The 57671-nt window shown below is 40.8% G+C and carries 42 protein-coding genes (2 of these 42 running past the window's edge); 31 read left to right on the forward strand and 11 right to left on the reverse strand.

All coding sequences use genetic code 11. From position 1 onward, the window contains the following. The 16 genes from QZ407_RS06425 to QZ407_RS06500 form a co-directional block, all read left to right on the forward strand. Nucleotides 1-1348, forward strand: partial view of an FAD-binding and (Fe-S)-binding domain-containing protein gene (locus QZ407_RS06425; protein ID WP_295768851.1) — the 3' end only. 1559 nt of this gene lie to the left of the window's left edge; 1348 of the gene's 2907 nt are visible here — the last part of the coding sequence; its start codon lies off the left edge, out of view; its stop codon occupies nucleotides 1346-1348. 159 nt (nucleotides 1349-1507) lie between these two features. After that, nucleotides 1508-2209: a molybdopterin-dependent oxidoreductase gene (locus tag QZ407_RS06430; RefSeq protein ID WP_295768854.1), complete on the forward strand. Its 702-nt coding sequence runs from the start codon at nucleotides 1508-1510 to the stop codon at nucleotides 2207-2209. 40 nt (nucleotides 2210-2249) lie between these two features. Continuing rightward, on the forward strand, nucleotides 2250-5630 hold the full coding sequence (locus QZ407_RS06435) for a DEAD/DEAH box helicase (protein ID WP_295768857.1): 3381 nt from the start codon (nucleotides 2250-2252) through the stop codon (nucleotides 5628-5630). A gap of 123 nt (nucleotides 5631-5753) precedes the next feature. Continuing rightward, entirely contained in the window at nucleotides 5754-6434 is a 681-nt protein-coding gene (locus QZ407_RS06440; protein ID WP_295768860.1) for a LuxR C-terminal-related transcriptional regulator, read from the forward strand. Nucleotides 6435-6525: 91 nt separating this feature from the next. After that, a complete protein-coding gene (locus tag QZ407_RS06445; protein ID WP_295768864.1) occupies nucleotides 6526-7053 on the forward strand; it encodes an OmpA family protein in 528 nt (175 codons plus the stop codon). 178 nt (nucleotides 7054-7231) lie between these two features. Further along, nucleotides 7232-8167: a ring-cleaving dioxygenase gene (locus QZ407_RS06450; protein ID WP_295768867.1), complete on the forward strand. Its 936-nt coding sequence runs from the start codon at nucleotides 7232-7234 to the stop codon at nucleotides 8165-8167. A 2-nt stretch (nucleotides 8168-8169) separates the two neighbouring features. Then, a complete protein-coding gene (locus QZ407_RS06455; RefSeq protein ID WP_295768869.1) occupies nucleotides 8170-8793 on the forward strand; it encodes a dienelactone hydrolase family protein in 624 nt (207 codons plus the stop codon). Nucleotides 8794-8827: 34 nt separating this feature from the next. Then, complete coding sequence (locus QZ407_RS06460) at nucleotides 8828-9112, forward strand: GNAT family N-acetyltransferase (protein WP_295768872.1); 285 nt, start codon at nucleotides 8828-8830, stop codon at nucleotides 9110-9112. Nucleotides 9113-9139: 27 nt separating this feature from the next. Continuing rightward, a complete protein-coding gene (locus tag QZ407_RS06465; protein ID WP_295768876.1) occupies nucleotides 9140-9493 on the forward strand; it encodes a hypothetical protein in 354 nt (117 codons plus the stop codon). Nucleotides 9494-9776: 283 nt separating this feature from the next. Continuing rightward, complete coding sequence (locus QZ407_RS06470; RefSeq protein ID WP_295768879.1) at nucleotides 9777-10874, forward strand: zinc-dependent alcohol dehydrogenase; 1098 nt, start codon at nucleotides 9777-9779, stop codon at nucleotides 10872-10874. A 4-nt stretch (nucleotides 10875-10878) separates the two neighbouring features. Continuing rightward, a complete protein-coding gene (locus QZ407_RS06475) occupies nucleotides 10879-11364 on the forward strand; it encodes a hypothetical protein (protein WP_295768883.1) in 486 nt (161 codons plus the stop codon). Between the two features lie 516 nt (nucleotides 11365-11880). Beyond that, nucleotides 11881-15018: a TonB-dependent receptor gene (locus QZ407_RS06480; RefSeq protein ID WP_295768886.1), complete on the forward strand. Its 3138-nt coding sequence runs from the start codon at nucleotides 11881-11883 to the stop codon at nucleotides 15016-15018. 13 nt (nucleotides 15019-15031) lie between these two features. Continuing rightward, nucleotides 15032-16708, forward strand: coding sequence for a RagB/SusD family nutrient uptake outer membrane protein (locus QZ407_RS06485; protein ID WP_295768888.1), 1677 nt, complete (start codon nucleotides 15032-15034; stop codon nucleotides 16706-16708). A gap of 128 nt (nucleotides 16709-16836) precedes the next feature. Next, complete coding sequence (locus tag QZ407_RS06490; protein ID WP_295768891.1) at nucleotides 16837-17910, forward strand: cellulase family glycosylhydrolase; 1074 nt, start codon at nucleotides 16837-16839, stop codon at nucleotides 17908-17910. Nucleotides 17911-18485: 575 nt separating this feature from the next. Beyond that, entirely contained in the window at nucleotides 18486-21656 is a 3171-nt protein-coding gene (locus QZ407_RS06495) for a TonB-dependent receptor (protein ID WP_295768894.1), read from the forward strand. A 4-nt stretch (nucleotides 21657-21660) separates the two neighbouring features. Beyond that, the gene (locus QZ407_RS06500) at nucleotides 21661-23514 is read left to right on the forward strand and encodes a RagB/SusD family nutrient uptake outer membrane protein (protein WP_295768897.1); all 1854 of its coding nucleotides are present in this window, start codon (nucleotides 21661-21663) and stop codon (nucleotides 23512-23514) included. A 114-nt stretch (nucleotides 23515-23628) separates the two neighbouring features. Here QZ407_RS06500 and QZ407_RS06505 read toward each other — a convergent pair whose 3' ends face one another. Then, complete coding sequence (locus QZ407_RS06505; protein ID WP_295768899.1) at nucleotides 23629-24552, reverse strand: glycoside hydrolase family 43 protein; 924 nt, start codon at nucleotides 24550-24552, stop codon at nucleotides 23629-23631. 305 nt (nucleotides 24553-24857) lie between these two features. On the opposite strand from QZ407_RS06505, the gene QZ407_RS06510 reads away from it, so the two are divergent. The 4 genes from QZ407_RS06510 to QZ407_RS06525 are packed head-to-tail and all read left to right on the forward strand — an operon-like array spanning nucleotide 24858 to nucleotide 28913. After that, nucleotides 24858-26213: a Gfo/Idh/MocA family oxidoreductase gene (locus QZ407_RS06510; protein WP_295768901.1), complete on the forward strand. Its 1356-nt coding sequence runs from the start codon at nucleotides 24858-24860 to the stop codon at nucleotides 26211-26213. Nucleotides 26214-26218: 5 nt separating this feature from the next. Then, a complete protein-coding gene (locus QZ407_RS06515) occupies nucleotides 26219-27256 on the forward strand; it encodes a PmoA family protein (protein ID WP_295768903.1) in 1038 nt (345 codons plus the stop codon). 10 nt (nucleotides 27257-27266) lie between these two features. Beyond that, nucleotides 27267-28142, forward strand: a complete 876-nt coding sequence (locus tag QZ407_RS06520; protein WP_295768905.1) for a sugar phosphate isomerase/epimerase — start codon at nucleotides 27267-27269, stop codon at nucleotides 28140-28142. An 18-nt stretch (nucleotides 28143-28160) separates the two neighbouring features. Continuing rightward, a complete protein-coding gene (locus QZ407_RS06525) occupies nucleotides 28161-28913 on the forward strand; it encodes a DUF1080 domain-containing protein (RefSeq protein WP_365334747.1) in 753 nt (250 codons plus the stop codon). A gap of 284 nt (nucleotides 28914-29197) precedes the next feature. Here the strand turns inward: QZ407_RS06525 and QZ407_RS06530 are convergent, their stop codons facing one another. Next, a complete protein-coding gene (locus tag QZ407_RS06530; RefSeq protein ID WP_295768907.1) occupies nucleotides 29198-30010 on the reverse strand; it encodes a response regulator in 813 nt (270 codons plus the stop codon). Between the two features lies 1 nt (nucleotide 30011). Next, the gene (locus QZ407_RS06535) at nucleotides 30012-33200 is read right to left on the reverse strand and encodes a sensor histidine kinase (RefSeq protein WP_295768910.1); all 3189 of its coding nucleotides are present in this window, start codon (nucleotides 33198-33200) and stop codon (nucleotides 30012-30014) included. A 342-nt stretch (nucleotides 33201-33542) separates the two neighbouring features. Here QZ407_RS06535 and QZ407_RS06540 point away from each other — a divergent pair, with 342 nt between their 5' ends. The 10 genes from QZ407_RS06540 (at nucleotide 33543) to QZ407_RS06585 (ending at nucleotide 48222) form a co-directional block, all read left to right on the forward strand. Further along, nucleotides 33543-34532 carry an FAD:protein FMN transferase gene (locus QZ407_RS06540; RefSeq protein WP_295768912.1) on the forward strand — a complete coding sequence of 330 codons (990 nt, stop codon included), beginning with the start codon at nucleotides 33543-33545 and terminating at the stop codon, nucleotides 34530-34532. Further along, nucleotides 34533-35735: a Gfo/Idh/MocA family oxidoreductase gene (locus QZ407_RS06545; protein ID WP_295768915.1), complete on the forward strand. Its 1203-nt coding sequence runs from the start codon at nucleotides 34533-34535 to the stop codon at nucleotides 35733-35735. A gap of 330 nt (nucleotides 35736-36065) precedes the next feature. After that, nucleotides 36066-37637 carry a family 43 glycosylhydrolase gene (locus QZ407_RS06550; RefSeq protein ID WP_295768918.1) on the forward strand — a complete coding sequence of 524 codons (1572 nt, stop codon included), beginning with the start codon at nucleotides 36066-36068 and terminating at the stop codon, nucleotides 37635-37637. 142 nt (nucleotides 37638-37779) lie between these two features. Then, nucleotides 37780-40611, forward strand: a complete 2832-nt coding sequence (locus QZ407_RS06555) for a trehalase family glycosidase (RefSeq protein WP_295768920.1) — start codon at nucleotides 37780-37782, stop codon at nucleotides 40609-40611. 89 nt (nucleotides 40612-40700) lie between these two features. Continuing rightward, entirely contained in the window at nucleotides 40701-41573 is an 873-nt protein-coding gene (locus tag QZ407_RS06560; RefSeq protein WP_295768922.1) for a helix-turn-helix transcriptional regulator, read from the forward strand. Between the two features lie 66 nt (nucleotides 41574-41639). Then, nucleotides 41640-42494 (forward strand): aldo/keto reductase, encoded by an 855-nt coding sequence (locus QZ407_RS06565; protein WP_295768925.1) that lies wholly within the window; start codon nucleotides 41640-41642, stop codon nucleotides 42492-42494. A gap of 191 nt (nucleotides 42495-42685) precedes the next feature. Then, nucleotides 42686-44047 carry a sigma-54 dependent transcriptional regulator gene (locus tag QZ407_RS06570; protein WP_295768927.1) on the forward strand — a complete coding sequence of 454 codons (1362 nt, stop codon included), beginning with the start codon at nucleotides 42686-42688 and terminating at the stop codon, nucleotides 44045-44047. 57 nt (nucleotides 44048-44104) lie between these two features. Continuing rightward, entirely contained in the window at nucleotides 44105-46930 is a 2826-nt protein-coding gene (locus QZ407_RS06575; RefSeq protein ID WP_295769515.1) for a bifunctional fucokinase/fucose-1-phosphate guanylyltransferase, read from the forward strand. 181 nt (nucleotides 46931-47111) lie between these two features. Next, the gene (locus QZ407_RS06580) at nucleotides 47112-47537 is read left to right on the forward strand and encodes a hypothetical protein (RefSeq protein WP_295768930.1); all 426 of its coding nucleotides are present in this window, start codon (nucleotides 47112-47114) and stop codon (nucleotides 47535-47537) included. A 40-nt stretch (nucleotides 47538-47577) separates the two neighbouring features. After that, nucleotides 47578-48222, forward strand: a complete 645-nt coding sequence (locus tag QZ407_RS06585; RefSeq protein WP_295768933.1) for a hypothetical protein — start codon at nucleotides 47578-47580, stop codon at nucleotides 48220-48222. A gap of 23 nt (nucleotides 48223-48245) precedes the next feature. Here the strand turns inward: QZ407_RS06585 and QZ407_RS06590 are convergent, their stop codons facing one another. Then, complete coding sequence (locus tag QZ407_RS06590) at nucleotides 48246-49613, reverse strand: hypothetical protein (protein ID WP_295768935.1); 1368 nt, start codon at nucleotides 49611-49613, stop codon at nucleotides 48246-48248. Nucleotides 49614-49799: 186 nt separating this feature from the next. Here QZ407_RS06590 and QZ407_RS06595 point away from each other — a divergent pair, with 186 nt between their 5' ends. Beyond that, the gene (locus QZ407_RS06595; protein WP_295768938.1) at nucleotides 49800-50060 is read left to right on the forward strand and encodes a hypothetical protein; all 261 of its coding nucleotides are present in this window, start codon (nucleotides 49800-49802) and stop codon (nucleotides 50058-50060) included. A 222-nt stretch (nucleotides 50061-50282) separates the two neighbouring features. Here QZ407_RS06595 and QZ407_RS06600 read toward each other — a convergent pair whose 3' ends face one another. From QZ407_RS06600 to QZ407_RS06630, 7 genes are all read right to left on the reverse strand, one after another. Further along, a complete protein-coding gene (locus tag QZ407_RS06600) occupies nucleotides 50283-50534 on the reverse strand; it encodes a DUF3072 domain-containing protein (RefSeq protein WP_295768940.1) in 252 nt (83 codons plus the stop codon). Between the two features lie 212 nt (nucleotides 50535-50746). Then, complete coding sequence (locus QZ407_RS06605) at nucleotides 50747-51379, reverse strand: nitroreductase family protein (protein ID WP_295768943.1); 633 nt, start codon at nucleotides 51377-51379, stop codon at nucleotides 50747-50749. Nucleotides 51380-51425: 46 nt separating this feature from the next. Further along, entirely contained in the window at nucleotides 51426-51848 is a 423-nt protein-coding gene (locus QZ407_RS06610; protein ID WP_295768945.1) for an organic hydroperoxide resistance protein, read from the reverse strand. A 21-nt stretch (nucleotides 51849-51869) separates the two neighbouring features. Continuing rightward, nucleotides 51870-52550 carry a type 1 glutamine amidotransferase domain-containing protein gene (locus QZ407_RS06615; protein ID WP_295768948.1) on the reverse strand — a complete coding sequence of 227 codons (681 nt, stop codon included), beginning with the start codon at nucleotides 52548-52550 and terminating at the stop codon, nucleotides 51870-51872. A 23-nt stretch (nucleotides 52551-52573) separates the two neighbouring features. After that, entirely contained in the window at nucleotides 52574-52975 is a 402-nt protein-coding gene (locus QZ407_RS06620) for a DoxX family membrane protein (protein WP_295768950.1), read from the reverse strand. Then, nucleotides 52976-53395 (reverse strand): MarR family transcriptional regulator, encoded by a 420-nt coding sequence (locus QZ407_RS06625; RefSeq protein WP_295768952.1) that lies wholly within the window; start codon nucleotides 53393-53395, stop codon nucleotides 52976-52978. Nucleotides 53396-53594: 199 nt separating this feature from the next. Beyond that, nucleotides 53595-57671, reverse strand: the 3' portion of a protein-coding gene (locus QZ407_RS06630) for a two-component regulator propeller domain-containing protein (protein WP_295768955.1). It continues 174 nt past the right edge of the window; only the last 4077 of its 4251 coding nucleotides appear in the window; the start codon falls outside the window, past its right edge; the stop codon is at nucleotides 53595-53597.

The raw sequence follows: 57671 nt of genomic DNA on the forward strand, positions 1-57671 counted from the left end.
AAAGATTGTTGATACACCACAAATGAACACGAGTTTGCGTTACAAACCTGGTCAGCAAGTTCCTTTAATTAAAACAGTGTTCAGATATAGTGGCCAAAACGTGCTGCAACATGCAGAGCAGTGTAACGGTTCGGGCGATTGTCGCAAATCACACCTTATGGGCGGTACCATGTGCCCATCGTATATGGCAACCCGCAATGAAAAAGATACCACCCGTGCACGAGCAAATATTCTGCGTAATTATCTTACTAATTCCACGCAGCTTAATCGCTTCAATCATGCTGAAATAAAAGAGGTGATGGATTTATGCCTAAGTTGTAAAGGATGTAAATCGGAATGCCCATCTAATGTAGATATGGCTAAACTTAAAGCCGAATTTTTGCAATACTATTATGATGCCAACGGCGTGCCTTTACGAACCAAGTTGACTGCTGCCTACGCTAAGTTGTCACAACTCGGTGCATTACTACCCAGTGTATACAATTTTTTGGTGACCAGCAAAAAGGTAAGTCCGCTTCTAAAGGACATCATAGGCTTCGCCAAAAAAAGATCACTGCCAAAGCTTTACAAATTTACTTTACGGCATTGGTTGTCAAAGCGTAAAGGGTATAAATCTGATAAAAAAGTTTACCTGTTTTGCGATGAGTTTACAAACTATCAGGATACTGCCATTGGTGTAAAAGCCCTAGAGTTGTTAGGTCGTTTAGGCTACCAGGTAATTGTGCCTGAGCATTATGAAAGTGGCCGTGCGGCAATATCAAAAGGATTATTGCGCAAAGCAAAATCAATAGCTAATAAGAACGTCGAACAGCTAAGTCACTTCGTAAATAACAATACGCCTTTAGTAGGTATAGAGCCATCAGCAATTTTGACATTCCGTGATGAATACCCCGATTTAGTCGACAATGATTTGATTCAAAAGGCACATCAGCTTGCCTCAAATTCATTACTGATAGATGAGTTTATTGCCCGGGAGATGAAAAATGGAAACATCAAAAAAGATCAGTTTACTCATGAGCATAAGACTATAAAATTGCACGGACATTGCCAGCAAAAAGCGCTGAACCTGCTCGGTGCATCGCAATACATCTTGTCGTTTCCTAGAAACTTTCACCTAGAAACAATACCCTCAGGATGTTGTGGTATGGCCGGTTCATTTGGTTATGAAAAGGAGCACTATGAGCTTTCCATGCAAATTGGAGAATTGGTTTTACTTCCTGCAGTGCGTAACCAGCCTGAAGAAGTCATAATTGCTGCTACAGGCACCAGTTGCCGCCACCAAATATTAGATGGTGCAAACAGAACTGCGCTACATCCGGTTGAAATATTGTATGACGCATTGCTATAAGCCAGGTTTATGCAATTGCCGATAATTGAAATAAGGACAAATTGGATCTTTGGTTTTTTAAAACCCTAATCGATATAAGCTTATATCTTGCACAAAAATCAGTGCTTATTAGTGATGTATTAGAAATAATTTATTAAACATTGAGTTACCATAAGTACCATGGAAAACGAAGATAAGCTGGCCCGGATCATTGAATGGCGCATGAAGATTAAAGCGCGGTTTGAGGAGAAAATTAAGCTTACACCATCAGTAGCTGATGATGCGCCCCGGGGTTCGGGCAAAATAAATCGTCATGGTATGCCCTCTGTTCCTATAGGGCAAACGCCAACAACCAAGTGGCCGGTGCTCGATTTAGGGTACCATCCAAATATATCGTCAGACCGTTGGCGACTAACTATTGATGGTGCCGTACACAACCCTGTACGTATAACTTGGAAGGAATTTTTAGCTCTTCCACAAACAAAAGATGTTTCTGATTTCCATTGCGTAACCACCTGGTCTAAATTAAACATGCACTGGAAGGGCGTGAGCATGCTTGATCTTGCTTCGTTAGTACAACCGCATGAAAATGCTACCCACATTATGTGCTATGGTTATGACACCTACTCAACCAACATATCGTTAGAAGAAGCCTTAAAGCCCGACGTTTTGTTAGTTCATACCTATGAAGGGCAGCCATTGCCTGTTGAGCATGGTGGCCCCGTTCGTATGATCACACCACAGTTATACGCCTGGAAAGGTGCCAAATGGATAAAACGTATTGAGTTTTTAACCAAGGATAAGCCCGGCTTTTGGGAAGATCGTGGTTATTCAAATACCGCATATCCATGGCGTAATGATAGATATAGTGATGATGAGTAACCAAATACAAGTGCCGCTTATACGTTATATTTGCCGATGAATGACTAATGCCGGTTTTAACAATGATGATTTGCCTTCACCACACACTTTTGTAATTAATAAAGGTGTAGCAGAACTCACAGACACCATCATCGCACAACACAGCCTTAGTGGTCAATATCCTACCGTTCAACCATTGCAGGTTGATTTTTTGACTGTAAATAGGGGAATATTCAGCGGCATATTTAATGCTACGTCGTTTCCGGCGGTTGAAGTTGTGAAGCAGGATGATGGTATTCATATAACATGCCATTGTAACCAATTGGATAACCGGCTTTGCGAACACCAGGCAAGCGTTTTACAATACATCACACACACCAATGACTTACGCTTGTTTTTTGATGATGACTTACGTAACCAGCATCTTAAGCAAAAGGCTTTAGAATTTGGCCTGCAAAACGAACCTGATCTAAGCCTTTATTTTGAACTAATTTATAAAGATAATGCAGCACTTGTAAAGCCCCTGCAAAACGGTTTATATCCTGTAAGCGTAAACAGCCTTAACCATATGAAGCAAATGCTGCTTTCCAGACAAGACGTACCGTTACCCAGTCACAATGATGAGATTCAGGAGCGTTTTATTGTTTTCAGGCAGCATAAGTATTACAAGCATTTAATGCTTGATTTATGCGATGCACCATTAACAAAAGATGGTAAAATCAAAAATCCTATAGGTACAGTCAACCCGCTTGAGCAGGTGTGGAGCACTGACGATCCGTTAGAGCTTAAGTTTTTTACTGCTTTAATGCGTTTCCAAAATGCTGTAAACGCAAAGGTGGATAACGCAACTATTCAAAGTCTTAAAGCTGTTATTCGTAATCCTTTAAGTTTACCGTGCTACCTGCACGATAGCAAGGTATCAGAGAAGTTGACAGCTAATGCTTTAATGCCCGTGAAAGTTAGCAGGGTAAAGCATAACATCAACATCAAGGTATACAGTGAGGGTGATTTTTATCGCGTATCGGCCACGTTACAACTGGGCAGCGTGGTTTATGCCCTTAATGAATTGCATATCACACACGATTATTTTATAAAAGTACCGCAAAACCTGTATTTGGTTAAAGATGTGCAGATGCTCAACATTATTGCATTTTTCGGCCGCATAGAGGCCGACCTGCTCATACATCACTCCAAGTATAATCAGCTACGAAGTCACGTTCTAAATAATTTGGAAGAAAGTGTAAACGTAAGTTACACATACTTAAAGCCTGCAACGCAAGATCAGATTGATGAACAGGGCTTCAACAAAAATCCGGAAATGACAATTTATCTGTCAGATTTTGGACAGCACGTGATGATTTTTCCGGTGATGCTTTACGGCGAAACAGAGATACCAATACGTACAAAAAAGGAAATACATGCACAGGATAGTAAAGGAAAGTACTTTCTGGTAAACCGTAACCCTGATGCAGAGGCACACTTTATGTCGCTGATTCTTCGCCAGCATGTAAACTTTGAAGAGCAACTGACAGATGACCTGCAGTATTTTTATCTGCACAAAAAGTACTTCTTAAATTCTGATTGGCTTTTAAATACTTTCGAAAAATGGACCAATGCTAACATTAATATATTAGGCTTTAGTGAACTTAGTAATAACAGGCTTAATGTAAATAAGGTAAAAATTACAGTACAGGTTATAAGTGGCATAAATTGGTTCAATACCATAATTACGGCTCAATACGGCAAGCAGCGGGCATCATTAAAACACTTGCATAAGGCCATACGCAACAAAAGCAAATTTGTACAACTTGACGATGGTACACTTGGCATTTTGCCCGAGGAGTGGATGCAAAAATTTGCTGTTTGGTTCAACATGGGGGAGGTGTTGGAGGATGTATTGCTTACACCTAAAACCGGTTTTGCTTCTGTTGAGCAAATGTATGATGCCAGTATGTTGGATGCTAACGCGATGCAGGAGATTCGCAATTACAAAAGTAAATTTCAAGAATTTAAGAGCATCAAACAGGCGCCGGTACCAATTGGTTTAAACGCAACGTTGCGTGGCTACCAACAAGAGGGCTTAAGCTGGTTGAACTTTTTAGATGAATTTAACTTTGGGGGATGCCTGGCCGATGATATGGGTTTAGGCAAAACGCTTCAAATTATTGCCTTTATTTTGCTTCAGCGACAAAGGGTAGCAAATAATGTAAACCTGGTTGTAGTGCCTACATCACTAATATTCAACTGGCAAACTGAAGTAAACAGGTTTGCGCCCGATTTAAAATTGCACACGTTGTACGGTGCCGATAGGCGCAAATCCACAACAGAGTTTGGTGAATTCGATATTATTCTTACTACTTACGGCACGTTACTATCTGACATCAATTACCTTAAAGAATTTGAGTTTAACTACGTTATTCTGGATGAGTCACAAAATATTAAAAATCCCCGGTCGCAGAGGTACAAAGCTGCTCGCCTGCTAAAGGCCCGTAATCGTATAGCGGTAACTGGTACGCCTATCGAAAATAATACGTTTGATTTGTATGCTCAGCTTTCATTTGCATGCCCGGGACTGCTTGGCAGTAAACAATATTTTAAGGAAATTTATTCAACGCCGATTGATCAGTTTAAAGAAGGCCGCCGTTCTGTTGAGTTACAGGAAAAGATTAAGCCTTTTGTTTTAAGGCGAACCAAACAAGAAGTTGCTCACGAATTACCCGAAAAAACGGAAATGGTTGTGTACTGCGAAATGCAAGCTCAGCAACGCAAGTTTTACGAGGCATATGAGCGTGAATTCCGCGAATATATTTCGGCCGTAACGCAAGAAGAACTTCCCAAAAATTCAATGCATGTATTGCGCGGCTTAACAAGATTAAGGCAAATATGCGATTCGCCGTTGTTAATTAGCGGAGACAAACTGCCGGGTAATGACTCAGCCAAAATTGAAGTGTTGTTGGAGCAGATTCAAAGCAAGGAATCTAACCACAAAATTCTTGTTTTTTCGCAATTTGTTACTATGCTTAACTTAATAGGTAAGGAGCTTGACCAGTGCAATATAAGCTATGCCAAGCTAACCGGTACCACCAAGAACAGGCAGGCAGTGGTTGATGAATTTCAGAACAATGATGATGTAAGAGTATTTTTAGTAAGCTTAAAAGCCGGCGGTACCGGGTTGAATTTAACAGCAGCCGATTATATTTACCTGGTAGATCCGTGGTGGAATCCGGCTGTTGAGAACCAAGCTATTGACAGGGCTTATCGCATAGGTCAGCAAAAGCACGTTGTTGCTGTGAGGTTAATATGTACAGACACTATTGAGGAAAAGATAGCTGTTTTACAGGAAACAAAGCGTAACCTTTCGGAGCAACTTATCGGCCAAAATGATAATTTCTTCAAATCCCTTAACCGGGCCGACCTGTTGAGTTTACTTAATCATCCATAACACAAGTCGATACTTTTTTTCAAAATATTGGCACAGCCAGTGCCTTACGTACACCGTTATTTATCCCTTTTATCTGATCGGTTTGAGTTTTCAAAAAAAACGAATATTTTGGTTTGACTTTTTATGCAAACTAAACCAATCGAAACCAATATACAGCAAACAATTGAGCATATTGCCGAAACGGCGACCGCTTATCCCGGGGTAACCATAATTCATGATTTGCGTAATTGGAAAGTGGTTTGGATGTCGGGCAACGGCTTAAAGCAGCTGGGAGTTGCACTAGATGAAGTTACGGCGCTTACAGCCGAAGAGTATCATGACAGGCATTTTAATCCAGAAGATGCCAAGGACTATGTACCCAAAATTTTAGGCTTAATCCAATCTGGTAATCTTGATGACAGCGTCACTTACTTTCAGCAGGTACGTATTAATCAATATGCCGATTGGACCTGGCATATGAGCAGCACCAAAATCCTTCTTCGAGATGAGGAAAATCATCCCTTACTGTCAATTACGATGTCGTTTGCAATTGATGCGATGCACCATATGGCTTCAAAAGCATCAAGGTTGTTAGAGGAGAATAACTTTTTACGGAAAAACTTCAGTTTGTATAAGAAATTAAGCCAGCGCGAGCGCGAAGTACTGCGAACGTTGGCTATGGGTAAAAGCGCCGCCGAAACTGCGGAGGAACTTTATATATCTACCAATACGGTAGAAACACATCGCAAAAACATCAGGCAAAAACTTGGTACAACAAGTTTTTATGAGTTAAGTAAGTACGCCCGTGCTTTTGACCTCATCTAGCTCAAAAGGGTCATTCAAAAGTTAATTATAGTTAAATACCAACGGTGGTTTGCCTAATGTTTTATAAGTTTGGCGGCAAAAGCACTTGTTTATGAATATATCTAAAATTAGTTTTTTAATAACTGCATTTGCAATTAGCCTTACATTCCAGGCTTGCAAAACAAAAAAGGTTGTAACTAAACCAGCAGCACCGGCACCGGTTGCGCAACCTACACCACCAAAACAGGAAAAACCTGTGCCTCCGCCAGCTGCGCCACCTCAGGAAGCTCCTGCACCGCCAAAGCCTAACTATAATTTCAGTAACATTCAGTTTGAGTTTAATTCTGCAGTGCTTAAAACCGGTTCATATGAGTTATTGGACAAGGTTGCTGCCGAAATTAAAAAGGATGCTTCTAAGACATTCGTAATAAATGGTCATTCATCAGCCGAAGGTAGTGCAGCGCACAACCAGTCGTTAAGTGAAGACCGCGCCAACTCGGTTAAACAATACCTGGTTAACGCGGGCGTAAACGGAGCAGCTTTGAGTGTTAAAGGTTGGGGAGAAAGTAAACCGCTTAACAACAATAGTACAGAAGAAGCCCGCGCTATTAACCGTAGGGTAGAGGTTAAATTAAACTAAGCAATAAATACCATCTTAAATTTGAAGCCGCTTTGTAGTATGCAAAGCGGCTTTGTTGTTTAATGAAAATCAGAAAAAAACCAAGCATTGCAATTTCTTAATCTAAGTTAAGTGTAAACCTCTGCCTTACCCCGACATTTGATTTAACGAAACACAACAAAGACTTAAATAAAATATCATGGAAAATTCAATCAGAGGTATTCATCACATAACAGCCATAGCCGGTAATGCACAACGTAATTTTAACTTTTACAGCAAAGTATTAGGCCTGCGCTTGGTTAAGAAAACGGTAAACTTTGACGATCCTCAAACCTACCATTTATATTATGGTGATGAGCAGGGTACACCCGGCAGTATACTTACATTTTTCCCGTGGGAAGGCATTACAACAGGCAGGCGCGGCACCCGCCAGGCAACAGAGATAGGTTACTCTGTTCCGGTAAACAGCTTTGATTTCTGGATTAATCGTTTTGAGAAACACAACGTAGTATATAACAAGCCGGCAGAGAAATTTGGTGAGCAATACCTTACCTTTTTAGATCCAGATGGATTGAAGCTTGAACTGATTGCATCAAAGACTGCCGATAGTCGTTTGCCTTGGGAAACGGAAGAAGTTACAGCTGAGCACGCAACAAAAGGGTTCCATAACGTTACCATTACTACCAATAAAATGCAGCCAACGGCCGATATTTTGACTAACGTGTTTGGTTACAAACTTTTGGAACAGCATGTAAATCGTTTCCGTTTTGTAACTGATGCAGTTGAAAACGCTAACATAGTTGATTTGGTTGAGGTACCGGGCGAACATGCCGGCCATGTTGCGGGCGGTTCAGTACATCACGTTGCGTTCAGGGTGCAAAATGAAGAGTTATTGATGCAGTACCGCGAAAAAATTGAAGCGTTAGGTTTGCATATAACCGATAAAATTGACCGTAATTATTTTTACTCACTATACTTTCGTGAGCCGGGAGGTGTGTTGTTTGAGATAGCTACTGATAACCCTGGCTTTAGTGTTGACGAACCGGTAAGTGAATTAGGAATGCACCTTAAGTTACCTGCACAATATGAAGAATACCGTGCAAGTTTAGAAACCACTTTACCTAAATTAGTATAAGCATGTATAATCATCAATTTGGATACAAAACAACCGGTGCCCCTACCGCAGAAGCAAAAGGGGCGCTGGTAATGTTGCACGGACGTGGGAGTACGGCCACAAATATTATGAGCTTATCAAAAGAGCTTAGCGTTGCCGACTTTGCCATTTATGCCCCTCAGGCAGCAAATAATAGCTGGTACCCATACAGCTTTATGGCGCCCGATGAGCAAAACCAACCGGCACTGAACTCGGCCCTTGAAGTAATCGGCCAATTGGTTAATCAAATAAAAAAGGATGGATTTACTGAAGATAGGATATTCTTTGCAGGCTTTTCACAGGGTGCTTGCTTAACACTTGAATACATAACGCGTAACGCAAAAGTATTTGGTGGTGCGGTGGCTTTTACCGGCAGCTTAATAGGTGAGCACACCAGGCAGGAAAATTACAATGGAAACTTCAACGGTACACCCGTACTTATCACAACCGGCAACCCTGACCCGCATGTGCCTTTAAATCGTGTTAATGAAAGTGTAGAACTACTAAGTAGGCTTGGCGCAAACGTTACGCTTAAAGTTTACGAGGGTAGGCCGCATACCATAAGCATGGATGAGGTTGAACTGGCTAATAAGTTGATATTTGCCTAATCAACAACACATCCCATCTTACATTTATTACAACATGAGTTACGAAGATATTCAGTTAGTTAACAACGAGGCCATTCATAATTTTGAATTGGTAATAGAAGCGTACCGTGCCTTTATAGATTATAAGCAAAAGGGCGATAAAGTATACCTGATTCATACTGAAGTGCCTGTTGAATTGAAAGGAAAGGGTGCCGCCGAGGCTATTGTTGAAAAGACGTTTATTTACCTTGAAGAACATAACTTGAAACTTGTGCCATTATGCACTTATGTGGGACTCTATTTAAAGCGCCATCCCAACTGGAACAGACTTTTAGCATAATCATGCATAATGCCTCATATTAACAATATGGAAAATTTTAAAGTAACGCGTGTTTACACCAACAAGCAAGGCCACAGCTGTTTTGAAGAGGTATATTATCCCTTAACCAATTCCGGAGCGATTGGCTCATTGTCTGAACGAATAGCCGTAAAGAACGTTATTTTGAGGAAGGTTCCCGCTGGCTACGATGACTTCCATAATGCTCCGGCACGTCAGTTTGTGGTGCTGCTTGATGGTGGCGTTGAAATAGAAGCATCAACCGGTGAGAAGCGCGCTTTTTATTCCGGAGAAATTTTGCTAATGGAAGATGTTACCGGTAAAGGGCACCGAAGTCGCAACCTGGAGGCAAAAGAACGCAGTTCGTTGTTCATTGAGCTTTAGAGTATACACCTTAAATATTAAGTGAAAAACAGCGTTTGCTTAGTTACATGAGCTACAAATACTTAGGCTACCATGTTGCTTGAAGCTGAGTATCTCAAATAACAATCGTAAAGTATTTTTCGAATTCCTTGTATTAATTAATTATAAATTAAATAAATAAAACCTGCATCGTAAATTGGTGTTAAAACTTTAAAGAATAAATTTTACAAACCTTTAAAAGTTTATTTACATGCTTGCAATGAATTACAGAGGCCCGTATAGGGTCCGTGCCGAACAACGGCCAATGCCAGAAATATTACATCCGGAAGATGCCATTGTGCGGGTAACACGTACTTGTATATGCGGATCTGACCTGCACCTCTATCATGGCTTTGTACCTGATACGCGCGTTGGTATGACTTTCGGGCATGAGTTTACCGGGGTTGTAGAGGAGGTTGGTCCGGCTGTACAGAATCTCAAAGTCGGCGATAACGTTTTAGTGCCGTTTAACATTGCCTGCGGTAGATGTAATTTTTGCAAGCAAGGTCTTTATGGTAATTGCCACGAGTCAAACCCGCAGGCAACAGCGGTTGGCGGCATATTTGGCTATTCGCATACGGCCGGTGGCTTTGATGGCGGCCAGGCAGAATATGTAAGGGTGCCTTATGCAGATGTTGGCCCAACGGTTATACCACCCGATATGGATTTGGATGATGCAGTAATGTTGACCGATGTGGTACCAACCGGTTACCAGGCAGCCGAAATGGCGGGCATTAAACCAGGTGATACTGTAGTTGTGTTTGGTGCCGGACCAATTGGTATAATGGCAGCCAGGTGCGCATGGTTCTTTGGACCATCGAGAGTGATCATTATTGATCATATTGAGTACCGTTTAGAATTTGCCCGAAATTATTCTAAGTGCGAAGCTTACAACTTTAAGTCAATTGGTGATCCGGTTGTGTTTTTAAAGAAAACCACCGATTGGTACGGTGCTGATGTTTGTATTGATGCCGTTGGTTGCGAGGCAGAAGGTAACACCTTGCAAACTCTAAGCGGAAGGGTAGCACTTATGCAGGCTGGTGCAGGTACTGCCTTACAATGGGCAATTAATTCTGTTAAAAAAGGAGGCATTGTATCAGTAGTAGGTGTTTATGGTCCTCCGTTTAATTTAATTCCAATAGGCAACGTTGTGAATAAGGGCATAACCCTTCGTGCCAACCAGGCATCAGTTAAGCGTTTGCTACCTAAGCTAATTGAACACGTACAGGCGGGCAGGCTAAAACCAAGCGAATTGATAACGCATCGTATTCCGCTGGAAGAAGTAGCTGATGCTTATCGCTTATTTTCTTCCAAGCTTGATAACTGTATAAAAACTGTTTTAATACCATCTGCTAAAGCATAAATATATGGCCAATAAAGATATTGATGTAAAAAGCATCCCGGGATATGGCATGGATGCCGATCCGGAGAACGAACCGACCTACCCGATGAAGAACTACACGGGCGATGATCATAACCGTATCAATTACGAGCGGGCCGAACAGCAACCTCAAAACATTGAGGTGCTGTGTTCAAACGAGCGCCCTGTAATAACTGCGGTATTTGGCACTTCTACGCCTCCATCGGGTTTAAGCGGTATGATAAGGCGTTACGCTTTCAAACACAGCGAAGACAGATATCGTCACTGGCTGCCTCTTATTTTTGCTGACCGTATAAACGTATACGAAGGCATCATTGCCGATTTAGCCAAGGGCCACATTCCAAACACATTTGCTGAGGGCGGCTTAAAAATGGAGTTGAAGTACAATCCAAAAAAATATATAGCCAAAGGCTTACTTTGTGCCGCCGTGGTGGTAGGAGTTGGTTCTTTGCTCCTTAAGAAAAAAAAATAAATGTTTCGTTTGTTTTGAATCCCCGGTAAGCTTGCTTACCGGGGATTTTTGTTTTGGTATAACTGCTATGTTTAAGTATGATCAATTTGATGATATTGCACCCCTTACTTTAAAATACCACGATACAAGCGCATCAAAATAAGCCGTACCACAGCACGATGCCTTAAGAGCGACATGTTAGTATTCAAGCTAATATGTCGCTCTTTTGTATTACCCATCCGCGTAATTCTTGCTCAGTTTACGCTACCAAATTGAGACGAATAGACAAAACCTTGAACAAATATTGCGAACGCCATTAAGTTACTTTGGCTTTAGTAAACCGCAACAAGTAATCAATCATTTTTAATAGGGTGTTGAGCCAGGTATTTAAGTTACCTGATTTGGCAATAGGCATTGGCATGTTGATGCCATTCGTAAATCAACGCTAAATGGCATCCTAATAACATAATACAGGTGCTTGAAATCTTTGCTGCGTTTACACCGCTCTGTAAACCAATTATAAATTAAACATAAAGTATGCACAAAGTATTTACACATTCTGAGCGTAAACGTAGTGCCGGCTACCTGCAAAAGGGAGCCTTGGTTACTAAGTTAATTTCGGGTACAATGTTATTGGTTTGTTGTTATGGGGAGGCTTGGTCAAAAGAGAAAGACTGGGCTTTAAACGCAACCAAAGCTACATCCGCAAGAGCAGATTATTTAATTAACGAGCCGAAGCAAACACAAAATGTTGAAATTAAAGGTAAAGTTATTGACAGCAACGGCGATCCTTTGCCGGGCGTTACCGTACAGGTAAAAGGCAGTAAAATAGCCACTCAAACTGATGTTGCGGGTGCCTTCACCATTTCACCCGCCAACGCCAACCAGGTACTGGTATTTTCTATGATTGGTTTCGAAACGCAGGAAGTAGCAATAAGTGGGCAGGCAAATATCAGTGTTACCATGAAAGCCGCGTTGAACTCCTTGAACGATGTAGTGGTTGTTGGTTATGGAACGCAAAAAAAGGCCGATGTTACAGGATCTGTTGTAAGAGCAAACCTCGATGACTTTCGCAATTCGCCTACTACCAACGTGGCTAACCTGTTACAAGGAACCACGCCGGGCTTAAATGTTGGCCAAGTTAACCGTGCGGGTTCTACACCAAGCATCAACATCAGGGGTACCAACACATTAGGAGGCAATTCAAACGTGTTAATTATATTAGATGGAGTACAGTACACCGGCTCTTTAACATCAATCAATCCTGATGATATAGCATCGATAGACGTATTGAAGGATGCCAGTGCTACGGCAGTTTACGGTGCACAGGCAGCTAACGGTGTTTTACTAATTACCAGCCGCAAAGGCGTTGCCGGAAAAACCAAAATCTCCTTCTCCACACAATATGCCACGCAATCGCCCAGCAACGGTTTAAAGCCCATGGGAAGGGAAGAGTATTTAGAAAAAATCAGGGATTTGTTTTACGATCAGGCCTATTTAGCTCCTGATTATACCCAGCCCAACCCGGCTTTCAATATTGCCAACGTAGTTGACCCTTCAATGAGAGATGCTCAAGGTAACATTTCACCTTACGATTTCAATTGGTATAAAGAGGGTACCCGTACAGGCTATATTTTTGATAATCAGCTTAGCTTGTCGGGCGGTTCAGAAAAGGTTACGTTTTTGCTTTCTGGTAGTTACACAAAAAACATAGGATTTATCAAAAATGATGATTTCAGGCGCAAAAGCTTGCGTTCAAATATCGAAACAAAAGCAACCGATTGGCTTACGGTGGGCTTGCAGGCGTTCGGCAGTTTTGTTAACGAAGATGGCGTTGAACCAGGGTTAGGTAACCTGCGTACTTTCTCGCCGCTTGTGCGCTCTCAAGACGATAATGGTAACTTTATCATAAATCCTTACAACTCCAATTTAACTAACCCGTTTTTGAGTTATCAGGCCGATGATTTTGACAGGCATAATTACTTTTTCGCAAATATATATGCCAACGTACAACTACCGGTTAAAGGCTTAAGCTACAAGCTTACCTATGGTAATAATTACCGCCTCGATCAAAAGTTTATTTCAAACCGGTATGATGCTAACCTTACCGGGCAGGCATCTAAAGAACACACCGTTTATTACGATTATACTTTAGATAACATTTTAACTTACAACCGAACTTTTGGCAAACACAATATTGTGGGAACCTTATTGTATGGCTCGGTTGAACGCAAAAACGATTATACCAGAGCTTATTCCACTGTTTTTGACCGTATTACACTAGGTTACAATAACCTGGAACAAGGACTAAACCGATTTGCCATATCAAATGCTTATAAAGAATCTCTAAGCTACCAAATGGCACGTTTAAATTACAGTTACGATAGTAAGTATTTGCTTACCGCAACGGTGAGAAGGGATGGCTTTTCAGGTTTCGCGGAAAACTATAAATCGGCAATTTTCCCGTCTGTATCGGCTGGCTGGGATGTTGCAAGGGAGTCATTCTTTAAAGTTGATTGGGTTGATAACTTAAAATTAACCGTAGGATATGGCGTTGTTGGTAATCAAACCAGCAGATATTCATCGTTACCGAGGGTTGAGGTGCTACCTGGCTACCAGTATGTTTTTGGTGATGGTGGCACAACGCAGTTTGGCCAGCAGGTCAATTCATTACCTAACCCCAATTTAAGATGGGAGCGTACCCAGGGGATAAACATAGGATTAGACTTTGCCCTACTGAAAAGTCGCCTGTCTGGTAGAGTAGAATATTACAAAACCCGTACAACTGATTTGTTGTACAACGTTAATATCCCACTCATCACCGGCTTTAACCAAATCCTTACCAACATCGGTCAGTTGAACAATTCTGGCGTTGAATTATTGCTTAATTCAAGGAACGTTAGTAGCAACAAATTCCAATGGAATTCTACTTTGAGCTTCGCAAGAAACGTAAACAAAATAGTTAAGTTACTTGGTGATTTTAATGGAGATGGAAGGGAAGATGACCTTCCGCAAAGCGGCTTATTTATCGGTAAACCGTCATCAGTAATATATGATTATCAAACTAACGGTATTTGGCAGCTTACTGATCAAATTCCGGCAGGGTATTCGCCGGGCACGTACCGCATAGTTGATCAAAACGGCGATGGTATAATTAACAATGCTAATGACCGTACCATATTGGGTGCCGGAGCTCCGTCATTCAGAGCGAGTTTACTCAATACGTTTAAATATGGCAATTTCACCCTGTCTGTGTTCTTAAACAGTGTTTACGGCGGTGATAAAAATTACTTAGCAACAAACACTCCGCGGATGGTAAGAAACGACAATACCATACGTGATAACTACTTCAGCGGAACAGATTTTTGGTCGCCTAGAAACCCTGATGGCAAATACCCACGATCAATAGTAACATCTACAATCAGTCCGTCATATTATCAAAACAGAAGCTTTTTAAGGTTGCAGGACGTTTCATTAAGCTACCGTTTTACAGGCAAATTAATTGAGCGCATGAACGTTCAAAACATCAGCTTATTTGTAAGCGGCAGAAACCTGGCTACCTGGACAAACTGGGAGGGATGGGACCCGGAAAGCGACGATAGTAATCGTGGCTTGTCATCAGAAGGCCGCCCGGTACTAAGAGGCTATTCAGTAGGACTTAATGTTACATTCTAATTAAAGAGCAACGATGAAAAAGATTATAATAACACTTTTGTCATTAAGTACAATAGTTAACTATTCATGCAAAAAAGGTTTTTTGGATGAAAAGCCACTATCATTCTTAAGCACCGATAACGCATATATAACTGCCAAAGATTTCGACGCCTCAGTTAACAACCTTTATGCCCGGGTTAGAAGTGAATTTTTTACAAACGGCGACCGTAGACCATTTGATTATATTTTTGGTACGGACCTGGTTTATGATGGCGAACCAACGGTAGATCATCATACCAATATGATTGCAGCCTATGCACCGCAAGGAGGTAATAACATACCCGGTGATCACTGGAACTCGCTTTATAAATTGGTGAGCGAATCAAACACCATTATTGCCCGTGTTCCAAACTCATCGATGACAGCGGCTCAAAAAACTTTTACAGAAGCAAGGGCAAAATTCTTCAGGGGATTGGCTTACCGTACCTTGGCATACATGTATGGTGGTGTGCCTTTAAATCTTGATGAGGTTCAATCGCCGAAAACAGACTTTGTAAGGGCTACTAAAGCAGCCGTGTTAGAGCAGGTTATAAGCGACCTTAAATTTGCAGCCGAAAACCTGCCAGCAATAAACGCTGTAACCGATGGACAGATAAATAACTTGGCAGCTTACCATCTATTATCGGAGGTATACCTTGCAGCCGGACAATTTCAAAATGCAGTTGACGCTGCCACAGCCGTAATAAGCAACACAAACGTTGGCTTAATGCGAAACCGGTTTGGCGTGAAGGCTTCAGATGCTACCAAAAACGTTTACTGGGACTTGTTTCAACAAGGAAATCAAAACCGCAAAAACGGCACCAACCGCGAAGGGCTTTGGGTTATTCAGTTTGAAACCGACGTTCCGGGAGGAGGAGCCCTATCAACAGGTATAGGCGGTACCTATCAGGCAGAGCGGGTTTTTGCGCCGCAAATATTATCGTTCAGATTACCGGGAAGCAACGTTCAGCCATTTCTTTACCCGCGTAGTGATTATTCAGGTGGCAGAGGTATAGGCTGGGGCGTATCAACCAAGTATTTTTCTGATGTTATTTGGCAAAGTGATTTTAACAACGACTTACGCAACGCACCATTTAACTTTGTGAGAGAATTCAAAGTTAACAATCCGTCTCACCCTCAGTTTGGGCAAACGGTTTCTACAATTAATCCGCCTGCAGGTATAACCGTTCCGCGCAGAAATTTGTATGCGTTTCAGTCAAAAGTGACCACTCCCGGCGATCACCCCGACGGCATGTTTCAGGACAAATCACAGTTACTGCTTAAAGCCAGTGCCGGTGGTACCTATGCCGATCAGTACATGTTCCGTTTGGCAGAAACTTATTTGCTAAGGGCCGAAGCTTACCTCGGCTTAAACCAGCAAGCAAACGCAGCTGCAGATATAAACGTGGTTCGCAGCAGGTCAAACGCTTCAAATGTTCTTCCTGCAAATGTTGATATTGAGTATATACTTGATGAAAGAATGAGGGAACTAGGCTCAGAAGAAAAGAGAAGAATAACACTTATGCGTTTAGGAAAGATTTATGATCGCGTTAAAAAGTGTAACCCTTATTACTCTGATGTATTGCCTACTTATAACTTGTGGCCAATACCTGCATCAGAAATTGAGCGTAACAATGGTGCTAAACTCGAACAAAACCCGGGTTATAATTAATAGCCTCACATCACAGCAATTGCTCTCCAATTGCTGTGATGTGAATTTTGCTTGTAATTGAATCTTAAAACCTATCAAACCTTACATCTTCTTACGGCAAACGGTTTTTGTAAGGAACAAAAAATCATATGATAAAACTTAATCGATTACTGCTTACAGCAATGCTGTCTGCTGCTACATGTTTAACCTACGCACAAACGTCTAAAGTAATATCACCGCGTTGGAGTGTTGACAAGGCCGCTGCATGGCAAAAGCAAACCGGATGGGTGGCCGGTGCCAATTTTATTCCCAGTACTGCTATAAATCAGCTGGAAATGTGGCAGGCATCAACATTTGATGCTAAAACCATTGACCGCGAACTGGGCTGGGCCGAAGGAATTGGTTTTAACGCTATGCGCGTTTTTTTACATAGCCTTGCTTACGAACAAGATGCAGCTGGCTTTAAAAGCAGGGTTAAACAGTACCTTGATATAGCCGATAAGCATCACATCAAAACCATCTTTGTGTTTTTTGACGATTGCTGGAACCCAAATCCAAAAACAGGCAAACAGCCCGAACCAAAAACCGGTGTTCATAATTCAGGTTGGGCTCAAGACCCGGGCCGGCACATTACTGATGCAAAAGATTTTGCAAAGCTGTCTGTTTATGTAAAAGATGTGATGACAACTTTTGGGCACGATAAGCGCATTATGTTTTGGGATTTATATAACGAACCCGGTAACTCTAAAAAAGGAAATCAATCATTAGAACTTTTGCAAAAGGTGTTTGACTGGGCACGTCAAACGGAGCACGATCAGCCAATATCAGTAGGCTTGTGGAAATGGGATTTGAACGAATTAAACACCATGCAGGCGCTTAATTCAGACATCATCAGCTACCATGAATACGAAGCGCCCGAAAAGCACCTGCGCATATTGCAAATGTTGCGTACACATGGCAGGCCAATGGTTTGTACAGAATATATGGCCCGCCGTAACAACAGCTTGTTCAGCAACACCCTGCCAATGCTTAAAAAAGAAAACGTTGGTGCAATTAACTGGGGATTGGTATCAGGAAAAACGAATACTATATATGCATGGGATACTCCGATAGCTGACGGCAGTGAGCCACAACTTTGGTTTCATGATGTATTCAGAAAAGACGGTACCCCATACAAACCTGAGGAGATAGAAGAAATTAAAAAAGTAACAGGCAAGAATTAATTTCGTATCACATTAAATTTAATGAATCAGCACTTTGAAAAGGGTGCTGATTTTTTTGTTTGCGGCGTATCGGTCCAAGTAAATCTACAAACTTGAGATAATTAAAATGAGACGAATCGTCAAGAGAATGATTAAAAAGTGATTAAGGTATGCAATAGATTTGACTTGATAATAAACCAATTATAAAAAATTTCCTGTAAAGAAGTGTTTGCTTAATTGATTGTAGCATTGCAGTTGTACGCTTAAAGTATTTGTTGTAAATGCTGTAATTAAAACTAGGTTAAGTACATCCCAAGTTAGTACGCCGGGTAGACTAATCATGCGTATTCAACTTGTGGTAGCTGAATATTAATTGGATTTATTTTTCTGTAATCAAACCAATTAACCTAAAAAAGTAGTGCTTCACCCATAAAAGCACTCCAAACCTTGTTGCCTATGATTTGAAATGTACCTATTCTTTAAAACGGCCTGAACAGTTCAGTCCGCCTCCCGAAAGTAATTTATTGAGCGCTTTATATACCAACCCAAAAGTTATCTGAAGCGTCCTATCTGTCACAATTTAAACTGTAAAAACTATGATGAAACCTCTATTTAAGTATAGAGTAAGTGTCTTAAATGCGGTAGTAAAAATTATCACCGTATTTATTGCAGCACTTTTTTTCCTTCCGTTTAAAGTTTCGGCAAAATCATCGCTATTTGCTAATACCAATTTTACTCGTATAAGCCATGGTGCCTCACCAGCTAAGCCTCTAGCTTTTAAAGATATTGAGGTGCGAGGTACCGTTACCGATACCTCGGGTGTTGGTTTACCCGGCGTGCAAATAACTGTTAAAGGAAGAAACGGATATGGAACAGTTACCGATGTTAACGGTGGTTACTTAATAAGAGTACCTGAAGATGCCACACTGGTATATAATTTAATGGGCTTCTTACGGCAGGAAGTTCCCGTACGCTCACGTGATTTTATAGCAGTAAGGCTTCGCCAAAACACCGCATTACTTGAGGATGTGGTTGTTGTTGGCTACGGCACCCAGCAAAAAAATAATGTTACCGGTGCGCTTACCTCGGTAACATCTAAAGAGTTGTTACGCACACCAACTGCAAGTCTTACCAATAGTTTAGCAGGGCGGCTGCCGGGTTTGCTCACCATACAAAGCAGCGGCGAGCCTGGTGCCGATGGCTCTGCGCTGTACATACGTGGCTTTGGTACCTATCAGGGCAAAAGTCCGTTGATACTAGTTGATGGTATTGAAAACAACATTGACGGCATTGATGCTAATGATGTTGAAAGCGTGAGCGTGTTGAAAGATGCCGCCGCTACGGCAGTTTATGGTATGAAAGGTGCAAATGGTGTTGTATTGGTTACTACCAAACGCGGTAAAACTGGCAAGCCGGTAATTTCATTAACAGCACAGGTTGCGGCTCAGCAACCCATAAACATGCCCAAATATCTTGATTCATATAACGCCTTAACGTTATTCAGGGAAGCGTTAAACAATGATGGACTAAACGCTAATTTATACACCGATGAGTACTTAAATAAGTTTCGTGATCGCAGCAATCCAACTTATGAATATTTATATCCAAACGTAAACTGGAGCGACGAACTGATCAAGCCGTATTCGTTAATGAATCAAACGAATCTTAACGTAAGTGGTGGTTCATCAACAGCGCGTTACTTTGTATCAATGGCTTACTTAAGGCAGGCGGGTTTATATAAATATGATAACCTGAATGCCTACAATATTAATGCTGTACTTAACAAATACAATTTCCGCAGTAATATCGATATTGATCTCACCTCGCTGCTTAGGCTTGAGCTAAATCTGTCAAACATAGTACGCGACCGTAATTATCCTACCGAGACGGCCAGTGCATTCTGGGGCGAAATAAGAAACACGCCATCCTACCTGTATCCGCTTAGAAACCCTAATGGTTCGGTTGCGGCTCAAAAAGATGCACCTCCAAACCCTTATGGCAGATTAACGCAGTATGGCTACACGCGCATGTTTGAAAATACGCTGAACTCAATTGTTGGCTTTACTTTAAAACTTCCGTTTATAACCGAGGGCTTGAGTTTCAGAACAAGGTTTGCTTATGACGCTTTAAACTACAGGAACATCAATCGTAAGCGTAATTACTCTACTTACAAATTTACCATTAACGAAAGCGAGACTGATTTAAGCAAAGGAAATTACGAAGAGTTAAGCACGGGCGATGGGCTGCTTGGCTTTGCCATTGTAGCAAACGGGAGCCGCAAATCAACCTATGAAGCTTACCTTAATTATGACCGTACATTTGCCAAAAAGCACGCCGTAAGTGGTATGTTACGCTACAACCAGGCACAAAGCTTTTTAGCAACCTCAAATGATGATGGAGCCATTGCAGCACTGCCTTACAAACAGTTAGGTTTAGTGGGTAGGTTAAATTACGCCTATGACAGGCGTTACGTGTTGGAGTTTGATGCCGGCTACAACGGTTCAGAGAACTTTAGAAAAGGCAAAAGAATGGGCTTTTTTCCTGCCGGGTCTGCCGGCTGGATTGTATCGAACGAAGAGTTTTTAAAAAATTCCAAAGTTGTATCACTCATGAAGCTTAGAGGCTCTTACGGTATTGTAGGTGTTGATAACAGCGCCGGGCGTTTTGCCTACCTAAGTACCTGGCAAACAGGCAACGGTAGTGGTTACAGGTTTGGATTAGCTGCTGATGGTAACAGCTTTTCGGGTGCACAGGAAAGCGCAACCGGTAACGAATTTTTAACCTGGGAACAATCAGCTAAAGCTAACATAGGCATTGACCTTGAACTTCTAAACGGCGAAATTGCTTTTACCGGTGATATATTCAGGGAAAAGCGTACGCAAATTTTGACGGTGGCGCGTGTAATTCCTGATGTAACCGGTGTGCAAAATTTACCTGCTATTAACGCAGGAATTGTAAACAATAAAGGGTTTGAAGGTGAGCTAACTTGGCGTAAACGGTTTAAAGACCATTATCTTATGCTAAGAGGATCATACTCTTACGCCACCAACCGCATTGTTTACGCCGCAGAACCTGTATATGCGTTGGCTTACAGAGGACTTAAGGGTACTCAAATAAATGAAGCTTACGGATTAATAGCCAACGGTTTGTTCAAAGATCAGGCTGATATTGCGGCAAGCCCGGTACAGCAATTTGGACCGGTACGCCCCGGCGATATCAAATATGTTGACCGCAATCGCGATGGGGTAGTGAACACGCAAGATCAAGGATATTTAGGGCAGGTAACCACGCCAAAATCCATCATGGGCTTAACAGTGTCTTACACTTATAACCGCTTTGATGTTAACGTGCTATTGCAAGGTACAACCGGTGGAAAAACATGGCTTACCGGCACATCTGCTTGGGCATTTGCCAGCAATAGCTCGGTGTTAGCCGATTATGTTGACGGAAGGTGGACAAGCGAAAACCCTGATCCAAATGCAGAATTTCCGCGCCTTTCTTCGTCCAACAACGTTAACAACAACCAAAACTCAACCTTTTGGCTCAAGTCATCAGATTATCTGCGTATTAAAAATATAGAGATAGGTTACACGCTGTCAAAAACATGGGTAAAAAAGATCGGGCTTAGCAATGTAAGAACTTTCATTAGCGGCTCAAACATTTATACATGGTCCAAGATGAAAATATTCGATCCCGAAATTCCTAACGGTTTTGGCAATTACCCACAGTTGCGTGTAGTGAACTTAGGCTTAAACGTATCAATGTAATGTTATGAAAAAAACTACAATTTTATTATTTGCAGCCATGCTTGCAGGTAGCGTTTCCTGCCAAAAATATCTTGATGTTGTACCCGCCGAATATTCGAGTGCCGACGACGTTTACAATAACATAAACCTCACAGAGCAGGCACTGGCCCGTATGTATAATGCCCTGCCTGATGAAATGACGGCCTATTATACAGCTTGTACCGACGAGACATATCACCACTGGTTTGACAATGGTGAGGCTATAAATGCATATAAGTATAACTTAGGTAGCTGGAGTACCAATGATAACCCACTGGGAAATTGGTCTGGCCGGTATCAGGACATCAGGCGTGCTAACATATTTATTGAAAGAATAAACAATGTGCCAATACCGCTTAACCGGGCCAGTTACTACGAAATTTGGAAACCGCGCTATAAGGCCGAAGCCAGGTTCTTACGCGCTATGTTTTATTTCGAATTGTTTAAACGCTATGGCGCTGTACCTATACTTACAAGTGCTAAAGATGTAAATCCAGATAATTTGGAAGATACCCAGGTATCAAGAAACTCCGTTGATGAAGTGGTGAGTTTTATTACATCAGAATGTGATGCAGTTGCCGATGCTTTGCCGCCAACGCAGGAAGCCGCTCAAACAGGGCGTATTACCAAAGGAGCGGCATTAAGCTTAAAGGCAAGAACACTGCTTTATAATGCAAGTCCGCTGTTTAACGGCAACCCTTTGTACAGCAACATACGAAATAAAGATGGCAAGGCATTATTCAGCGCGGTGTACGACCGCGAGAAATGGAAAAAGGCTGCCGACGCAGCAAAGGCTGTGATTGATTTAGGAATTTATACTTTGTACAGCCCCTTCCCTAATAACCCGGTGCAAAACTACGCTGCGCAGTTTTACACCCGCGATTATACCGAAACTATACTTCCGCGTATAATGGGTAATAGTGTAACCATCGACGCTAATCAGTTACCAAATGGAGCACCGTTTAAAGGTAGCGGAAAGTACACCCCACTGCAACAATTTATTGATTCTTATGAAATGAAGAACGGCTATCCTATCACGGCCCAGGGTTCGGGGTATAATAATACCGGTACCTGGAGTGGGCAGTTATGGGACGGGCTTAAATTTCAAAACGTGACCAACATTTCAAACATGTATAAGGACCGCGACCCGCGTTTTTATGCATCTATATTTTTCCAGTATACGGTATGGCGTTTTGACGCTATGAAAAGACCGGTAAGACTGGCATGGTTTGGATCAGGTAACGGGCAAACTGACGGTTGGGCAACCGGCAAATCTGGTACAAACCCTTTAGGGTATAATGTGCGCAAGTTTTTATCGCCCGATTATGACCGCAATGCAAACACTGGTACCGGAACGCGAAACTTTCCATTATTCAGGTTAGCAGAGGTTTATTTGAATTACGCCGAGGCCATGAATGAATACTTGGATGCACCTGATCAAAGCGTTTACCAATATCTGAATATGGTGCGGGCACGTGTTTCCATGCCGGCACTGCCGATTTTAGCCGATGATCAAACCAAAAATGGTATGCGTAAACGTATACAAAACGAACGGCGCGTTGAGCTTGCATTTGAGAGTCACCGTTTTTGGGATGTAAGACGCTGGCTTATTGCCAAAACAGTGGACAAAGGTGAGGTGCATACACTTAATGCCCGTCCGTCTGCTGCGGAGCTTGCCGCAACCGGGTTAAATGTTACTAGTGAAGCTGCAGGTGTTGCGGTATTTTACAAACCGGTGGTTATTCAAACCCGTAACTTTGATGATAAGCATTACCTGATGCCTATACCACAAACAGAAATTGATAAGGATCCCAACCTGGTACAGAATTACGGTTGGTAAAGGCGTTCTATTTATCTTTAATCTGTTATTCGTTTAAACGAGCCTTCAATTGAAGGCTCGTTTTTGTTATAATGTTAAGTAGATATAAATACAGTTTATGTTTAGCTTAAAAAGTTATCGACTTTTAAGATAACGAAGGCTTGATGGTATCGTTTCAAAATTACCATCACCAGTTAGTTTAAGCTCAATTAAAGCTGTTTTACGTGGGCTTACCTTGTTGTTGCTGTAGTGCGTATGAAATACGTAATACCATTTGCCATCTTTGCCTCTAAGTAAATCGCCATGACCACTTCCATTTTGGTTGGTAATTTTACGGCTTATTAAAGGATTACTGTTATATTTTTTCCACGGTCCCAAAGGCGAAGGAGCCGTAGCGTAACCAACTGCGTAATCAATGTTTCTGAAATCGTTAGCCGAGTAAAACATGTAGTATAGGTTCTTGATTTTTACAACGGTTGGTCCTTCAGTAACCGGCCAGTTTGAGTTTACTGTGTTTTCCCATGTTTCGGTAGCTGTAATACAAGGTTTAAGCGTAGTGCTATCAATATCCGTCAGGTTGTTGTTTAAACGAGCCATATAAATCCGGTTGCCGTTTGTGAGCCTTACGAAGTATAAGTAAAGTTCACCGTTGGTGTCTTTAAACACAAAAGGGTCAATGTGTTTGCCTGATAAAGTAATGTGTTTTAATTGCTGTTGCTTAAAAGGCCCCATAGCGCTGCTGGCTTCTGCAATGGCTATTTGCTCGTTTGCCGTATAAGCTATGTAATACTTATTGTGATGTTTAAATACCTGCGGTGCCCAAAAGCCCGATGTACCAAAGCTTTCACCTTTGGTCAACGCATTTAATTCATTAGTTTTCCAAGTCTTTAAGTCGGTAGATGTATAAACTCCAAAGCCGTTTGCTTTACCCGTACCATATAAATAATAGGTGTCTGCATCTTTAAATATACTTGGGTCTGCTAAGGTAATGGTATCGCCTTGTGCTAAAGCATAAAGTGATGTGCAAACTAGTATAATGCTTATTATCAATTGCTTCATTTGAATTGCTTTTATGGCACAGCGTAAAGTAACGTAAATGATTGCTAAAGCTACAAGAATTATTTACCGGCCGTTTGTTCATTTTTTAGTCGTTTTGTCTCAAATTAAAAAGGCGATATGTTATTGTATTGATTTTAAATGATTGATAATCAAATACGTTTAATTGTAATTTTTATGATGCAACCATTTTTACATGCTTAGCTGTGCATTGTAATTCCATAATATCAACGATATTTGATTTCGATGCCGGGTTAACCGGTTAACCAATTATACTGTCCAATACATTTTAACTACCAAATTAACAGATGGAAAAGTCTCGTCGTAATTTTATCAGGCAGGCATCATTAGCCGGCGCCGGTGTAATGCTTAGCAAAACGGGTTGGAGCGCCAAAAGCTACAAACGAATTATCGGCGCTAACGATAGGGTTAGAGTAGGTGTAGTAGGCTTTTCAGATCGTCATCGCAGTTCACATATGCCTTGTTTTATGAATCATTGCAAGGAACTGAATTTTGAGGTGGTTGCAGTTTCTGATATATGGAACAAGCGACGCGAAGAAGGCGCAGCCATGTGGAAGCAAAAAATGCAAAACGACGTTAAGGCATTTCGCAATAATGATGAGTTATATAACAGCAAAATGGTTGATGCTGTATTTATAGGCACTGCCGATTTCCAGCACGCCTTGCATACTATTGAAGCAGTTAAAGCCGGTTGTGATGCCTATGTTGAAAAGCCTTTTGCCGAAACCATGGAAGATAATAAGGCAGCGCTTAAGGCTGTTAAAGAAACCGGGAAGATAGTGCAAATAGGTTCGCAAAGAAGAAGCGGGTCTAATTACCATGCAGCCAACGATTTTATCAAATCAGGAAAGTTTGGCCCCATAACCATGGTAGAGCTTACCTGGAACGTAAACCAGCCCGGTCGCTGGCGCCGCCCTGAATTACTTACACAATTAAAGGAGCAGGATACTGACTGGAAGCGCTTTATCATGAACCGTCCGTTTGAAAAGTTTGATCCGCGTATATACCTCGAGTATCGTTTGTTCTGGCCTTATTCTTCAGGTTTGCCGGGCCAGTGGATGAGCCACCAAATTGACACCGTACATTGGTTCACCGGTTTAAAACATCCGCGAAGCGTAGTTGCCAATGGTGGTATTTACCAATGGAAAGACGGACGCCGTAACTGGGATACAATTATGGCTGCCTTTGATTACGGACCCGAAGATGATATGACGAAAGGGTTTCAGGTTACATTTGGCTCGCGCATGCATAACGGCGATGAGCATCCGGCCGAAATATATTATTCAAATGGTGGCGAACTGAATTTGATTACCAACAAAATTTCACCTAAAGGCGGATTAACTCAAAGATCAGCTGCAGCTATGAATATGTCGGCAAACTTGTTACCTGAATTAAGCCTTGACAATAGCGAACAGGTTGTAGCCTCAGCTAATACAGGTGGCGATAGGCTGACATCAAATCACGTGCGTAACTGGATGGAATGCGTGCGCAGCCGTAAACAACCAAACGCACCGGTTGAAGCTGGCTACTATCACAGTATTGCCAACATTATGACCACTGCTGCAGCTCATACCGGTTCGAAAGCAACTTTCGACGAAAAAGCTCAGGAGGTTAAGGTAAACGGTAAAGTATTTAAATACTAAGTTGTATGGCAAAGTTTAAGGTGTTAAGTGGCTTAGCTGCCGCATTGATTGTTTCTACAAGTGCTTTCGCACAAGTTGAAACTGTTACCATCAAGCGCAACGACAAGCAAAAGAAAGTTGAAGTATTGGTAGGCGGAAAGCCCTTCACTACTTTTATGTATCCTGATACCTTGGAAAAACCTTTTCTTTACCCGATAAGAACCGCATCAGGCGCCGAAATTACCCGTGGTTTTCCGCTTAACCCAAAACCGGGCGATCCTACAGATCATCCGCATCATATTGGGTTATGGTTTAACTATGAAAACGTAAACGGGCTGGATTTCTGGAATAACTCTTACGCTATTCCTGCTGCCAGGAAAAGCCAGTACGGCTGGATAAAAACTCAGCAAGTCACAGAGGTTAAAAGTGGTAGGAAAGGTATTTTAGCTTACAGCGCTAATTGGACCAATCAAGCTGGTGATGTTATACTAAAGGAGAATACACGCTTTGAATTCAGCGGTGATAAAAACCAGCGTGTAATTGACCGGATAACCACTTTAACAGCTGTACAGCAGGCATTATTTAGTGATGTGAAGGATGGTATGTTGGGCTTACGCCTTGCGCACGAGTTGCAAATGCCAACTACCAAAGACGAAAAGTTTACCGACAACAAGGGCATTGTTACTGTCATAAAAGGCGGAACAGACAAAGTGCCAACCGGCAACTACCTTACCAGTGAAGGTAAAGTTGGCGATGCAGCATGGAGCAGTCGTGGCGTGTGGTGTAAAGTATATGGTAAACTAGGTGCCGATTCTGTTAGTGTTGCCATTATCGATCATCCGCAAAATCCAAATTATCCCACATTTTGGCATGCCCGGGGATATGGCTTGTTCGCAGCTAATCCGCTAGGAGAGAAAGTTTTTACCAACGGAAAATCTGAAAAGAATTTAACGCTTAAACCTAACGAGTCGGCAACGTTCAAATACCGTGTAATAATCAATAATGACAGTAAGACACTCAAGCCAGAACAACTTAATGAAATGGCTAGCACCTTTGGTAAATAATACAATTGATATGTTAAACGTAAGATATAATTTATCCATAATCAGTTTCATCCTGGTGTTTGTTGGAACAGTCAATACATCTTCAGGGCAATCAAAAAAGCTGTTATTTCCTGAAGCTCCCGGTATTGTGTCATTTACCTACCGAAACCTGTTTGCAAAGGATGTTCCGTCAACACTCGATATGATAAAGGGAAACGGTATAACTGATATTGAATTCTCAAATTTATTTGGGCAAAAGCCTGAGGATTTAAAGCGAATGCTGGATGAGCGTGGGCTAAAGTGTTCATCGTATGGCGTAAACTGGGAAACCATTACAACTAAAACAGATGAGGTGGCTCAAACAGCCAAAGTGCTTGGCGCAAAATTCGTAAGGATAGCCAATATCCCACATGCCAAAGGCAGCTTTACTTTAGATAACGCAAAAAATGCAGTAAGCGAATTCAACAGGGTAGGTAAAATATTAGCAGATAATTATAAGCTTACTTTCATATACCATAATCATGGTTTTGAATTTGAACCGTATGAAGGCAAAACGCTTTATGATTACATTGTAACCAACACCAACCCAAAATATGTAAGTTTTGAACTTGACATTTTGTGGGCCTTTTTCCCTGGCCAAGATCCTGCAAAGTTACTCGAAACATACCCGTCGCGTTACGTTGCATTGCATTTAAAAGATTTAAAAAAGGGTGTAGCCGGTAACAACTCAGGTGGTACCGATCAAAATAACGACGTAGTACTGGGCACCGGGCAAATTAACATACCTGCTGTAATCAAAGCCGCGCGAAAAGCTGGGGTTAAGCATTTTTATATTGAAGATGAAAGCCGTGCCTCAGTTGAGCAGGTGCCGCAAAGCATAAAATATTTAAACACACTAACAAAATAATAAACACTAAAAGTTGCTATGAATTTTAAATGGCTTTATAAATTATCTATTTGTGCAGGTTTGTTGGTTGCCCTTGGCGGCACAACAAATGCGCAGACTAACACTTTGTCGTCGAAAGAGAAAAAACAAGGTTGGAAATTGCTTTTTGACGGTAAAACTAGCAAAGGCTGGCGCAGCGCCAAGGCGGAAACCTTTCCTACTGGTGTAAATGGCTGGATTATAAAAGATGGTACGCTTACCATCCAAGCCTCCAATGGTGCCGAATCAAAAAATGCCGGAGATATTGTTACAACGGGGGAGTACGGTGCATTTGAATTAAGCTTCGACTTTAAGCTAACACGTGGTGCTAACAGCGGTGTAAAGTATTTTGTTACACTGCAAGAAAACTCAAACGCATCGGCAATTGGTTTGGAGTACCAGGTTTTAGATGATGAAGTTCATCCTGATGCAAAGTTAGGTAGAGACGGAAACCGCACGTTGGCATCGCTTTACGACTTGAAAACCTCCAACAAAACTGGAGCAACCAAACCTATAGGTGAATGGAACACAGGTAAGGTAATAGTTTACCCTAACAATCATGTGGAACATTGGCTAAACGGTGTCAAAGTGCTTGAATACGAACGCGGGTCGGACGAGTTCAGGAAATTGGTTCAGATGAGCAAGCACAAAATCTGGAAAAATTTTGGTGAAGCCCCTAAAGGCCACATTCTGCTGCAGGATCATGGTAATGAGGTAAGCTACCGTAACATCAAAATAAAAGAGTTGAAATAAATTAATGTTTAATACAAAGCCCTTAAAAGGCTTTGGCTTTAGGAGTTGCCGGGCAAGCCGGCAGCTCCTTTTTGTAAAAGCATCATTCAACGTTTATTTACACAAAACCTTTGATCAAATAAACCAGCAGAATCTTATTCCTGCTCCTGTATAAAGGAGGATGGCGAGTTGAAAAGTCATACCAGTGATGACCATTTAAAGCCGTTTTAAAAATTCCTTGCTTAAATTATAAGCGATTAGGAATCTAAATCAAGGCAGCTAGATACATTTATATCGCTGCTTTTTCATTTATCTATAAATGATTTTACCTGATCGCTCAATCCCTCGGTTGGTAAATTGGCTTTTAAAGAGTTAATATATTCAAGCGGGGTAACCTTAAAGTATTTTTGAAAATTACGTGTAAACAAGCTTTGTGAACTGTACCCAACAGACTTAGCTATTTCAAATAAAGTAAACTCATTTTGTGCAATTAATTTGGCTGCTTTCTTAAGTCGTGTGAGGTCGATAAGTTCTTTAGGGGATAATGACGATATGGATTTTACCTTACGGTAAAAAGTGGGGCGGCTCATATTCATATGGTCTGATAGTTTATCGATATCCATATTCGTGTCCTTCAGGTTTTTCCTTATATACTCGTCAAGCTTCTTTAAAAATGCCTCATCCGTTTTTGAATGTGCCATAACCCTTACATCTTCAAACGGCGAACTAGCAAAATGGTCTTTAATCTTCAGTCTGTTTTTTAACAGGTTAGCTATCTGGTGCTGTAACAACTCTGGCGAAAATGGTTTTTGAACGTAAGCATCAGCACCAACTTCAAGGCCTTCAATATGGGCGCTGTAAGTATTTTTTGATGTTAATAGAATAATAGGAATATGGCAGTAATCAACATTAGATTTTACGAGCCTGCAGAGTTCAAAACCATCAATGCCCGGCATCATAATGTCAGATATTATAAGGCTGATCATTTCTGTTGCCAGTATGTTTTGTGCAATTTCGCCGTTAAGGGCCAAATGCAGGGTATAAGTATCGCTCAAAACCTCAGATAAAAATTCAAGGATATCCTCGTTATCGTCAATGATTAAAATAGTGTCGCTCATATCATTTAATCTTTTTCCAGCTGCTTAAATTGAATTCAAACTTTTGGTGCACAGGTAGTGTCAACTCAAATACAGTAATGTTGCTTTTGCCTTTTATTAGTTTTAATGAGCCGTTATGCAATTCGGCAAGTGATCGTGCTAAGGACAGGCCTATACCTGTACCAGGCTTTTCATGTCCGCGCACTCTAAAAAACGGTTCAAATACCTTTTCAGTCAAGTCTGCCGGAATGCCCTTGCCATCATTACTAAACCAAATAGTAAAATGTTCATCATTCGCATTAATAGTGTTTAATGTTACCGTGGCTTTAGCTGCAGCATACTTTATAGCGTTTGAAATTAAGTTAGTTAAAATCTTTACCAATGCCTCTCTGTCTACAAATGCAATGGCGGGTTGTTTAGGTATATTGATTTCTAAAGAAATGTTGCCCTTCAGAGCTTCAGGCTTGAAAATAATTAGTTGCTCTTTAAGTAGCTTGCTTATATCTGTATTAACAAAGTTAAGCCCAAACTGATTCATTTCTGTTTTACGGAAATCAAGCAACTGCGCAGTGAGTTCTGTTAGGCGCTTTGCATTCTTTTCTATTAACAGCAGGCTTTTCTTAATGGAAGGCTGTTCCTCGGCCTTTTTCACCAGCCATTCAACGGGGCCAACAATGAGGGTTAGAGGCGTTTGAATTTCGTGGGCTATATTAGTAAAAAATTCAATTTTTGCCTGGTAGATTTCTTTTTCCTTCTCATGTTCAAACAGCTGAATTTTGCGGTGGTTTTTGCGTTCAAGATATTGATGATAGTACCTAACGGCAAGATACAGACTTATAAAAGTAGCTAATATATAAAACGCATAAGCCGTATTACTCTTCCAAAAGGGAGGCAATACTTTGATAAATATGCGGCGTTCTTTGCCTACCCAACTTCCTACGTTGCTTTCGGCCTGAACATGAAAAGTGTAATCGCCTGCTGATAAATCGGTAAAGTAAGCCTTTCGGTTGCTGTTAAGATATGTCCACTGCTTATCAAGGCCGGCCATAAAATATTTGTAACGTGTAACCTGTGGTGATGAATAATTTAACGCCGCAAATTCGATACTAAAGTTGCTTTGGTTATGATTAAGCGTGATAGTATCGGTGTAAAGAATTGAACGCGTAAGGGTTTTGGTTTTATCGTTAGGTACAATCTCTTTATTGTTTATTTGAAAACCGGTGATATACGTGGGTGGACTGGCATCTTTGTGTGCAAATTCAGCAGGGTTAAAAGCAACCATTCCCTTAACTGAGCCAAAATACATTTTACCTGAGGGATGTTTATAAGCTGAATTATAATTAAACTGGTCAGTAATCAATCCGTTAGATTGCGTGTAAGTTTTGAATTTTTCCGTTTTAAGGTTGAGGCAGATAAGTCCTCTAAGTGTACTTACCCAAAGGTTTTTATTGCCGTCTTCAAGCATACAAAATATTACGTTTGTAGGCATTCCCTGTGTGGTGGTAAACCTTTTAAATGTTTTTAAATCAGGGCTAAGCTTAATTAATCCGGCGCCTTCGGTGGCAAACCACATGTTTCCATTACTGTCTTGCATTATGTAATGCACAGCTACCTCGTTTATATACTTGTTATTTATTTTGGTGCCAAAGCGTATGTTATCAGTCTTACCTGTTTTAGGGTTATAATAAAATGCACCTTGTGAAACGCTGCCCGTCCATATGTTGCCCTTGTTATCTTCGGCGATGTGAAACACGTACGAGTCGTACGGTATTTGCTTAATGCGCGAAAATGTTTTTTGCTTACGGTTATAGGTAAACAGCCCCGAACCATTGTAAGCCGTTCCAATCAAAATTGTGCTGTCCCTGGTTAAGTGCATGCAGAGTATAAAATCACTTGCATTATCATCTTTATTACCAATGTATTTGAAACGGCTGGTTATTTTTCCGGTTTTAGTATCCATTATTTCCATACCGTGAAAAAATGGACCTATCAGTAACTCGTTTCCAATTGAGAGCAAACCGTGAATGTTGGGATAAGAAAGATCGGCTGTACTACCGGTTGATGTAAAGTTTGAAAATTTGCCGGTATTTAAATCCAGTTTATTAATACCGGCATCTTCGGTCCCAATCCACAAATTTCCGTTGTTATCGGGTCTTATTTCGCGTACGGCATCACCGGAGATGGAGTTTGTTTTTACCTGCGGATAGTATTTTTCAAATCGTGCGTTTTCTTTGGAGTAATAATTTAACCCGCCAAAGTAAGTTCCTGCCCACATACCTCCCTGATTGTCTTTACAAACAGCGTAAACAGCGTTATCAGCAATGGCATATGGGTCTTCGGAACTTTTACGAACGTTAAGGCTCTTATTGTTGAGCAGGTTATAAATAAAAACTCCCGATTCCGTTGCTATCCAATAATTAGTTTTTGAGGCTGATGTAATGTCGCGTACGTATATTTCAGCATCATTCTTTTCACGCAAAGGAATTGAGCGGGTTAGCCTTGTTGATGGATCAAATATTTTAAGTCCTTGTTTAAAGCACCCTATGAGTATTCTTCCGTCTTCAAGCGGATAAATTTTATTTATCGAGCGCAACTTAGGCTGTATGCTTTGACCAACAGCGCGTATATATTTGATCTTTTTAGTAGTGGGTGAGTAGATGATGATTTCACCATCGTTATTGCCAATTAATATATTATTATGCTTATCAACCGCTGTGCAAGTTCCTGTTATTGATGCGTCTTCTACCTTGTTTTTTTGCTGATTGTATCTAAAAAGAGAATAGTCGGCCAAAAACCAAAGATTGCCGTTAAGGTCAATTAGTAAACTCCTGATGTATGATTGCGGAGCGACATCCAGCGATGTAAGAACTTCTTTATACGGGTCGTATTTAAAAATGCCTTTACCGGTGCCAATCCACAGCATTCCTTTGCGGTCTTCCTTAATAGCAGTAATTACGTTATTGCCGAGGTTGCCAAGCTTGTTTTTTTTATTTTTTATAAGCTTAAAAGTGTAACCATCAAAACGGTTTAAGCCTCCACGCGTTCCAATCCACATCAGGCCCTTGCTATCTTGTAATATTGATGTAACCGCATTGTGCGATAAGCCATCATCTACCTGGTAATGTTTGAAATAATAAGATTGCCCGAAGCAGGCGAAAACCGCTCCGATTAATAAAACCACAACACAAGCCGCACGAAGGAACAGGCGCATAATTAGTAGCCCAAATATATTAAAAACGTTGATGTAACAATAGCTTTACACCGTTGCCCAAAACTGGCTTTGCCTACAGCCAGCCAATAGTTGCCCTATAATAGGATAAAGCAACTTTTTAGCAAACAAAGCTCTGCATATTGAGACAAATCGACAAAAAAATGAACAGCGCGCCGCGCCTCAAAAACTAGATAATAGTCTCGATTAAATTTATATTTACATCCTGTAAACCATTACATAAACCAAGTTTAGCGGGCAACCACATTTGTTGTTTCATCATATAGATAAATGAGCCGATTATTGATAGGTAAGTTTTTTTGTAATCATCAGGTTTCAATAATTATGTTATTTGTTGCAGGGCTTTGCTTTGGGTTTACTTACAAACCTGCGCTTAACGAGTTTGAAATACATGGATACGCGCAGGGGACTACTTACAACATAATTTACTATGCTGCAGACACTAGGGTAAACAAATATCAAACCGACAGCTTGCTTGAGGAGCTTGATAAATCTGTATCGTTATATCAGCCTGCATCTCTTATTAACAAGTTCAATGCATCACCTAAAGGAGTTTATATTGACACGTTATTAAAAGCTTTAGTTAGCAAGGCGTTAGAAATAAACAAGCAAACAAACGGAATGGTTGACGTAACCGTTAAGCCACTTGTTGATGCCTGGGGATTTGGTTCGGTTAAGAACACTGTAAAGCCAAACTCAACCGTTATTTCAAAAATTAAAAAGAGTGTTGGAATGAGTAACCTCAAACTCGTTGGCAATTATCTGTCAAAAAAACGTCCGGAGGTACAAATAGATCTTAACGGCATTGCCCAGGGATATTCTGCAGATTTATTAGCGCAATTGCTGGAGCGAAAAGGCATCTACAACTACATGATTGAGATAGGGGGAGAGCTGCGGATTAAGGGCAGCAAACCTAACGGCAATTTATTTAAAATTGGGATTGAGTCGATTAATGTAAATGATTTTGAGCCTCAGCCTATGCGCAAGATTGTCTCTTTAAAACAAGGTGCACTTACCACATCAGGTACTTACCGTAAGCATGTTAAAGCAAATGGAAAAGAGATTTCTCATTTGATAAATCCAAAGACGGGCTATCCGGTAAGTAATGAGATGATAAGCGTGACAGTTTGCGCAAGCGATGCTATAACGGCCGATGGCTTTGATAACGGATTCATGCTCATGGGGCTTACACAAACATTAAAATATTTAAAAGATAGAACAGATATTGGCGCGTACATTATTTACAAGCGATCAAACGGCTCAATTGCCGATACTACAACAAAAGGTTTTAACATATTGACGATTACAGAATAGATGATAAGGAGAACGTTTTTAAAAAATTCGGGGCTTGTTGCCGGTGGCTTATTACTTAGCAACGGGCAATTGTTAGCCAAGCCGGCAAACGGCATTATAAAAATTGGCATCATTGGTTGTGGAGACAGGGGAAAGGGAATTATGCGCGTAATTGATCAGTTTCCTGATAAGTTTAAAACCGTTGCCATTTGTGATGTGCTTGATATGCGGCTCAAAGAGGCTCAAAAGTTTGCCAAGCAAACTGTTTACAAGCAATATACAAACCATAAACAGCTGCTGGAAAACAAGGATGTTGACGCCGTTGTAATTGCAGTGCCGCTTAACATGCACTACCCCGTTGCCGTTGATTCGCTTAAGGCAAACAAGCATCTGTATCTCGAAAAAACCATGACGTATAATGTGCGTCAGGCTTTGGATTTACTCAAGCTAGTAAAAAATCATCCTAAGCAGGTGGTGCAGGTTGGTCATCAGTATCGTTATTCACCTCTTTACTACAAAGTGAAGGAAATGATTGAAAAGGGCTACTTAGGACAAATTAGTCAGGTTGATTGCCGTTGGGACCGCAATGCTAATTGGCGCCGGCCGGTGCCCGACCCTTCTTTGGAAAGGCAAATTAACTGGCGGATGTACAAAGAGTATTCTGGTGGTTTAGTGGCCGAATTGCTTTCGCATCAAATTGACTTTATAAATTGGGCATTTGATACCCACCCGTCTGAGTTTATGGCAACGGGAGGCATTGATGTTTTTAAAGATGGACGCGAAACTTTTGATAATGTGCAGGTAACGCTACGTTACCCCGAAAAGAATCTGATTGGAAATTTTGGAGCTACTTGTGGAAATAGCAGAGATGGTTACCTGTTTAAAATTAAAGGTACTAAAGGAACGGTGTCATTGCTTACCGACCAGGGAATGTTTTACCCTGAACAAAGTTTACTTAAAGAAAAAGGTGTTGTTGATGGCGTAACCGGTGCTACCCGCATTACCTGGGCTAAGGAGGGTGGAACGCCTATTTTACCTGAACCTACCCGCGATGGTACCTGGTATGCCCTGAATGATTTTTACGACAAAATAGGTACTGGAGAACTTCCAGACTCGAATATATATACGGGAGCTAAAACTGCCATATGTGTTCATTTAGCAAACCAGGCATTGTACAACAATGAAATTGTACACTGGAAAGATGAGTATAATGTGAAGGCATAAAACGGAGCATACGTTATCTTATAAGCCGGAGCTAGGTTGCAAAACCTGGCACCGGCTTTTCATTTTATGATCTATTTTTACTTGATTCAACTTAGAACGTTTTGATACAAATCGACAAAAGGTTGAGAAAAACTTACTGTTACTTATCGTTTACTTTGGATTATTAACAGCAACAAACCTAAAAGCATCTCTTTGCCCTAACAAGAGATAGAACTTCCAAAGCGTTACAAATTACTTTCCTCATTGCAGCTGTTCGAACAAAAGGTGTATGGCGCAGGGGATTGATATGTAAGTTTTTAACCAATTATATGTAAACCTAAATTCAGTAAAATGATGAGAAACAAAATGTTTACTTTAACGCTTGCTGGCGCTACCTTGCTATCTGTTGCCTGCCTAAAAGAAAGGCTGAGCAATGATGCTGAAGCTGTGTCTGCCGAACAAACCGCTTACAAAACCAATGCGGCCCCGCCGTTCGGTACATTGGTTGACAGCGCGGTTTACCGCATACGGGGGCTTGCCTCCATAGCAGGTGGACCGGCTATGGAAGTTACAGGAAATTCAACTGCCGAAAACCAGCAAATTCAGCAATGGTCGTGGTTTCCGAATAATGGTCAAAAGTGGCGCTTAATTAAAACAGATGCCACTTATTACAAACTGGTTAACCTCACCAGCGGAAAGTGTCTTAAGTCGCCGTCATCAACATCCGGCGATATTTTGCAACAGGGCACCGATAACGGAACCGATTCGCAGCGTTGGGCAATTGCATACACTGGCACGGGTAACAACTTTACCTTAACCAACAAAGCCACCGGAATGAAAATGGTTATTGATCCGGATAGCAGTACACCAGGTTCAAAAATAAGGCAAAAAAGTACGGTGAGTGGTACGCAAGACAGGTTTGAATTCCATAATCTTGAGTTTAATAATCCTGTGAATAACAATGGCCGCCCCGATCCGTTTGTTGCTCAAAAAGATGGCTTTTATTATTTCTTATCTACCAAAGGGAACCGCATATCAATTACAAAGACAGCTGATATGTCGCTACTTGCAATAGCGCCGGAGACTACAGTTTGGACGCCGCCATCAGGCACCGATCACTCAGGAAGTATATGGGCACCTGAATTGTTTTTCCTGTCGGGCAAGTGGTACATTTATTTTGCTGCAGCAGACCCTAACGTTGCTGATAGCCACCATATGTTTGTGTTGGAAAATTCCAGTTCAGATCCAACTACAGGTACCTGGACTTTCAAAGGAAGAATATTTGATACCACAGACCAATGGGCTATTGACGGAACTGTTTTAACCATTGGCTCAACCAATTACTTTGTTTGGTCGGGCTGGGAAAACACATCTACTAAATACAAGCAGTATTTATACATTGCACAAATGTCAAACCCATGGACTATCACTGGTAGCAGGGTGCTTATATCATCACCAACTAACAATTGGGAGCGTTATGAGCCAAGCGGCAACCTTGGCGCCGGTGTAAATGAGGGGCCAATTGCTTTGCAAAAAGATGCCAATAGTCCAGTGTTTATCATATACTCTGGCAGTCGTTACAGTAGCGACAACTATTGTCTGGCTCAAATTCAATTAAAATCTGGCGGTAATCCGTTGATTGGTTCTGATTGGATTAATAAAAAGCAGGTTTTTGTGCGCAATGATGCCAATGGGGTTTATGGCCCGGGCCATAATGGCTTTTTCACGAGCAGCTATACTGATCCAAACGGCGTTGCTAAAACCGAAAACTGGTTTATTTATCATGCCCGTAATGTTGCTAATACATCTAATGGCGAAAGGCGCCCGCGTATGCAAAAATTAACATGGAACGCAGATGGTTCTGCAAACTTTGGAACCGCCGTAGCCAACACTACCAAACTTGCCGTACCAATAGGTGAGTAGAAAGTACTGATAAAATAACCAAACCAAAAACCTCACTACATCACAAATTCAATAAGCCGGTAGCAATATCGGCTTATTGTTCTTAAGTACTACCTTGCACAAGTAGTTTAAAGCTACGCTAATACATCCCTATTCGTTGCGCATGATTTATACCCGTTTCAAAATAGTAAAGCTCGCGAGCCTGATTATATTAATCACTATAAATTGCCTTTTTGCGGGGCAATTATCAGCCCAACCATCTGATAAAATTTACAAAACCTGGGAAAAAGGCTTTACCCAAAGCCTGCGAAGTACTCATGATATGGCCTTACCCGCATGGGGGCCTTATTCAACCAATTATAATGGTATAAGCCACGTTCCCGCGCGTAACAATGGGATAAGATTTGATGTAATTGTTCAGCCTTCGTTTTACCTGCGTAATAACATTGCACTTGCCAGCACACAACGCGAGTCGGGTTACCATCCGTGGCAAGCGTCACCAACGCTTTCTTACTTTTCTTACAGGTATGAACTTGAGTGGAAAGACGGGGTATATTGCGATGTTTCATTCAGTGAAATTGATAAGCAAAGCCGTTTAATAAAAGCCGAATTTGTAAACAATACCCAAAGCAACCGCAGTTTGGCACTCAATCTTTTTAGCACTATTAGTTTTCCATATAACAAAATGGTAAAAGTTACACTGCCTGAAGGCACTAGTTGGCAAGAGGCGGCGAGTTACATAAGCCTTACAGATTCTGTAAAATCACCTAACTATAATTTGATATACAACGGACAACTGCGTGGCCAGGTTACTGACGAAAATGCTGTAAGCGGTACGGCTATACAAACAAGCAAAATTGCCGGGCAAGTCATCAACTTCAAGCTAGGTAACTTTAGGCATTTAAAAAATGGATTACTCATAATCAGGTATAAAAACAGTGGTAGCAAAGATGTCAGACTACAGGCTGTAGTAAATGGCCAAACAAAAAAGGAACTGATTTTTAAGGTAGCAGCTAATTACGCTCAATTAAATCTAAATATTAATGATTTGAAAGGCGAATTTTTGTCTCTCCTGTTGAAGACCATTGGTGATGGTCCAATTTTTTTAGATGGCTTTGCTTTAGTGAATAACGATGAAGTACCGGCCGTAAAATTTCAAAATGAAGAGTTGAATTTAAAGCCTGAAATTACGAATGTACTTCATAACGGTGCAATACTAAAGTATAATGACATTGACGAGTACTATGGCATACTTTGGCAAGACACCACCGCCGATAGGCGAACCATACTTGATCAAAGTCCTGATGAAGCACTCGCCAAGTTTGACAACCTTGTAAAAGCAGGCCATGCAAGACTCAACGGTGGCCGTATAAACGGTAATGGAAAAGGTTATTTTCGCAATGTGTTCATAACACCAATAGTTGTAAAGCCAGGGCAAATGCTGTCTAAAAATTTTGTTGTAGTATCTGGTAGTACGAAAGATCAGGTGGTTGAAAAACTTAAGTCCTTCAATATCCAGTGGGCATCTTTTGAAACAGCTTATACAAAACGTAAAAACGAGGCCGCCTTGCCAAAGGTAAATCAAGGAGGAAAGCCATTCTCGTTTAGTCAGCAATTAATGGCTGCCACGGTGTTAACAAACCTTAACTATCCTGTTTTTGCCGGCAACAAATATTTCAAACACACTACTCCTGGTAAGCGTTGGAGTTCTTTTTACACTTGGGATTCGGGATTTATTGGTTTAGGTTACACTGATATTAATCTAGGCAGAGCGTTAGAAAGCCTAAACGCTTACACTATGGATGAGCAAGAGCAATCAGCATTTTTAGAGCATGGTACACCTTTACCTGTGCAGGCTTACCTGTTTAATGAGCTTTGGGATAAAACTCAAAACCTTGAATACCTCAAGTATTTTTATCCGCGTTTAAAGCGCTATTACAGCTTTTTATCAGGTGCCGAAAACTCGCCCACACGCCGCTTAAAAAGCGGCATGATACAAACCTGGGATATATTTTATAACTCAGGTGGCTGGGACGATTATAGTCCGCAAGTGTACACGCATCAAAAAAAGCTGGAAAAGTTAATTGCTCCGGTTATTAACACCGCACATCAAATACGCTTTGCCAAATTACTTAAAGCAGCTGCTTGGCAGCTTGGCTACAAGCAGGATATTGCTATTTATGATGAAGATATAAAAGTCTACACTAATGCCTTGCAGCAAAATTCTTGGGACGAAGCGGCAGGATACTTTGGTTATGTAAATCATGATGCTGATGGAAAAGCAACCGGCATATTAAAGCATGAAACCGGAGTAAACTATAACATGGGCTTGGACGGCTGTTCACCTCTTATTGCAGGTATTTGCACGCCGCAGCAGCAAGTCAAGTTGCTTGCTAACTTGTTTACAAGTGCCAAGCTATGGACGGAGCAAGGAATAACAGCTATTGACCAGTCTTCGCCATACTACAATAAAGACGGTTACTGGAACGGCAGAGTATGGATGCCTCACCAATGGTTTTTATGGAAGACCATGTTTGATTTGAATGAGCCCGAGCGCGCACTTCAGATTGCAAACACCGCTTTAAACGTTTGGAAGAGAGAAACCGATGACACCTACAATTGCTGGGAAAATTTCGGTGTAGAAACGGGTAATGGCGGTGGTTGGCACCAGTTTGGCGCATTGTCATCGCCGGTTATCAATTGGTATAACGCATTGTATAAACCCGGCACAATAACCCACGGCTTTAACTTATGGTGCATAAAGCAAAGTTTTGGTGCCAATAATGACGGCTATAAAGGAGAGTTTCAATTATTTGATAACACCTCAAATAACGGTGCCGCAATGCTTCTATGCCTTAACGAAAATTTTGAATACAAAGCCGCTTGTAATAACCAGCCAGTTAAGTTGACAAAAGTTGCCAACGGCTCGTACATTTTAAAAATTACAAGTCAGTCAAAAAGGAAGCTCAGCATTCAAATAACTAAGAAGGTTTAAGTATTAAGCCGGACATTCGGACTAAAGCAATTTCTGTTCTCAAATTACATCCTTGGCAACTTTTAACTTTGAAATGTATAAGTTTGTAAATGGCAACAGAGATCATTGGTAAAGAAAAAGGTACGTTTCGAGTAGCTGCAATTGGTGAAAATAAATGTACACTCGAGTCATATAATCGGCGCGATTTTTACAAGATAAGTTTGGTAACCAGCGGAGGTACGCCGTGTCAGTTGTTGTATGGTTCGTTAAAACCTTTTTTAATAACAAAGCCGGCCCTTGTATTTTTAAGTCCGCTGGTACCGCATTCATGGGTCGTGCCTGAAAACATTACTCCTGCGTGCGGTTATTTTTGCGTTTTTGATGAAGCGTTTGTCAATACCAACGCTCACTCGGGCAGGTTAGCTAATGAAATATTTTCCGGCCAAAAATCTCCGGTTTATTTTCCGGTCGAAGCGGACTTAGTTTTTTTAGAAACACTGTTTACACGAATGCATAATGGCGAAAATAATGAGTACCAGAATCGGAATGATTTAATCAGAACTTACTTAGATTTGATTTTTCATGAAGCTATAAAAGCAGGTCATGAAGCCAAGAATCAAGAGCGAGGCTCATTACGCCTTGCTGCGGCCTTTATGAGGCTTTTGCGGCAACAGTTTCCTGTTGACTTACCATTGCAAGCTATTAAGTTAAGAACAGCTTCAGATTTTGCAGATACAATTGCCGTGCACGTCAATCATTTAAACACAGTGGTACAAAAGGCAACAGGCAAAACAACTACCTCCCATATTAATGAGCAAATATATGCCGAGGCTAAGTCGTTATTAACACATACTAATTACACGGTTTCAGAAATAGCTTCCTGCCTTGGTTTTGAGTATCAAAGCTACTTTAACCGTTTCTTTAAGAGGCAGGCAGGTGTAAGCCCGCTAAATTTCAGAAAAAGCTTTGAAAAGTATAATTAATGCTTTGAAATGTTTTTAGCAGTTATAAAGCATGTAGGTAGCTTTGCTTAAACAAACAACACTAGCATGAGTACGCAAAGATTTAAAACCACATTTCTTTTAGGCGGCGATCTTGAGATAAATCGCATGGGCTTTGGAGCAATGCGCATTACGGGTCCTCAAATTTGGGGCATGCCCGAAAATCCACAAAATTCTATTGACTTGCTAAAGCGAGCAGTAGAGTTGGGGGTCAACTTTATTGATACGGCCGACCAGTATGGCCCTTTCACTTCAGAACAGCTGATTGCCGACGCATTGCATCCTTATAATGAAAATTTGGTTGTTGGAACCAAAGGCGGTTTAGTAAGATTTGGCCCATGGGCTGATTTTAATCATGACGCCTCACCTCAACACTTGGAGGAGGCCATTAACGGCAGTTTAAGACGACTAAAGCTAGAGCAAATTTACTTATACCAGTTGCATCGTATAGATTCCAAAGTGCCGGCTGAAATAAGCTTCGAGTATTTAGCCAAAGCCCAGCGGCAAGGTAAAATAAGGCATATTGGCTTGTCAGAAGTATCTGTAGATGATATAAAGCTTGCGCAAAAGTACTTTAAAGTAGTATCGGTCCAAAACCGGTATAGTGTTTTAGACAGGGAATGGGAGCCGGTGTTAGCGTATTGCAAGGAACAAAATATTGCTTTTATTCCATGGTTTCCTATTGGTGGAGGAATGACCAGCATGACCGAAAAGCTCAAACAAATTGCTAACGCAAAGGGCGTAACAATGCATCAGTTGGCGTTAAGCTGGTTGTTACATAAAGCCGATAACATTCTGCTTATACCCGGCACATCGAGTATGATTCACTTAGAAGAAAACCTGAAATGCGTAGAGATAATGCTCGATGACAACGAAATGCATCAGTTAAATAATCTGGCTTGATTATAACAGTTAAGCATCGTCAACTATAATACTAGCTTTTGTATATAGTTGGCGATTTTTTCCTTTTATATCATAGATAAAGCAGTATGATGATAAGTAGCCAACGATAGGTTAAAATATTACCTTTGCGGTATAAGGCAGTGATGAGATAACATCTCACTCAATTGTCTAAACGCGTATAAATTTTTTACATGAATTCTTCTGATAAGCACGGTCCTGCTACTGCCAACATACTTGTTATTGATGATGAAAAAAAGCTGGCAGGGCTTATTGCACGCATTTTAGAGTTAGAAGGGTTCAAAGTTTACCAGGCTCACACAGGTAAAGATGGATTGAAGGTTTTAAAGGCCGAAGACATTCATGTAGTGATAAGTGATGTTAAACTCCCTGATGTAAATGGGGTAGACCTTGTTGCACATATCAAAGAGTTAAAACCTTATGTAGAGGTTATAAGTCTTACTGCTTACGGCACCATTGGTGATGGAGTTAAGGCAATTAAGAACGGTGGTTTTGATTACCTTACCAAGGGTGATGATAACGACAAAATTATTCCACTCGTATTTAAAGCAGCCGATAAGGCGCAACTTCAAATGCGTGTATTAAACCTGCAAAAGCGCTTAAATGAACGCTTTGGTTTCTCAGGTATTTTAGGCAACTCAAAAGCCATACAAGATGTAGTTAACATGGCCAAAAAAGTGGCCGTAACAGATACAACCGTTTTACTGCTTGGCGAAACAGGTACAGGTAAGGAGGTTTTTGCGGGGGCCATTCATGAAGAAAGTACACGCCGAACTAAGCCATTTGTTGCTGTTAACTGCAGCAGCTTCCCGCACGATTTGCTGGAGAGTGAGCTGTTTGGCTATAAAGCCGGTGCTTTTACAGGTGCTGTAAAGGATAAGCGCGGACTGTTTGAAGAAGCAAACGGCGGTACAATTTTTTTAGATGAACTGGGTGAGATGAGTCTCGATTTACAAGCAAAACTGTTGCGCGTTCTTGAGAGTCAGACATTTATCAAAGTTGGAGATACGCAAACCACTAAAGTTAACGTACGCATTATAGCTGCCACAAACCGCAACCTTCAAAATGAAGCTGATGAAGGTCGTTTCCGTATGGATTTGTTTTACAGATTATCGGTATTTACTTTAAACCTGCCATCTTTAAATGAACGTAAAGGCGATATAGAGATCCTGGCGACGCATTATTTAAAGGAATTTTCACAAAAGATGGGAAAACATGTGAACGGCATGAGCAGTGAATTGATGAGCGCACTAGTCAACCATCGCTGGAAAGGAAATATCCGTGAACTTAAAAATACTATTGAACGTATGCTTATTCTGGCAGACGACAATGAGTTTATAGATGTTAGCTTACTACCGGTAGAATTCAGGCATAGCAATGTCTCAGATACTTCTTTTGATTTGGAAACTATCGAAAGGCTGCATATACTAAAAGTTCTTAATTACACCCAAGGGAATAAAACAGAAGCTGCCAGGCTATTGAATATAGGCCTTACAACGCTTTACCGTAAGCTTGAGCATTTTAAACTGGGCTAAGTTTCGGTTGTTTTATAAGCCAATTAAGCGTTTAAGTTCCTATCTTGCAGCACAACTATACTCGCATCTACAATGTTAAAAAAGCTGCTTACTATTCCTCCATCATTCAAAAATTTTGGCGACAGTTATTTTGCCGATAAGAACTATTTCTTTTGTACCGATCCTGCTTCCGGCAAGGTTGGCTCAGGGGGAGGAACAGTAAACTTATTAAATGAAGCCTTTAAACAGGAGGCTGGCATAACAGATTTAAACGCCTGGCTTGAAAAGGATAGCCGTCTTATTATACACGCCGGCGGACAAAGCCGCAGGGCGCCTGCTTATGCAGCGGTAGGTAAGGTTTTTACACCCATGCCAATTTTTAAATGGAAGCGCGGCCAACAAATAGATCAGTCGCTTATTGACCTTCAAATACCGCTTTTCGAAGATATTTTGAATAACGCTCCGGCAGGACTTAATCACCTGGTTGCCAGCGGAGATGTACTTATACGTACTGAAGGTGCTTTACCAGAAATACCTGATGCAGATGTTGTATGTTTTGGGTTGTGGGAGCAGGCCGAAAAGGCGTCCAACTTCGGTGTATTCTTTTCAGAAAAAACATCACCTCATGAACTTGCTTTTACTTTGCAAAAGCCATCGCCCGAAAGATTACAGGAGCTGCAGCCGGATCATCTTTTTTACATTGATATAGGTATATGGCTATTTAAGCCTAAAGCCCTTAAACTCATTTTTGAGCGATGTGGGTGGAATGAGGCATCCCAAAGTTTTGCCAATGGTGCACCATCATTTTACGATATGTACACCACTTTTGGACAGGCGCTTGGTAAAAACCCAACATTGATTGATGAAGCCATAAATGAATTGAAGGTTGCTGTTGTGCCTTTACCTAAAGGTGAGTTCTATCACTTTGGTAATAGTGCCGAACTGATTGAATCTACAAGTAAACTTCAAGGCCTGGTAAAAAATCAGGAGGAAATATGGCAGAATAAAATTAAGCCGACACCCGATTTATTTACATTGAATGCAGTGACCAAAATTGAGCTGCACAGTAAAAACAGCCATATTTGGATTGAAAATAGCTGGATTGGGCCTAAATGGGTCTTGGATAGCAAGCACATAATAACCGGGGTTCCGCAAAATGACTGGCAAATAAATCTGCCTGCTCAAACATGTATTGATTTTATACCGATTGGTGATAGCGATGAATGGTGTATACGCATTTACAACTTCTACAATCCGCAGTTGCCTAAGCGCGGTGTTAATGCAAATCATCAATTTAGTGCTGATGACTGGTTTAATGAGCCGGTATATGAAGTATATAAATCTGACGAGTTGAGCGAAGCGGTTGTTCAAAACTTGATTGACAATCCGTTTAGCTATGTGGGTAGCAGCAGGAGGCTGGTTAGTGCTGCTAACCTTGCCAATGAGGTTAACCTGTTCAGGCAATATGCACAGCGAAATGAGTATTTAAAATCAAACATGTCGGCTATTGCCGGTAATTGGAAACGATCGGTTTTTTATCAGCTTGATTTAAAGCATGCTGCAACCATATTCAATAAGGCTGAGCTAAGCCTTCCGCCTGAACTCGGACAGGATGCTCCGTTGTTGACGCGTTTGCACGATCAAATGTTCAGAAGTGAAGTTTTGGCTAAGTCGGGCGTTGACGAAAAGCTTGCTCAGGCAAAAATCCATGAGGAAAGGGCCTTCGGTTTGCTGGCCGAAACAATTGTTGAAACAGCAAAGACAAATTTGGCCGAACCAAGGTTGAACGTGATGTCAGACCAAATTGTGTGGGGCCGTAGCCCGGTAAGGCTTGATTTGGCGGGAGGGTGGACCGATACGCCTCCCAATTGTTTAATAAACGGAGGTAAAGTACTTAATCTTGCAGTTGAACTAAACGGTCAGCCACCTTTGCAGGTATTTATAAAACCTTCAGAACACTTTAGCATTACCTTAAGATCAATTGATTTGGGGGTTAAAGAGGATGTTACTTCTTTTGATGAATTAAAAAATTATACGGCAATTGGTTCTGCCTTTAGTATACCCAAAGCGGCTTTATGTTTGGCCGGCTTTCATCCAGATTTTTCGGCCGTTAATTACACATCACTGCAAGAGCAATTAGAGGCCTTTGGTTGCGGCATCGAACTAACCCTGTTGGCGGCTATACCAAAAGGATCGGGCTTGGGTACAAGTTCCATACTGGCAAGTACAGTTTTGGGCACTTTGAGTGATTTTTGTAACCTAAAATGGGATAAGTATACCATATGCTCGCGCACGTTGATGCTTGAGCAAATGCTTACCACGGGTGGTGGATGGCAAGACCAGTATGGCGGTGTATTTGGCGGCATAAAACTGTTGGAGAGCAAGCCCGGAATAATACAGCAACCAACCGTAAGGTGGGCACCTGATCATATCTTCTCGGATCCGGCGAGTGCATCAACGGTATTATTATACTATACCGGAATTACACGTATGGCAAAAAACATACTTGCAGAAATTGTGAAAGGTATGTTCTTAAACGGTAACCAGTACCTGCGTATTTTGGAGGAAATGAATCATCATGCGCTGAAAACTTACGAAGCATTTCAGTATGGAAATATGGATGATGTAGCCTTAGCAATTGGTAAAAGCTGGAAGCTTAACCAGCGCCTGGATAGCGGAACCAATACTCCCGAAACACAAGCAATTATAGAGCGTGTTGCCGATTACCTGATAAGCTGCAAGCTATTAGGTGCAGGTGGCGGAGGTTATATGCTGATGTTTGCAAAGGATGCGGAAGCAGCTATGCGCATAAAAGCTACGTTAAACGCTAACCCAACTAACAAGCGGGCAAGATTTGTTGACTGGTCGGTTTCTGCCGATGGATTTAAGGTTTCCAGGAGTTAATGGAACTTAAAAACGCCTTCAGTATCACTGAAGGCGTTTTTTCTTTAATGCTTTCAAAACAGTTGTATCAACGCCGATTATCAGGTTAATAGATACAAGTCAACGTCGGTAATTATGTGCTTTAGATAATTAAACAAGAAGCCTTTCTACACGTTAAACTAAATAAATATCACTGTAGCTAATGAGATTTTTGATGATTTTTGCCGTTTTGTTGATGGTTAAGCTGACGGCGGTTTCCCAAACTTTGCCGGTAAGAGCTGGTAAACATTTATTTACAATTCAATTTATAACGTTCGAAAGATATAATGAACCAGGTTCAGTCATCATTAAGCCTATTGGTAAAGATGAATACAGTATTGAAGGAGAACAGCGGGATAAGAAGACTAAAGATTATGTGACCATTAAAGGTACCTTTTTAGCAAAAGGGCGGGAATTAAAGTTCAATGGTAAGATCGTTTCTAAAATTTCTTACGTTAACAATGGTGAGCCGTGTGAAAGAAACGGACTGGCTGTATTCAAAGCATCTGGTAAGCGTAAGTATTGGCGCATGCAGCAAATGCTAAATTGTGATGGAGAAACCACAGATTACATAGACATTTTCTTTTAAACTGGCTGATCGGGCAACCTTACATTTTCATCGACAATACATGAAGTTTATGAATTACAAAAGTCCGTTACTATCACTGTGCGTTCTGATTGTGTTAAATTCTTGCGTTCAGAACAAGCCTGAAGCAAAGGAGGCTGACAAAATATCTGAAAATAAGCTAAAGGTTGCGGCTAAACAAAGCTACGCAACAGTCAACAACTGGCTTGATGATTTTAAGAATTTCAGAACATCAGTTTATCAAAAGGATGTTGAAAAAATGAAAGCTTATTTCAACTTCCCGGTAGTGGCAGATACAACGCAAATTTGGGTTGCTGTAAATGACAACATAGACGAAACAAAACGCCTGCAAAACTATCCTGCTACATTTACAGGCAAAGATTTGGATAAGTATCACGACAAGCTTTTTAACGAGGCTTTTGTTAAAACCATTTTAAAATTAAAAACCCAGCAACTATACCAAAATGGTGAGTATGCTACGCCATCAATTAAATATGGCGATCAAAAAATTTGTATGATAGCCAACTATGACAAACCCACTGCCACATTGCAACTATCCGTTACGTATAGTGGTTCAACGGCTGAAGATGGTGATGATGTCAGCGAAAGCGAGTCGGCTACCGTTTACTTTTTCAAGGTGACAGATGAAAAGTATTTAAAATTTGATAAGATACTTTTTGCCGGATAATTGCTAAGCCAGCAATTGGGAAGCTAAGCGGAAAGCTTGGTAAATATTTCGTATTCAAACCATATGCTTATGGTAAGTGCAAATGTTAAGCAATACCATAAAATATCAACCTTGCGTTTTAGCTTAATCCAGAATATAATGATGAAGAATAATGGGCAGGTTACAACATAAACCACAAAAATCGCAAATGGAATCACTAGCAAATCATACTGATAGTTGCCTAGCAATTGCGTTATAAAAGCCTGAAACATCCAAACAATTAAAGGTGAAAGGAAGCTTGCTAACCACTTCCAGGATGATAATATCTCAACACGTTCGTTAGGATTATTACGATGGCTTTTAACAATTTGGCTAATTGTTCCTATCATCAATAAAACCAATATTGCTATTTGAATAATCTTGTTTCGTTTAACATCTGCACGTGTATTTATGCTATTTGAAGACGTAAGCGTATTACCGTCAAATTGCTGTACTAAAGTTCGTTCGCCGTTTATAAAAGTTATTTTAGTTACTGTTTTGTTGTTAGCAGATCTAAACGTCCAGATGGAATCTTCTAAACCCGACTTGTAGGTTCCTTCAATAAGAATTTTTCCATTTGTTTCTCTCACAAAACGCCCGTGTAGGCGGCTGCCCTTAAATTGTACATGGTCGTTGCCTTGAGAGGTATTGACTGTCAATCTTGTTTGCTGATTGGGAGGTACCAAACTTTTTATGCCAGGTAACATGTCTATCACTTGCAAATCAAGATCTCTTATCAGAATATTTTTATTATAATCATCATCCTCAGCCGGTCGGTTGTGGGAGTATAAACTGTTCACCTGAACAACAACTAAAGAATCAAACTTATAAAAACGAAAGTCTTCTTCAAAAACCCCAGAGTCGGGTAAAGCATTTCCTTTTAAGAGTACATATTCAGGCTGATCAAACTTTTGTATGTAGGTTGGTTGACTGGTTGCACAAAATGCAAATATGGTAAGGGCGGCTATCGGATAAGGACTTACATTTCTAAAAACACTGTAAGCATCAACCTTTTTTGGTGCATCACTAATATGAAGCCAAGCCAATAATAAAACTGGTAGTGCAATAAGGTCTGTATAATCAACTACTCGTTGAATGGTGAAAAAGTAAGTGCTAAAACAATTGATAAAGCCAGATGAGTATGCGCTTTTCCAGTAAATAAATAGCAATCCGCTTAAAACGAAGACTGCTAAACGATGCCGCGTAAAAAAAGCAGACCAAAATATGGGAAAGATAAACAAACCGCAAACGTCAGATAGCTTGCCTGTAAAGGTGTTGTGATACGTTTCCTTTAAATAAAAGTCGTTTGCCAGCAATACTATAAGGCAAATGATAAAAGGAAAGGATAACAACGACTTAAAACGATCTGCCATACCTCATTGTGTTTTCATTTAATACCGGACATTGCGGTTTGGTAACCCACTATTTCAAACAAATCGATTCTATTTCAGAAACATTACTATTCAGCGCCATTAAATTGAGCTAAGCCTGAATTATAGTTCAATGTGATTGGTATAATATTAATTAAATTGTCAAAAATTATAGCAACGTATTTTATTATGCGCTTAGTGTTATTAGCGGCTGTATTCTTTAAGTGGTGTATGCTTGACGTTTCGGCACAGGAAATCAGGGCTAATAACCCTAAAGAAAAAAAGATTTTAACGTTGATTGCCAACCTTCCAGAAGTACAGCAGCGTGCAAGACAGATAAGAGAAACGAGTGGAGGCAAAACAGAAATTACTTTGATGATTAGTGCACAGCCCGAACTGTATATACTTTATTATCAGGTAAACGTAAATGATATGCGCCTACTTATTTGAATTATTATCAGTTTGCTGTAGACCCAAAGACTTTTAAGATTTTTTATTACGATGCTAAAACAAACCGCCAGTATAACTTAGCGGAATGGCGCAAGCAGCGCAAAGGTCGTTGAGTGCTTTAAGATGCATTAGTTTGTGCCACAAAACAGCCACCTGACATTTATTACTGGCGGCCGCAAAAAAATAAAAGCAGTCCATTTGGTTGGGCTGCTTTTATATCTGTTACTTATCAACGCCGCGACCGGTTTGATGCTGTAGTTCGTCTATGCGTTTGGATGCTTCGGCTTTATTCAGCGTTTCGTCCATCTCTTCTCCGGCTTCGGCAGACAATGTTTGCAGGTAGGAGTGTTGAGCGCCTGTCATAGGCTCATCGCCTGTTGTCCAATTGTCGGGATCTTTAACCATGTTTGATCCTTTAATATCTGCGGTAGTTTGTTCGTTAAACAAATTTTCCTCTTGCTTTTTATTCTCCATATTATTGCTAATTATATTAGTAATAACATCACGTTTTGAATAAATGTTTTACAACGGTAAAGTATCTTTAAACAACTTCAAACTATAAACAGCATTCAGATAGTAAAAGCACAAATTCCATTCAGGCTTTAAAGAAGAAAAGGACCACACTACAATGTAGTCCTTTTTTAATGGTATGAATACCTAAAACAAATGCTGAAAATTTACAGCAATTATTTGTACTCAATAACAAATTCCTCGGTTGGGTTGCGCACTTTTTTCATTGATGCAAGCCAATCCGTTTCATCTCGATAGCCTAAGTATAGCAAGGTCACACTTTTCAATCCTATCGCTTTAAGATCAAGCAGCTCGTCAACCAAGGCGTTATTGAAACCCTCGGCTGGTGTGCTATCTATTTTAAGCTCCGCAGCTTGCGCAATTGCCATTGCAAAGGCAATGTACGATTGCCGGGCAGTGTGTACAAAGTTTTCCTCAGGTGTTTCATTGAGGTAAATATTCTTAATCTTATCGGTATAACTGCTAAACCTTCCGCGTGGTAAACCCCGCTCGTCGGTAATGCGGTTGTAAATGGTATCTATCCTTTCGGCAGTGTAGCTGTCCCATGCTGCAAAAACCAATACGTGCGAGCAATCTACCATTACCTCCGGATTAAGCGAGCTTGGAGCAAGTTTTTCTTTAATCTCCTGATTAGATACTACCAATACCCTAAACTGCTGCAAACCTGACGAAGTTGGTGCTAAACGCGCGGCTTCAACAATTTTATCAATATCTTCCTGACTTACCTTTTTTGTAGGATCATATTTTTTTGTGGCGTATCGCCACTTTAAATCTTCTATCAATGACATTTGTTATAAATTTTTTGAGCGGCAGTAATCATGCTGCCATTAGTTATCAATTATTTGTGACTACCAAATTCACTTCAACATTGCCACGTGTTGCATTTGAATATGGGCATATTTCATGAGCTTTTGCTACCAATTCTTTGGCTTTATCAATCTCAATTGCTGTAATGTTAACCTCAAGTTCCACAGCCAGGCCAAAGCCTCCTGCATCATTCTGACCAATGCTAACCTTTGCTGTAACCAAGGTTTCTCCAGCGTCAATTTTCTCCTGTCTCATCACCAAATTTAAGGCGCTATCAAAACAAGCAGCATAACCTGCAGCAAACAACTGCTCAGGATTTGTATAATCATCATTAGCACCTCCAAGTGCTTTAGGCATCCTAACTTCAAGGTTTAAAACGCCATTACTGCTTTTAACCTGGCCATTGCGGCCTCCTGTTGCAGTTGCATCCGCGGTATATATAGTTCTCATTTTAATTAATTTGTAAGCCAATTATTTATTTAAGCGAGCAATCATCTTTTCGGCAACACCTTCTGAAGATGCAGGATTTTGACCAGTAATTAATAATCCGTCTTCTACAACATGCACGCCCCAGTCTTCTACTTTGCTATAATTCGCACCTAAGTTTTCCAATTCAGTTTCCACTAAAAATGGTACAACGTCTGTCAATTTAACGGCTGCTTCTTCAGTGTTTGAAAACCCGGTTATATTCTTGCCTTTTACAAACGGTTGGCCGTCATCAAATTTTACATTTTTGAAAGCGCCTGGGGCATGGCAAACCGCACCCACTAATTTGCCGCTGTTGTAGAAGTCTAGTATTAACCGTGCCGATGTTTCATCGTTAGCTAAATCCCAAAGCGGGCCATGACCGCCCGGATAGAAAATGGCGTCGAAATCTGAAGCTTTAACATCAGAAAGCTTATGCGTATTAGCTATTACTTCCTGTACCTTAGCATCGTTATAATAGCGTTCGGTAGCGTCTGTTTGTGCCGATGGTGCTTCACTGCTAGGGTCAATAGGCGCCTGCCCGCCTTTTGGGGTAGCTACTATAACCTCGTAACCAGCATCGGTAAACTTGTAATATGGTGCAGCAAATTCTTCAACCCAAAAGCCTGTTTTATGACCTGTATTGCCTAATTGATCGTGCGATGTAACTACAAATAAAATTTTCATAGATTATTATTTAAATGTTATAATTATTGCTTTTTCTTATTTAATGCACTGGTACTCCATAAAGCCCAAAGAACTAATACAGGCTGAAAGAACAACCTTATTAGCCTTGCCTTATCAGTGTTAAGCCCAAATGCATCGATTTTATTTACATACTGTGATATATTCCCCGGAAAGATTGCTACAAAAAATACGGCAGTAGCCAGCCCAACCCATTTTTTATATTTTACCGCAAAAACAAGGGCAAATCCTAAACTAATTTCTACTATTCCCGACAGCACAACTGTTAAGTCCGGACTGATGGGTAACCATGGCGGTACCTGTGCCAAAAACTCAGAACGGTTGAAGGTAAGATGACTTATACCAGCGAAGGCAAGGAAGCCACCAAGTACAACACGGAAAATATTTTTAAAGGTTGAGCTATGCATTTATTTACTTAAAACTTTATTTAAAAGGTTTTTCAGCTGCATAAGCTCATCCATAGAAACATTGGAGCACTTTACTAATTCCATAGGAATATGCTGCGCCTGATTTTTAAGTTGAATGCCCGATGTTGTAAGCGAAACTAAAACAATACGCTCGTCCTGCTTACTTCTTGTTCTGTTTACTAATTTTTTCAGTTCTAATCTTTTAAGGAGAGGAGTAAGGGTGCCGCTATCTAAATGCAGCTTTTCACCTAATTGATTAACTGTTTGCTCATGATGTTCCCACAAAACCATCAAAACTAAATACTGCGGATAGGTAATATCCAGCTGAGCCAAAAGTGGCCTGTATAAATTAGTAAGGCTTCTGGAAAACGCATACGCCGGGAAACATATCTGATTTTCGAGCTTTAATAAATCTTCCATATTCTACAAACGTAACAAATCAGAAAATGTTTTGCACAATATAATTTGACAAAATATAATTTAATTTAGTTTAAGGAATAAGCGATAAGTAGCTTAGTATTAAAGTCAATATCAGTTATCAAATCTTATACTGATAGCTTTTACTTTAAATGTGAACTTTAAAGAAAGTCTTTATAGTCTTAATTTTTCGGCCGTAGCATTAAGAATGCAAATTTTGGAGGGTATTCATCAGGTTGTCTATATTCAAAGGTTTGGTTAAGTAGCCATTCATTCCTGCCTCAAAACATAGCTGTTTATCTTCGGTAAGTGCATTTGCTGTAAGAGCTACAATCACAGGTTTGTTGCCTAATCTGCTTCTTATTAAACGCGTGGCTTCTAATCCATCAAGATTTGGCATTTGTATATCCATCAATATGATGTCGTAGCTGGTAACCATAACCTTCTCCAGTGCCTCTTGTCCGTCATTTGCCAAATCAGGCGCATATCCTAATCGATTTAATATCCGAACAATCAGCTTTTGGTTCATAGCATTATCTTCGGCAACAAGCATCTTATAAGGATATCTGTCAGCAAAATCTTGCGAAAGGACTGATTTTATGTCGTTTGCTGGTACGGCGCTGTAATTCTTGGCCAAGCGATTAATTAAGATATGCAGTTCATTTAACCTAACAGGTTTAGTAAGTGTGTGAAAGTTGCCTCCGAAATCACTGCTTGATAAATCCATGCCTAAGCCAGTTATTAAAATTACCGGGCATTGAAGTTCAATGTTCTTTAACTGTTGACAAAACGCCTTGCCGGTCATGTCATCAGTATTCTGACCTGCAATGATAAGTTTAAAATCATTCTTTTTGGCTGCTGCGATTGCTTCTCTACCGGTTTTATACGTACAAACCTCAATTTTTCTATCTTCAAGGTGTTCTTTTAAAATAGCTACGCAGGTTTCGTTATTGTTTACGATTGCAGTTTTGCCGGGCCAATAAGTCCCTACAGCGGTAGAGGCAGAATTTACACTACTAGCTGTTTTACACTCTATAGTAAATGAAAATACACTACCTGATGACTGCTTGCTGCTTACCCTTATTTCGCCACCCATCAGGCGCACCAATCTTTGGCAAATTGCCAAACCAAGGCCGGATCCTCCGTATTTACGTGTCACTGATGAATCAAGCTGATTAAAGGCTTCAAACAGGTTGCTGATTCTATCTGCAGGAATACCAATTCCAGTGTCCGTTACCTCAAATAGCAATGTTAGTGTATCTTCGTTATTAGAGAGTTTGCTCACCTTAATCACAATTTCGCCTTTATGAGTAAATTTACAGGCGTTACCAACCAGGTTTATTAAAACCTGGCGTAACCGAACACTATCGGTGCACAAGAGCGGCGGAACATCTCCTTTGATATGGCAAAATAAGTCTACCCCGGTGTCGGCTGTTTTTGCAGCAAACATCATCATTACCTCTTCAATTAAGCCCCTTAGTTCAAAGTCTTGCGGGTCTAATTCCAGGTTACCTGATTCAATTTTTGAAAAATCAAGAACGTCATTAATTACGTTCAAGAGAGATTGGCCGCTTTGCATAATTGCATCAGTATATTCATGCTGCTCTTTATTCAGCTCAGTAGCAGATAGGAGTGAGGCCATACCCAAAACGCCGTTTAAAGGCGTTCGTATTTCATGACTCATGGTAGCCAAAAAGGTACTTTTCGCTTTATTGGCCCGGTCGGCATCTTCACGGGCACGCTGCTCAACTTCTTTTTGTTCGGCCAGTTGAGTGTTCATAGCTTCAAGGTTTTGAGTTGCTGACATTAACTCTTCCGACTGCACCTGCAATTCTTCTGCTTGGGCTTGAAGTTCTTCTGATTGTGCCTGCGAAATTTCAACCTGTCGCTGAAGGTCATCATTGAGTTTGGCTAAGGAATCTCGTTGCGATACTACTTCTGCAGTGCGTTCGCGCACTTGTTTCCGGAGTTCTAATCGTTGTTGCCTTAAGTAAAGTGTCCTGAATCGGTAGGATAAGTACAATACGGCCAATAAAAATAACACTACCGACAACCTGAACCACCATGTTTTCCAAAATGGGGGCCGCACAGTTATTGTTAATGAACGCACTTTTCCATTCCAGTAACCATCGTAGTTGGCCGCCTTAACTTCAAATACGTAAGTGCCGGCATCAAGATTGGTATAAGTTACCCTTCGCTGATCACTGTAAATCCAATTTTGGTCAAAGCCATTTAACCGGTATGCGTACTTGTTTCTTTCAGATATGGTATGATTTAACGCCGCAAATTCGAGGGTGATAACCGATTGCCCTGCGTTAAGCTCAATACATGAAGTGTTAAGGATGCTTTTTTGAAGTACAGACTTAGGCTGACCGGCGTTGACCTTTTTATTCAATATCCATAAGCCGGTGATAGCAACATCTGCTGGAGTAGTGTTGACTGTTACGTTTTTAGGATTTATGATGGTGTACCCGTTAATACTGCCGATGATAATGTTGCCATTTTTCGAAGTCAGACCTGACCCGATGTTAAACTCGATACTTTTCAACCCGTTAAACCTGTCTAACTTCTTCAAACGTTTGCTTACTGGGTTGTACCTCATAATACCTTGATTGGTACTAAGCCAAATCTTACCGTAATTATCTCCTAGTACTGAATGTATGGTGTTATCAATAAGGCCTTGCTGCTCGGTTATTGACGTTATAGTTTTGCTTTTTGCATGGTAGCAATTTAAACCGCCCTCCATAGTACCAATCCACATGTTGCCAAGCCGGTCTTCATAAAAATCACTGATTACGTTGCATGTAAGCTTGCTGTTGCCAGTATTCAAGTGCGTAAAGGTTTTTGTTTGGGGATTGTAAATGCTTATTCCATTGGTGTAACCACCAATCCATACATTTCCGGTATGGTCTTCATAAATAGTTTGAACAGCATCATCAGCAATGCTATTTTCATTGGCTGGAGAATTGGTCAGCTTCTCGAATTTATTTGTTGCAGGGTCTAATATGTTTATTCCACCCCAACCTGTAGCAATCCAAAGCTTTCCCTTACGGTCCTCCATCAACATGGCTACCGATTTCGAGTTCATAAAGCCAGCGCCAACACCTGAGGAATAGTTTTTAAATTTGCCCGTTTTGATATCAAGCTTATCCAGGCCGTTATTTGACGTCCCTATCCAAACGGTGTTGCCGTCTTTACTTACCAAAACATCGGTTGTGTAGTTACTTGATAAGCTGTTGCTGTTTGATAGATGATGGTAGTGTTTTATAAGTTTGCCAGATTGATCAACATAATCTAAACCATCATCAGTTGCCAGATAAAGATTTCCATTGCCATCTTCAGCCATGGACCTGATAATGTTTTGAGCCGAAGGAAGCGAGTAATTAGCCGCTTTAAACCATTCAACAATAGTGATGTTTTTATTGTACTTTAATATGCCCTGGCTGGATGTGCCTATCCATAAAGTTCCGGTAGCATCACTCAACAAAGAGTACACCGCATCATTGGGCATGTTACTACCGTCTGACGTTTTAATAGGAAGTTTAATAAATTCCCTTTTTTTAATATCAAAAGTTTGCAACGTGGTATTGGTGCCAAGCCAAAGTATGCTGCCGCTTTGTGCTATGGAATAAACAGGATTAGTCTTGTTCTCAGAATTTTTATCGGGTTCAACAGTGTAGGTGGTAATTTTACCGTCGTTTATGGCTAATGAGTTGAGCCCGGTGCTGGTTCCTAACCATAAATTGTTATTTCTGTCTTCGTTTATGGCATAAACAGCGCTCTTGTTAGCTTTGCTATCGTTGATGTTTGAATTAAGCCACTTCTTTTGCAGTATATCAAATAATCGTAATCCGTTGGCGGTTCCTACCCATAAATTGTTGCCAGCCTCGTAAATGGTATATATAGGTGCTACGCCAGGCGAAATATTGGAGGAGAGCGATTGGTAGTCTTTAAATACCTTGGTTTGCAGGTCATACTGTATAAGTGCCCTGTCTGTTCCTATCCAAACCATTTTACCTTTGCCGGCATATACAGTATTGATGTTTTTCTCGCTAAATGCGGCTGACACCTTATTTCGCAAGTTTGAATAATTGATAAACGATTCTGTTCGGCGATCATACCTGCTAAGTCCACCGGTTCTGGTTCCTACCCAAATATCGCCGTGAGCGTCTTCACAAACTGATGAAATATAATTTGCAGGAAGACTGTTAGCGTCATTGCTTCGGTGCTTGTATACAATGTTTTTGTAGCCATCATAGCAGTTAAGGCCATCCTGTGT

The sequence above is a fragment of the uncultured Mucilaginibacter sp. genome, assembly GCF_913773635.1.
In the GTDB taxonomy this organism is placed as follows: Bacteria; Bacteroidota; Bacteroidia; order Sphingobacteriales; family Sphingobacteriaceae; genus Mucilaginibacter.

Bases quoted from the DNA above. Each gene is read 5' to 3' on its own strand.
- QZ407_RS06435 (WP_295768857.1), top strand. From the start codon at position 2,250: ATGACTAATGCCGGTTTTAACAATGATGATTTGCCTTCACCACACACT.
- QZ407_RS06530 (WP_295768907.1), bottom strand. From the start codon at position 30,010: ATGAGCGACACTATTTTAATCATTGACGATAACGAGGATATCCTTGAA.
- QZ407_RS06460 (WP_295768872.1), top strand. From the start codon at position 8,828: ATGAGTTACGAAGATATTCAGTTAGTTAACAACGAGGCCATTCATAAT.
- QZ407_RS06600 (WP_295768940.1), bottom strand. From the start codon at position 50,534: ATGGAGAATAAAAAGCAAGAGGAAAATTTGTTTAACGAACAAACTACC.
- QZ407_RS06490 (WP_295768891.1), top strand. From the start codon at position 16,837: ATGATAAAACTTAATCGATTACTGCTTACAGCAATGCTGTCTGCTGCT.
- QZ407_RS06450 (WP_295768867.1), top strand. From the start codon at position 7,232: ATGGAAAATTCAATCAGAGGTATTCATCACATAACAGCCATAGCCGGT.
- QZ407_RS06585 (WP_295768933.1), top strand. From the start codon at position 47,578: ATGAAGTTTATGAATTACAAAAGTCCGTTACTATCACTGTGCGTTCTG.
- QZ407_RS06445 (WP_295768864.1), top strand. From the start codon at position 6,526: ATGAATATATCTAAAATTAGTTTTTTAATAACTGCATTTGCAATTAGC.
- QZ407_RS06430 (WP_295768854.1), top strand. From the start codon at position 1,508: ATGGAAAACGAAGATAAGCTGGCCCGGATCATTGAATGGCGCATGAAG.
- QZ407_RS06520 (WP_295768905.1), top strand. From the start codon at position 27,267: ATGTTAAACGTAAGATATAATTTATCCATAATCAGTTTCATCCTGGTG.
- QZ407_RS06555 (WP_295768920.1), top strand. From the start codon at position 37,780: ATGATTTATACCCGTTTCAAAATAGTAAAGCTCGCGAGCCTGATTATA.
- QZ407_RS06465 (WP_295768876.1), top strand. From the start codon at position 9,140: ATGGAAAATTTTAAAGTAACGCGTGTTTACACCAACAAGCAAGGCCAC.
- QZ407_RS06580 (WP_295768930.1), top strand. From the start codon at position 47,112: ATGAGATTTTTGATGATTTTTGCCGTTTTGTTGATGGTTAAGCTGACG.
- QZ407_RS06535 (WP_295768910.1), bottom strand. From the start codon at position 33,200: ATGCGCCTGTTCCTTCGTGCGGCTTGTGTTGTGGTTTTATTAATCGGA.
- QZ407_RS06525 (WP_365334747.1), top strand. From the start codon at position 28,161: ATGAATTTTAAATGGCTTTATAAATTATCTATTTGTGCAGGTTTGTTG.
- QZ407_RS06455 (WP_295768869.1), top strand. From the start codon at position 8,170: ATGTATAATCATCAATTTGGATACAAAACAACCGGTGCCCCTACCGCA.
- QZ407_RS06625 (WP_295768952.1), bottom strand. From the start codon at position 53,395: ATGGAAGATTTATTAAAGCTCGAAAATCAGATATGTTTCCCGGCGTAT.
- QZ407_RS06495 (WP_295768894.1), top strand. From the start codon at position 18,486: ATGATGAAACCTCTATTTAAGTATAGAGTAAGTGTCTTAAATGCGGTA.
- QZ407_RS06550 (WP_295768918.1), top strand. From the start codon at position 36,066: ATGATGAGAAACAAAATGTTTACTTTAACGCTTGCTGGCGCTACCTTG.
- QZ407_RS06560 (WP_295768922.1), top strand. From the start codon at position 40,701: ATGGCAACAGAGATCATTGGTAAAGAAAAAGGTACGTTTCGAGTAGCT.
- QZ407_RS06545 (WP_295768915.1), top strand. From the start codon at position 34,533: ATGATAAGGAGAACGTTTTTAAAAAATTCGGGGCTTGTTGCCGGTGGC.
- QZ407_RS06510 (WP_295768901.1), top strand. From the start codon at position 24,858: ATGGAAAAGTCTCGTCGTAATTTTATCAGGCAGGCATCATTAGCCGGC.
- QZ407_RS06610 (WP_295768945.1), bottom strand. From the start codon at position 51,848: ATGAGAACTATATATACCGCGGATGCAACTGCAACAGGAGGCCGCAAT.
- QZ407_RS06440 (WP_295768860.1), top strand. From the start codon at position 5,754: ATGCAAACTAAACCAATCGAAACCAATATACAGCAAACAATTGAGCAT.
- QZ407_RS06515 (WP_295768903.1), top strand. From the start codon at position 26,219: ATGGCAAAGTTTAAGGTGTTAAGTGGCTTAGCTGCCGCATTGATTGTT.
- QZ407_RS06485 (WP_295768888.1), top strand. From the start codon at position 15,032: ATGAAAAAGATTATAATAACACTTTTGTCATTAAGTACAATAGTTAAC.
- QZ407_RS06595 (WP_295768938.1), top strand. From the start codon at position 49,800: ATGCGCTTAGTGTTATTAGCGGCTGTATTCTTTAAGTGGTGTATGCTT.
- QZ407_RS06475 (WP_295768883.1), top strand. From the start codon at position 10,879: ATGGCCAATAAAGATATTGATGTAAAAAGCATCCCGGGATATGGCATG.
- QZ407_RS06590 (WP_295768935.1), bottom strand. From the start codon at position 49,613: ATGGCAGATCGTTTTAAGTCGTTGTTATCCTTTCCTTTTATCATTTGC.
- QZ407_RS06500 (WP_295768897.1), top strand. From the start codon at position 21,661: ATGAAAAAAACTACAATTTTATTATTTGCAGCCATGCTTGCAGGTAGC.
- QZ407_RS06565 (WP_295768925.1), top strand. From the start codon at position 41,640: ATGAGTACGCAAAGATTTAAAACCACATTTCTTTTAGGCGGCGATCTT.
- QZ407_RS06620 (WP_295768950.1), bottom strand. From the start codon at position 52,975: ATGCATAGCTCAACCTTTAAAAATATTTTCCGTGTTGTACTTGGTGGC.
- QZ407_RS06540 (WP_295768912.1), top strand. From the start codon at position 33,543: ATGTTATTTGTTGCAGGGCTTTGCTTTGGGTTTACTTACAAACCTGCG.
- QZ407_RS06470 (WP_295768879.1), top strand. From the start codon at position 9,777: ATGCCAGAAATATTACATCCGGAAGATGCCATTGTGCGGGTAACACGT.
- QZ407_RS06570 (WP_295768927.1), top strand. From the start codon at position 42,686: ATGAATTCTTCTGATAAGCACGGTCCTGCTACTGCCAACATACTTGTT.
- QZ407_RS06615 (WP_295768948.1), bottom strand. From the start codon at position 52,550: ATGAAAATTTTATTTGTAGTTACATCGCACGATCAATTAGGCAATACA.
- QZ407_RS06505 (WP_295768899.1), bottom strand. From the start codon at position 24,552: ATGAAGCAATTGATAATAAGCATTATACTAGTTTGCACATCACTTTAT.
- QZ407_RS06605 (WP_295768943.1), bottom strand. From the start codon at position 51,379: ATGTCATTGATAGAAGATTTAAAGTGGCGATACGCCACAAAAAAATAT.
- QZ407_RS06480 (WP_295768886.1), top strand. From the start codon at position 11,881: ATGCACAAAGTATTTACACATTCTGAGCGTAAACGTAGTGCCGGCTAC.